The following is a 57,671-nucleotide window of genomic DNA, read 5'->3' on the forward strand; positions in this document are numbered from 1 at the left end:
TGGCTGATTTCCATCAATGAAAGACCTGAACCATTAAAATCCAAAATCTGCTTTGCTGTGTTCTCAATCACTTCGCGTGGAAGCATTGATGGACCTGCGTTAAAATTGTACTTCTTCATCTTTGTATAATTATTTAAGTTTTATACGATATAATCCTGTTAGCAGGAAAAATTAGTGCACAATACACCCATATAGGATACATAGTAAACCTTTGGATTGTATTTACGACTGCGAAATTACACTTTTTATTTGAAACTACCAAACTTTTCTGCACATTTTTAGCGTTTTGCGCAGATTTCTTTCATTTTGTTAGTCATTTTAGTATAATAACTGCATATTTATGTCTATTTTTACATTTATTATACATTAGCAAGCAACAGAGAAAAGATAGCAGCAGTTTGTCAACTACCTTACCTCTTCCACTATCGTTTTGACACCTTTTATCTTTTCGCCCTTTACATTATTCAGTACGCTGCGCAACTTCGTTCGGGAAATGGCAGCATAAGCATAACGGTCATTAACATCAATCTTACCGATTTCAGCCGACTGCAGCCCACCCTTCTTGCAAAGGAAGCCTAAGATGTCACCCTTGCTGATTTTATCCTTTTTGCCTTTACCTATATATATAGTAGCCATCTTAGGTTTGGCTGGCGCAGGAAGCTGATCAGCAGCAGGCATCTCGTAATCCACAATTTCAGCATCCACATATTCCGGAATATGCTCTTCAGGACCTAACAGGAAGAAAGCCCTGCCCTGGGCTTCCCATCTTGCCGTACGTCCTACACGATGGATATAACCATCTTCGCTCTCCGGCATGTGATAATGGATGATATTATCTATATCTGGAATATCAAGTCCGCGCGAAGCCAGATCCGTACTCACCAGGATATTGGCACTACCGTTGCTGAAACGATAGAGAGAAGCCTCGCGTTCCTTCTGTTCCAATCCACCATGGAAGAAAGAGGTTGAAAATCCCTGCTCCACCAGATATTTATTGGTGCGCTCTACACTGTCGCGATAATTGAGGAATACAATGGTACTCTGATCGCCTAAACTGCGTAGCAAAAGTGACAGACTCTCCAGTTTATCCTTTACCGGACTATCCACCTTATATATATGTACACGGTCAGGAACCTGATCTTCATCCACACGGTAATCTATCTTTTCTACCCTACCCATGTGTACGAAATGAGGAATCTCCTCCGCCTCGGTAGCAGAAAGCAGGAAATGTCGACGCAAGCCAGGCAAAGACTTGATCAGTCGGCTCATTTCGTCCTGGAAACCCATCTCCAGACACTTGTCAAACTCATCAATAATCAGGTATTTGATGTGATATGGAGAAAGATTTCCCTTATCCAGATGATCATTGAGACGGCCTGGAGTTCCAAATACAATCTGAGGACGAACCTGTTTCATCACGCGATGCTCATCCATCGTAGCACGACCACCATAGCAAGCCATCGCACGCAAACCGCTGCCCATATTCTTCAATACGTTAGCCGACTGCAAAGCGAGTTCCCGACCAGGAGTTACCACCACCGCCTGTGCCTCGTCATCAGTAGCATCTATAAGTTGGGTAAGAGGCAGAAGATAAGCCAGTGTCTTGCCACTACCTGTTGGCGAAAGTATCACCACATCCTTGTTCCCGTGCAAGATTGCCTGCATGGAATTCTGCTGCATATCATTGAGCTCAATGCCCAGTTTATCTAAAATTCTGTCTATCATAAATTTCTAATAATCAATTTCTAAAGAGAAGTATTCTTTTATTAAAGAGAAGTTTTCATAAATTCCTCATCATGAGGCCTTATTTCTTTTTCTGATTGAGTAGTTTGTCAATCTCATCAAACTCCTTACCCATGTTCAGGTTCAGATAGATGGTATATAGCGGCAAAGCCCACTGGTCCTGCATATCAGGCGCCATCGTTCTGTACTTCTGCAGATAAGGCATTGCACTCTTGTAAAGTCCGTCTATCACCTGATGCGTTTTGCGGGATTGCAGTGAATTCTTATCCATTTCAACCGCCTGATTGAAATAAGCCAAACCTATATTATAATAAGCACCAGCCAAAGAATCGTTCACGGCAAGTGCCTTTTTGCTCACTTCGATGCATTGCTTGAAATCACCCATATTCAGGAGAATGGTTCCCTTGGTAAAGAGATAGATATCATTGTCGGGAGCTATCGCCAGCGCCTTATCTGCTACGGCGAGTGCAGAATCGAGTTGGTTTTCCTGCGAATAATACTCTACCAGACGCGGGAAGAAGAACGGGAATTTCGGATCCCGTTCAAAACCTTCCTTCAAGGTCGAGAGATAGCGCGCAGTATCCTTCTCCAGTTTGTAAGTCTCAGCCAGATACTGTAACATATAGTTATAATGAGCCGTATCTTTCAGCGCCTCATAAGAATGATGAAGCGTAGCTTTGGTATCTTTCATCTTATATCCGGCATATACAGCCCAATAAGCTGCCGAAGAAAGATATTTGTCTTTCTGGGCATACTTATAAGATTGGAACATCGGGGCTGTACTGCACTCTATGTACTGGTCAAAGAACTGATAAGCCTCCTTGTATTTCTGCTTCCTGATAAACCAGGTTCCTCCGTTATAGAGGTTCGGACGTATCCTGTTCAAATATTCAGAATGAGACTTGCGAAAATCAAACTCACATTTTCCTTTCTTGTTAGGAATCATCTCAACGGAATCAAGTCCTTGGGCTATAACGAAGAGCTGTCGGGTTGCATTGAAGAGTTGGGCTGTATCATACGCCTGTTTGAGGTAGAGTTTCTCATTACCCTGTTCATACTGCTTCTTCACAGCATCAAAGAGAATATTCCAAATTTTCTTGTTATTCCGGTTGGCAGAATCCGTCAGGAGTTTGCGCATACTGGATTCGGCCTTCGCCAAATCCTTGCCAGCCTTTACCAGATCTTTGGCAGCAGAAATCTCCTTCTTCTGTGCCTGCAGCCCTAATGGCGCCAACAGGAGAAAAACTATCTGTAAGACCCATAAGTTTCTGAATATCTGTATTTTCATATTAATCTCCTAAATTAAAACTTTCATTTGTTTCCATACTCATAATAATACCAGTAGGTATTTCCATAAGTATCCCGAAGAGCATTCTGCTTTTCTGTCTCATTAGCATATTTGTGATCCATCTGCTGGAAATCCTCAAAGTCTGTATCCATCACATTATCGTGATAAACGATACTTGGATTACTGCGGCGATGCGTATAAAGAACCAACGCTTCCTTATAATGAACAGGCAGTTTGCCCGAAGTTACTTTGTAATGTTTCTGCACCTCTGCTACGAACTTGTCTAGTTGCTTGTCCAGCAAGAGTGCACAAAGCTGATAGTCAACAGGCAGACGATACTTGAGATGATGTTTAACCATCCATGCCGAAGGTTTCTGCATCCATTTTGGCGCCTTCCACATCATAGCCTTCACGGTTACGCTATCCGGCATCATCGCCTTACTTCCACCTACCAGCGGATAAGTAAAGAGACGGCTGCCCAGCTCGCCTGTTTCGTTGAGACAGGCTATACGGAGCATCGTCAGCGAAGAATCTGTTTTCAGAGATTTTTCACCTACTTCCAAAGCTTTTTCATACTGTTTTTCTTTCATCAGATGTTCCATGCGCATACGTTCATGAAACAGCCGATCATTGCTAGCAACAAAGTTGACAAGCAATATTATCACCAGCATCTGGAGCAGATTCACCCACATATAGCGGGAGAACCAGCCGTTACTGTGAGGCTCTGTTTCTATCGGCTCCAACTGGCGGGCTATCCATATTAATCCGCCCCATAGAATCAGACAGAGTGGCAGGATAATCCACCACGCCCCCAGCGAATGATAACGGTCGATATCAACGGGGATATCGGTAATCATCGTCAGGATGAGGAACGAAGGGAAATAAGTAAGCCCGTGGAAACGGCGTTTCACACGGGTTACCGCGTACACTCCCACTTGCAGCAGATAGAGTACGAGCGTGATAAACAGTGGAGCCAGCGTGTAACTGTAGTTGGTCAAACCGCCTGAGAAAACATGCTGAGCCACTGCCAGTACGTCTGCCTGGTAAAATGCCAGGTAGACGTAGGTAAATGTGATAAAGATGATAGCACAGGCGATTTGCATCTTCGCAGTACTACTCCTTTTATTTTTCATAAATCAATCTATTAATTTTTCTTCAGCACCAAAGCTGTACGAGCTGGCAGATAAAGTTTCAGCCACTCCTTACGGTCTTTCACATAAAGTGGATCGTAATTAGTCAGATGCGTCATCGTGTCATCATTCAAGCCATTACCGCCGAAATCCTTGCTGTCAGAATCAAGCACTACGCTGTAGGAACCGGTTGGAACCAGGAAGCCATAGTCGGTGAAAGAGCGGGTTGGCGAGAAGTTAAACACGAAGAGCAGATCGCCACGCATAAAGGCGAGAACCTGATCGCCATCATTATGCCAGATTTCTACAACTGGTGTCTTGTTAAAATTCTTTTCGCTTGTAATCGTCTTGAGCATTTCTCGGTCGAAATCTCCAAGATAGTGGTAGCAGAGTTCATGATTATCTACCAGATTCCACTGTCTGCGGGCATATTTATGGCTCCAGCCATTACCCTCGCGAGGGAAATCAATCCACTCTGGGTGACCGAACTCATTACCCATGAAGTTGAGATAACCGCCATTGATTGTAGAGGCGGTAACCAGACGGATCATCTTATGCAGAGCAATACCACGATGAGCCATTTCGTTTTCATCGCCCTTCTTGAAATGCCAGTACATATCGGCATCAATCAGACGGAAGATGATGGTTTTATCGCCCACCAATGCCTGGTCATGACTCTCACAGTAAGAGATGGTCTTCTCATCCGAACGGCGGTTCTTTACCTCCCAGAAGATGCTGGATGGTTTCCAGTCTTCATCCTTCAGTTCCTTGATGGTCTTGATCCAATAATCTGGAATATTCATCGCCATGCGATAATCGAAACCATAACCACCATCCTCAAACTTGGCTGCCAGTCCCGGCATTCCGCTCACCTCTTCGGCAATCGTAATGGCATGCTTGTTAACCTCATGAATCAGACTGTTGGCAAGGGTAAGATAGCAGATGGCATTATCATCCTCGTGACCATTGAAATAATCGCCGTAGTTGCAGAATGCCTCACCCAAGCCATGACTGTAATAGAGCATGGATGTTACACCATCAAAACGGAATCCGTCGAAATGGAACTCATTGAGCCAATACTTGCAGTTGCTCAACAGGAAGTGGATGACTTCATCCTTTCCATAGTCGAAGCAGAGACTGTCCCAAGCCGGATGCTCATGACGGTCGCCAGGATAGAAATACTGGTTAGGATCGCCAGCGAGATTACCCAGTCCTTCCACCTCATTCTTTACGGCATGAGAGTGAACGATGTCCATGATGACGGCAATACCATTCTGGTGAGCTGTATCAATGAGATCTTTCAACTCTTCAGGAGTTCCGAAGCGGCTACTTGCAGCAAAGAAACTGCTTACATGATAGCCGAAGGAGCCATAATACGGATGCTCCTGGATAGCCATAATCTGAATGCAGTTGTAACCATCCTTGATGATACGTGGCAACACATTCTCCTTAAATTCTGTATAAGTACCAACCTTCTCTGCATCCTGTGCCATACCGATATGGCATTCATAGATGAGCAGAGGCGCCACATTTGATCTGAAGGTTTTCTTCTTCCATTTATATGGTTCCGGATTCCAAACCTGAGCAGAGAAAATCTTGGTCTGGTCGTCCTGTACTACGCGCTGTGCCCATGCAGGAATACGCTCGCCTTCACCACCTTCCCAATGAACTTTCATCTTGAAGAGATCGCCATGTTTCATCGCTTTCTCCGGAAGTTTGAGTTCCCAGTTGCCGGTATTCTTTATTCTTTTGGCACGATACTTTTCGGTTTCCTGCCAGTTGTTGAAGTCACCTATCAGATAGATGTCTGTAGCATTAGGTGCCCACTCACGGAACACCCATCCACGGGTAGTCTTATGCAGTCCGAAATACTCGTATCCATTGGCAAAATCGCTCAATGTCTGTTTGCCGTTATTAGTCAGCTGACCGAGTTTCCAGAGTGCATGGTCGTGTCGGCCCTTGATGGCATCCTCATAGTCTGCCAGATATGGGTCGTTCTTCACGAGTCCGATATGCTTTACCACAGCCTTCGCTGCCTTTTTTGCAACTGGTTTCTTTGCAGTTGACTTTTTAGTTGCAGCCTTCTGGGCTGTAGTTTTCTTTTCTGTTGCCATATATCATGATTTTAGATGGTTACTCTATTATTCTTTAATTTTATCTTGAAGATTTCTTATTTAATTCTTAATCTTGAAGATAGCCTTGTGGATATCACCACTACCGATGCATGGCTGATGACCATCTTGTGGCCAGAAGATAGCAAACTGACCTGGCTTGCAGGTAACGAGCGTCTGCGCTTTCACACCAGGATACTTGGTTACATCCTTAGCCTCGTTATATTCCACTTCAGGAAGATCAGCAAGAGGAGTATAGCCATAAGTCTCCTCGTTGTCAAGAGGAATCTGAATATCAATCATCTTACGATGTGTTTCAAGAACAGCATCTTCCTCGCTTTTTCCGTGAGCTGTCGTTATGTTAACAAAGAGGTTACTCTCCTTGATAAAATGCTTACCGTCCTCCAATTTAGAGAGGTCATTTTCCTTGATAAACTTCACGACATCAGCGAAGAGCGGATTGAGAGAAACGTATTTCTCCAGATTGTCTAAAGTATCTACTACCATAATTCTAGTTTAAGCTTTGAGATTTGAACATTTACTTTTAACTTTGAGATTTGAAAACAGAACATTGAACATTCAATATTCAAGATTATAATATGTTCTTTTTCTCATTATTTAAAATATAAAGGTTCTCTATCTCATTATTTATAATTTCTTTGTATTTTTCTAATTTTCTGAAGAGATTAGTCTTCAAATCGTTTGCCGTTTTCGTAGGCTCCCTTGGCTGTAACCTGTCCGTTGCGGTCTTTTTCTACAAATCTTCCGTCACGCACATCGTTACGGTAGGTTCCTTCGAAACGCTTACCGTTTTTATCTTCTTCTATGCAAGGTCCCTGGCGCTTACCTTTGTGATAGGCACCCTTGAATCTTCTGCCATCAGCATAATGAATCACGACATTACCATCAACCAGACCGTTCTTGAACTCACCTTCAAACACGTCGCCGTTCTTCTTGGTCAGTTTGCCCCTGCCGTTCTGCAGATCATCCTTCCAGTCGCCTACATAGATATCGCCATTCTTCCAGATGAAGGTACCCTGACCGGTACGCAGGCCATCCTTAAACTGTCCGTTATACTTGGCGCCCTTTGCAGAGCGGAAGATGCCTATACCCGTGCGTTCACCCTGCACATAATCGCCTTCATAAATGTCGCCATTATGAAATTTATAGATACCCTTTCCGTCCTGGATATCATCCTTCCAGTCGCCGATATACACATCGCCATCAGCATATTTGAAAGTACCTTTTCCTGAGCGCTGGTTGTCTAGCCACTGACCGTCATAAGTAGTTCCGTCTCCCCAGTTGAAGAAGCCGTTTCCATTCTTCATATCGTTCATCCACTGGCCTTTATACTGTGCGCCATTGGCATAAGTATAAACGCCGCGTCCCTGACGCTTGTCCTTATACCAGTCGCCGTCATATTTATCACCATTATAATAGAACATGACGCCATGACCATGCTGGTAATCGCGGAACCAGAGGCCTACATATTTGTTGTTGTTCTGGAAATAGTAGGTACCTTTACCATGCTGCTGGTCCTGCATCCACTGTCCCTCATACTTTTCGCCATCACTGAAGGTATAAACGCCATAACCTTCGCGCTTACCTTTCATATAAGAGCCTTCGTAGGTATCCCCATTCTTATAGATGGTAGTACCTTTTCCCTGCGGCTTTCCGCTCACCATTTCGCCTTTAAACTGACCTCCGTCACGGGTGATGCAAGAGCCAAGCGAAATCTTCTGGGCTGTGGCATCAACCGATGCCATAGCCAAAGCCAAGGCAAGGAAAAAACACTTGCTCCGACAGGACAATTTGGTATGTTGTTTCTTATTGTATTTCATATTCTACAGTTATAGTCTGACTTATCAATCTCCAAAATTACGGTTTTTTCCTCAAATAGCCAAATAGATTAAACAAATTTAAGGTAAAATCATGAAAATAGATTTTTATCTGAAAAAATCTGCAGCTTGATACAATAAACAAACACAATTTTCGTTTTTACGAAAATCGAGAATAAAATCACTAAAACAGTAAAATTATGATTTTAAATTGCGCCATCATAGATGAAGATCCGGAAGCTTTGCAACTCCTGGAACAGTATATAGAGAAAACTCCGACCCTGCATTTGATCGGAGCCTACAAAAGTGCGATAGATGCTGTAGACGGCATCCATCACAACCATCTCGACATACTTTTTCTCGCCATCCACATGCAGCAGATCAGCGGTCTGGAATTTGCAAAGGTTGTACCCAAGAACGTGAAGATTGTCTTCACCACCGCATTCAAGGAGTATGCCATCGAAGCCTACAAAGTGAATGCATTCGACTATCTGCTCAAGCCCATCACCTACGATGACTTTATGGGATCATGCCAGAAAGTCTTCGAAAGCTACATGCAGGACGATAACTACAACCCTATCAAGCGCGACGGTTTTCTGGTGGTAAAACGAGATTACAAATGCGTAAGAATCCCGATAGATGATATTCTGTTTGTTGACTGCGACAAAGACTACATCCGGTTCCATCTTGAGGGCAGGCCTAACATCAGAACCCTGGGCAACCTCAAACAGTTGGAAGAAAGGCTGCCAAGAGAGAAATTCAAGCGTGTACACCGTTCGTTCCTTGCCAACATGACAAAGTTTGATACGGTAGACCAGCAGCACATTACCTATGGCGACCAGAGCATTCCGATATCAGAAACCTACTTTGAATTTATCAAGAACTATCTGGAAGACCATTCTCTATGATGGTCTTCCAAATCATTTTATCCTACCTTTCTTATAATATCTGCAAGGGTGATGATACCAGGATAGAAGCTCCATGTGCCAACAGGAAATCGTGATCTCTGAATCCCCAAAGAACAGAGATACAAGGCATTCCACTGTTCTTTGCCGTCATCACATCCACGTCGCTGTCGCCGATATATACCGCCCTTTCTCTATCCGCATGCAGCTGTCGCAAGGCTTCGTTTACGGTATCTGGAGCCGGTTTTTTCTTGATATTCTCCCGCTCTCCTATAGCTACATCTACCAGGTCGCCGAAGAAATGGCGGCAGATTTCCTGGGTAGCAGCATAAAACTTGTTGCTTACCACCGCAATGTTCTTTCCCCTATTCTTCAGTTCCTCCAGCATCTCCATCACGTCCGGATAAGGTTTCGTATTATCCATATTGTGCACCATATAATGCTGGCGGAAATCCTGCAGGGTTTTCTCAAACTTCTCATTCTCCAATCCTCCCGGCACGGCACGTTCCATCAGTTTCTTCACCCCGTTTCCTACAAACATGCGTACCTCCTCCAGCGTACGTTCAGGCATCCCGTTCAGCTTCAGCGCATAATTGCAGCTTGCAGCCAGGTCGTGGAGAGAAGAAATCAGGGTTCCGTCAAGATCGAAGATATAGGTATCGAAATTGAACTGGGCATGAACCGGCACCCTCTTGATGCGGAACTCACCGCCGTGTAGCACATAAACATCCTGATGGTATACACGGATTTCACCCTGAGGAGTTCCCTGTCCACCTGCCTGTTCATTACCCGAAATGCCAAAGATTCTGTTATCCCCAAATTCCCATCTCTTCAGTTTCTGGGTCTGTGCATCAATCACCACATATTTATATTCTATCGGCTCATCGATAGCCTGCACATTCACAGATATTTCCCAGTCCTTGCCATGATTGTTCTGCATCTTCAGGAAATGAGCCGGATTCCATTTGCCCAGCGTAGGATGATTTCCCAACAGAGCTACAGCCTCACCCTCATAGAGTTTCGGGGCATGAATCTTGAAGATGATAGTACGGTCGAAGAGAGGCAGACGCGCTGGCTTGACATCAGCAAACTTTACCTGCTGCAATACGAAGGCATTTTTTTCCACGTAAGGATTATCCTCCTCCAGCCAATAGTCCTGAAAATAGAAATTCTTACTCTCATCAAAAACATATTGGCGGGCAGAAGCGAGCGATTCCCTACGCAGCACCTTTCCCTCAGCATCTTTCACGCAGTAGCAGTAAGCCACAGCTACGAAAGGGTGATGGCGGTTCTGCCTTGACGCCATTTCCACCTCCCAGTGATACCCGTCCCGGGTGGTCATCGGCAAGTCCATCGTATCTTGATAGCCGTCAGCGGCGGCAAAAGTTAATTCTACATGCAGGGCATGACCCCACTTGGCAGCATACGCTATCGAAAACTTCATTTTCATAATCCTTTTATAATAATGTGCCCGAAAGCACCGATACACATGTTGATTCTCAATGTCAAGTGCAAAGGTAACAAAAAAGCAGACACAACGGATAAAGAAAGATGACAATTAACCTATTTTAAATTCCTATACTTTGCTATTTCCCATTTTTACTGTACTTTTGCACCCGAAAAATAACAAACAAGAAGAATATGAAAAAGAAAAAATCATTTTCTAAGCTCTATCTGTATGGTGCTATAGGCTGCATCGCAGTCATCGCCATCGTGGGCTACATCTACTGTTTCTCTTCCTTCTCGAAGAGCAGCAACACCGAGTATGTTTACATCGACAGCGATGATAACATCGACTCTGTATACAACAAGCTCCGCCCATTTGCCAAGAGCATTCCGTTCCAGGCATTCAAGACCCTGACTCTCCATTCCGGCTATGCCGATCATATCCGCACCGGCAGATACGCCATTGCTCCGGGCGATGGTGCCCTCAAGACATGGCGCCACATGAAGAACGGTTTGCAGGAACCGGTTAGCCTTACCATCCCTTCGGTACGCACGCTCGACAAACTCTCTGATGAGATTGGCAAGAAGATGATGTTTGGCAGCAACGACCTCTACCATGCCCTGCGCGACGAGAGCGTCTGTCAGAAATATGGTTACGATACTGCCACCATCGCCTGCATGTTCGTACCTAACACCTACGATCTCTACTGGAACATCTCGGTAGATAAATTTCTGGAGCGCATGAAGAAAGAAAGCGACAAGTTCTGGAACTTTGAGCGCACCGAAAAGGCAAAGGCTATGAAGCTGACACCGGTTGAGATCATCACCCTTGCCAGCATCGTGGACGAAGAAACAGCCAACAACGGTGAGAAACCGATGATAGCCGGCATGTATTACAACCGTCTGATGCTTCGCAATGCCGAATATCCAGAGGGAATGCCATTGCAGGCCGATCCTACCATTAAATATGCCTGGCAGCGATTCGACCTCAAGCGCATCTACAACAACCTCCTGTCTATCAAGAGCCCGTATAATACCTACAAGAACCCAGGTTTGCCACCGGGGCCTATCCGTATTCCGAGCGTAGCAGGTATCGATGCCGTCCTCAACCATGTGCATCACGATTACCTCTACATGTGTGCCAAGGAGGATTTCAGCGGCACTCATAATTTTGCCCGCACTTACGATGAGCATCTGCAGAATGCAGCCAAATATTCTAAGGCACTCAACGAAAGAGGTATCAAGTAAGATAAGGAAACAAGAAAGGTAAAAATGAGTCAGAAAACTTGCAAAGCGTTAGTGATTTTACAAGTTTTCTGACTTTTTATTTGGTAGTCTAACAAAATAGTTGTAAATTTGCAGCCGAAAACTTACCAATTTAAAATAAGGAATAAATACATGAACAGAACGATTATTACAGTAGTGGGCAAGGATACCGTTGGTATCATCGCCAAGGTATGTACCTATTTGGCAGAGAACAGTATCAACATCTTGGATATCTCTCAAACCATCGTACAGGAGTATTTCAACATGATGATGATCGTAGACATGGGCAAGATGCAGAAAACTTTCGAGGAAGTAGCCGATGAACTCACCAATGTTGGTAAGGCTATGGGCGTGCAGATCAAATGCCAGCGCGAGGAAATTTTCAATATGATGCACAGAATTTAAAAAGCAAACAATATGATCAATATATCTGAGGTTATCGAAACCAATAAGATGATAGAGCAGGAGAATTTCGATGTGCGTACCATCACCATGGGTATCAACCTTTTGGATTGCGCATCTACCGATCTCGATGAGCTCTGTCAGAACATTCATAATAAGATTACACGTCTGGCAAAGAACCTGGTGAAGACCGGCGAAGAAATCTCCAAGGAGTTTGGTGTGCCTATCGTCAACAAGCGTATCTCCATCACTCCTATCTCGCTGGTAGGCGGTTCTGCCTGCAAGACTACCGACGATTACGTGAAGATTGCCAAGACCCTCGACCAGTGTGCCAAGGAACTCGGCATCAACTTCCTGGGCGGCTATTCTGCCATCGTAAGCAAGGGTATGAGCAAGAGCGATGAGCTCCTTATCCGTTCTATCCCTCAGGCGATGGCACAGACCGATTTTGTCTGCAGTTCTGTCAATGTGGGTTCTACCAAGACCGGTATCAACATGGATGCCGTTCGACTGATGGGCGAAATCGTAAAGGATACAGCCGAGGCAACCAAGGACAGAGGTTCTCTGGGTTGCGCCAAGCTCGTTGTTCTCTGCAATGCGCCAGACGACAATCCGTTCATGGCTGGTGCCTTCCATGGTGTTTCAGAGGCCGATGCGGTAGTGAGTGTCGGTGTCAGCGGTCCCGGCGTTGTAAAGTATGCATTGGAGAAGGTAAAGGGCGAAAGCTTCGAGGTTCTTTGCGAAACCATCAAGCGCACCGCCTTCAAGATTACCCGTGTAGGTCAGTTGGTAGCCAAGGAGGCTTCACGCCGTCTGAACGTACCTTTCGGCATCATCGACCTTTCATTGGCTCCTACCCCAGCTATCGGTGATAGTGTAGCCGATATTCTCGAGCTCATCGGTCTTGAGCATGCCGGTGCTCCTGGTACCACAGCAGCTCTTGCACTCCTGAACGACCAGGTTAAGAAGGGCGGTATCATGGCTTCTTCTTATGTAGGTGGTTTGAGCGGTGCCTTCATCCCTGTCAGCGAAGACCAGGGCATGATCAACGCTGTAGAGGCTGGTGCGCTGACCATCGAGAAGCTTGAGGCGATGACTTGTGTCTGCTCAGTAGGTTTGGATATGATTGCCATCCCTGGCGATACTCCAGCCACCACCATTTCCGGTGTCATTGCCGACGAGGCTGCCATCGGTATGGTTAACCAAAAGACTACTGCCGTACGTATCATCCCAGTTGTGGGCATGAAGGTAGGCGACAATGTAGATTTTGGCGGTTTGCTCGGTCATGCTCCAATCATGCCTGTAAACCCATTCAGTTGCGAGGCATTCGTAAACCGTGCCGGTCGTATTCCGGCTCCAATCCACAGTTTCAAGAATTAAACTTTTTTGATTCAAAATACAAATTCCCCATTCTGCTTTCTCAAGCGGGCTGGGGGATTTTTTCATTGTATAATCACTTATCTATCTTCTAAAGCGGTTCATCATGGCAAAACATAGGTGGATAGATACTAAGAAAAATCAACTACAGATATTTAAATCCAATCCTTAAATAAGACGGAAGCTCCCCCAAAAGTCAAAAGAATCGGGAAAAAGAAAAATAAAGGGTGAGACTTCTCCCACCCTTTATCTGATATTATAAAAAAAGTTTGTCTAAAGTAAATTACAAACGTTTAAAGTTTTTTCAGCTCTTCTTTCCATGCAGAATAAGCCTCGAGATAAGCAGAACGGTTAGCCTCATCAGGATCTATGACTGCAAGTTTCTTCAATGAAGCAAAAGCCTCATTATGATCCTTATAGATACCGGCGCCAATACCAGCACCCTTAGCAGCACCTGCACTACCATCTGTCTCATAAAGTTCGATAGTAGCACCACTCACACCCGCCAAGGTATCTCGGAACAACGGACTGAGGAACATATTAGCCTTACCTGCATGAATATTCTTTATATCCATACCCATCTGCTGCATGATTTCCATTCCATAGCAGAAACTGAAGACGATACCCTCTTGTGCTGCACGAACAATATGAGCACGATTATGCTTATTAAAGCTGATGCCACGAATAGAACAACCAACTTCTTTATTCTCTAATACACGCTCAGCTCCATTACCAAATGGGATAATCTTAACACCATCACTACCTATTGGCACAGAAGCTGCAAGATCATTCATATCCGCATAGCTTACATCTGGAGTGATATTTCGATGAACCCACGCATTCAAGATACCAGTTCCATTGATACACAACAATACACCAAGACGGTCAAGGTCTGTAGTATAATTAGCATGAGCAAAAGTATTGACACGGCTCTTTGGATCATAGTTAACATCACCCAATACACCATATACAACTCCTGATGTACCTGCAGTACTTGCAATTTCACCCGGATTGAACACATTCAGACTCACAGCATTATTTGGCTGGTCACCCGCACGATAAGATATTGGTGTACCTTCTTTCAGGCCAAGTTCTTCAGCTGCCGCTTTACTTACTACACTCTGTACAGAGAATGTAGGAACAATATCAGCCAGAATGCTTTCATCGAAGCCAAAGTAATCAAGCAGGAATTTAGCAGGCTTTTTCTGGTTGAAGTCCCACATCATACCTTCAGAAAGACCACTGATAGTAGTCTTAACTTCACCTGAAAGTTTCATTGCCAGATAATCACCAGGAAGCATAATCTTATCAATCTTATCAAACAGTTCCGGTTCATTATCCTTTACCCAAGCAAGTTTAGAAGCAGTAAAGTTTCCAGGAGAATTGAGCAGATTACGCAAGCAGAAGTCCTCACCTAAATCATGAAAAGCCTTCTCGCCATAAGGTACGGCACGAGAGTCGCACCAGATGATACTAGGACGCAAAACTTGCTGATTCTTATCAACACAAACCAAGCCATGCATCTGGTACGAGATACCAATAGCAAGGATATCTTCACCCTTGGCACCAGATTCTGCCATGATTTTCCTGAGCGACAGCTTAGCATTATCCCACCACATCTGAGGATCCTGCTCTGCCCAACCGGTCTTTACAGCCATAATGGGTGCTTCATGATCCGGATAGAATGCAGAAGCTACGATTTCTCCATTGTCAACATCAGTAAGCGAAGCCTTTACAGAACTTGAGCCTACGTCAAAACCTAATAAATATCTACTAGCCATAGTTTATTCGTTTATATGTTTATTGTTTAACTTTTATCAGTTTTTATAAAGTCTACATATATTATACGAACATACTACAACATTCCCCTCATAAAAAAAATAATTTAGAACATATTCTCATCAAAAAGACTTTGAGGAGCACTATCGTCAGCCTTACTCTCCTCTTCATTACTATTTTCTAATACAGAAGAAGAAAAATTAAGCATCAGTTGCTGTACGGCCTTTGAATCAAAATTAACATGATATACACCATACCCCTTACCTTTTTCTATAAGCGATTGTGGGTCTTTAGCGCATCTGGTGAGATATTGTGTAACATAGCTATGAACATCCTTGTAATTCAGAGGTGTAAAAATCGAATTACAGGAATTATATACATGACGAGCTATTTTTTCTACTTTCAACCCTTTTGCACCCGCAGCCAAAAGAACATTGAATATCTCCTGATCAAGTTTCATATAATAATCATAACATTCGTCCTCTTTCAAGAGAGAAGACACAAAAAGAAAAAACCGCGGTTACTCACTTACAAGCAACCGCGGCTCTTTGAAAAATAAACCTTATTTAAGCGAGAGCAACCTTGTTGTCCTCATCCTTAATCTTACCCTCTTTGAAGAGCCAACCGATACCAAGGATTACATCCTCTGTACTGATCTTAGCAGCCTTAGCAATTTCTGCTACTGTGAGAGCCTTTTCTGAAGCTGCCAATGCCTGATATACATCACCAGCTCTAAAACCTGCGTTCTCTGCGTTCAAGTAAAGAACGTCCTTCTTTGCTGCAGGAGCCTTCTTTGCTACTGGAGCCTTCTTTGCTGCTGGCTTCTTTGCAGCAGTCTTAGTTGTCGCTTTCTTTTCTACCATGTTTTAAGAATTTTATGATTCTATTGAGCCTCATTTCGTCAGCTCAACCTTAATATCTGCTGCAAATTTATAACTTTTATTTCGAAATAGTGTTAGAAAAACAGAAAAAACTACTACTTATAAACAAAAGTGCTGCATTTCTTGATTTACGTCAAGAAGCGCAGCACTTTATTTACTAAAAATCAATTACTTATTATAAATCATTGAATTTTTCTCAAGGCATTTTACGCATACTCTTTTATGGAGTGAATACCTTCGTTTCTCTATTTTTATTCAGCCTTCAAATCAAGTTTGATTTCCAATTCATCCAACTGCTTAGGGTCAAGTTCAGAAGGAGCATCGAGCATAACATCTCGACCTGAGTTGTTCTTTGGGAAGGCAATACAATCGCGAATACTGTCGAGACCAGCCATAATGCTGACGAAACGGTCCAAACCGAAAGCAAGACCTGCGTGAGGTGGTGCACCATACTTGAAAGCATTCATCAAGAAACCGAACTGGGCCTCAGCACGTTCTGGAGTAAAGCCGAGAACCTCGAACATCTTCTCCTGCAACTGAGTATCATGGATACGGAGAGAACCTCCACCTACTTCGATACCATTGCAAACAAAGTCGTATGCCTTGGCACGAACCTGTTCAGGATGCTCATCAAGCAATGGTATATCATCAGGATTTGGCATAGTGAATGGATGGTGCGTAGCCATCAGGCGCTGTTCCTCATCGCTCCACTCAAAGAGAGGGAAGTCAATAATCCAAAGACACTTGAATACATTCTTATCACGAAGCCCCAAACGGTCACCCATTTCCAAACGCAAAGAGCAAAGCTGAATGCGTGTCTTGTTAGCATTATCACCGCTCAAAATCAAAACGAGGTCACCATCCTTGGCTCCCATTACGGTCTTGATTTCAGCAAGTTCCTCTGGAGAGTAGAACTTATCTATGCTACTCTTCACGGTACCATCTGCATTGTACTTAATATAAACCAAGCCCTTGGCTCCAACCTGAGGACGCTTAACAAAATCGGTCAATTCGTTCAACTGCTTACGGCTATAATCAGCACAACCTGGAACACAGATACCGCCAATATACTTAGCCTCATCGAATACAGAGAAATTACCCTTACCTGTGAAAGCATCTTTCAACTCAACAAATTCCATACCGAAGCGCAAGTCTGGCTTATCGCTACCGAAACGGCGCATAGCATCGTGCCAGGTCATCTGCTCCAACTTAGGAAGTTCTACACCACGAATCTCCTTAAACAAATGGCGAGCCATTTCCTCGAAAAGGTTGATGACATCATCCTGATCAACAAAACTCATTTCACAGTCAACCTGTGTAAACTCTGGCTGACGGTCAGCACGAAGATCCTCATCACGGAAGCACTTGGCAATCTGGAAATAGCGGTCGAAGCCAGCAACCATCAAAAGCTGCTTTAAAGTCTGAGGACTCTGTGGAAGAGCGTAGAACTGACCTGGATTCATACGGGAAGGAACAACAAAGTCGCGGGCTCCCTCTGGTGTACTACCAATAAGAACAGGAGTTTCAACCTCCATGAAGTTCTGTGCATCGAGGAAGTTACGAATCAAGATGCACATACGATGACGCAACTCCAGATTTTTGCGCACTGCAGGACGACGCAAATCAAGATAACGATACTTCATACGGATATCATCACCACCATCAGTATTATCTTCGATAGTGAAAGGAGGGGTCTGACTCTGAGAGAGGACATTGAGTTCCTTCACCAGGATTTCGATGTCACCAGTATCCATTTTAGGATTCTTGCTCTGTCGTTCACTTACTACACCCTTTATTTGAATGCAGAATTCACGACCTAGCTTGTTAGCTGCATCACACAAGTCCTTGTTATCAGCCTCGTTGAAGACCAACTGTGTGATACCATAACGGTCGCGCAAATCGACGAATGTCATACCACCCATCTTTCTTGAGCGCTGTACCCAACCGGCAAGTGTCACTTCCTTGCCGGCATCAGAGAGACGTAACTCTCCACACGTATTACTTCTGTACATACCTTATTATATTATATTATTATTTTCCAAAGTGCAAAAGTACAACAAATAACGGAAAGGACAAAATAAAATCGCGAAAATATTATTAAAAATATCTTCGCGACCCTATTAATGTGACCAAAAGTCACATAAATACATATTAAATAGTTTTATCTCTACTTTTTTAGAGATTTATTTCTTCATCCGTCTGAATGCCTGCCGATGGAACCGTTCCTCTGCCTTGATGACACTGAACACCTTATTAGGTGGCAAGATGGTCATAAATCTAGAATGATACTCTTGCTGCAACTGTTTCAGCTGAATATCCAACTCATCCTGTCTTCTGATTGCTTCGGCACATGCCTCATTATCATTCGGATTCACATGACGGAATCGGCGCATTTCATCGAATATCATACGCATTTTCTTACCCATCTGTCTATATACCGGGAAGAATTTAGCAGCTTCTCTCGGCGTAAGACAGGCATTAGTCGTAATAAACTGTTCTAGTTCAGCCTGAAACCTTTTAGGATCAAATCCATCATGATGTTTTCTACCCTGAGGCTGTGAAGCAAGTGAAACCAGGCTAATCATCAGCATAGCTAAAAGCGCAAGAAACCTATGTTGCATTATCTTTCTCATACCTTATCTTTTTTTAAATCTTTATCTGTAGACAAAAAGAAATACCAACCATTAATTTTCTGCAATCAGCGATGCATAGATAGTTTCATTATCCATCATCGTATAATCGGCCATCTCATTAAAAGTAGCATCCTCATTATTATTCACAGCAGCTTTCTGAACCATATGGTCCACATGTGCCATAGCAGGCTTACTGCTTCCCGTATATTTCAGCGCCAATACCGAACCACCTCCCATCACAGCCAAAACAGCAACAGCCGCCGCAATCTTTCGAATCGGCATACGCTGCCATAAGCTAGGCTGCATGTGAATGATGCGGGGTTCCTGCTCCGGCAAATTTGCCATCACCCTATCCGTCAGCTGGTCGAAATAACCAGCCGGCACCTGGAAATGGTTTTTCTTACCAAAACGGCTATTCAATATATTGTCTTCTTTTAACATATTCCTCATTCCTTTCTTTTATACTTTATTAAATAGACGAAAACTAACCGAAAAGGTTTAATCCTTACGATTGAAAAAATCGGTTATTTTTTTCACAGCAAGATGATAGGATGCCTTCAAAGCTCCTTCACTTGTTGACAGCACCTTACTCATCTCTGAATATTTCATATTATCATAATATTTTAGAGTGAAAACTGTGCGCTGAACATCGGGCAGTTGGGCTACAGCCTCTTGCAGTTCTGCCTGAATCTGGTCACCATCAAAATATTCATCGGCAAGAAGACGTGAAGCCAAGCCCGGCTCGTCTTCGGTACTGACATTAACCATTTGTTTCTTGCGTCTCAAGAAATCAAGGGCTTCGTTAATTGCTATACGGTAAAGCCATGTTGAGAGCGAAGACTTTCCCTGAAAAGAATCCAGATTGGTCCAAGCCTTAACAAAGGCATTCTGCAACACATCATCAGCATCATCATGATCTAAAACAATATGGCGAACCTTCCAATACAACGGCTCGCTATACTGACTTACCAGTACAGCAAAGCCTTCGCGTTGGGTCTTAGGATTCCTAATCATCGCCAAGAGTTCTTTATCGTTTATCATTGCTTTTACAAATGTGTTGTTTATAGATATTTTCTCAACATATCGAATATTACCGCATCAAATCCATACACATCAGAATATTCAGCTATTCTGCCTCCTGCTAACGGATAGAGTGTATAATAGGTTATGAAGAGAGGAACTTGAGGATTAACCTTTACGTTATTCACAACAAGTTTTTTATTGGCTAGCGAATCTGCTGTCATCGAATAGTATATCTTTTCCTTCAGTTTCTCGTTTTTGTCAGCCAATAGAAAGACAGCGAAATCGTATGGTTTTTCTATTCTGATACATCCATGCGATACTCCTCTATCCTCTTGTCCAAACACGCCTTTACTGTTAGTATCATGCAGGAAAACCGAGAAATTATTATCAAAACGGAAGATGATTCTTCCCAGAGCATTCCCCTTTCCGCCCCGCTGAGCGATGCCATAAGCACCAGAAATAAGCATAGATCGAGTTACTCTGTTTAAGTCAACCTCCTTACCTGTTGCCACTTCCCTTACATAGTAGTTACGCGCGCGAAAGTAGCCATGATTCCCCACCCGGTGTATCATATCATGGAGAACGATACTACGGGGAACAAACCATTGAGGATTCAACTCCATACGTTTGATATGACTGTTCAATATCGGGGTTTTGGTTTTACTGGCTCCACATCCTATGCGCATCGAGAGCGTATCCTGATGATCAATAGCCATCAGATGGAACGATGGTATATTGACAACCACATATTTTTCGTGTTGCCAGGGATTATCATACTGTCTCCAGCGGCAACGTTCCATGTTGCAGAGAATTTTGATTCTCATCGCCTTGCCCAGTCCTCCAGCCTTCAATTTCTCCAGCAGTTGATAATAGAAAGGATTCTTAGGCTGTACTTCTTTCAGGAAGGAAGCCACCGAGTCGCATCTAACCATTTGCATAGCCTTCTGATAGAACGCATCATCTGCATGAGCCATTTTTACATCAAACAGACCTCTGAACCTAACGGGTCTCTTGCTACTATCATAAGGATTGGGAGCAAGAGTATCTAAACGATTGAAAACAAAACTAGGATTCATAAATCCAAAATTCTGCCCCATCGTATATCTGAAGTAAGCTTTGGTCAAGCGATACTCCAGTCGGGCTATCACTTGATTTATCTGATTATCAGCTGAATCTAGATTTAAATCTCGTAACCTGTCAATATCTCGGGCAATAGCATCCACATAGAACCGACGTTTATCAAATCCCATATCCGCTACGGAACGCAGGCAAGTCACCAGGGAGTCAGCCTGACTATTTACCCCATGACGTGTAATCCAAAGCAGATTACCTTCATTCTGATAATAGCGACGGGTATGCAAATCAGCAGCATGTCGGTCTTTATCATTTCGCATGATGCTGTCTATCAGATTCCTTACCGCCCTCGAATTGATAGCATAGGCAGAAGAACGTAAGTCCTGATAATCATCTAACGATAATTGGAAATTGCTGTTTGGCACCCTGTCGTGGCAAGAACAGAACATCAAACAGCAAGAAATGATAAGTAACGAAAAATGAAAGACTTTCACTTTCTGATTAAAGTTAAACGGCATTCTAAGGCCTCTATGGTACTATTAATGCTTTACGCAAATTTTGCGCGTAAAGGTATTCCCCACCTTTACAATATAGATACCATCAGCCAATGGCAAGTTTACGCGCTTGTCATTACCTTCTATGCGGAAGGTCTTGATAGTAACACCTGCCACATTATATATTCTCACCACTTGCCCGCTAGCGCCTGTGATATGCATCACGCCCCCAGCATAGTTCAAGTTGATATCTGCCACATCAAGGTCTGCCCATTCTATGTTTCCCTCGTTGGCCATAGCATCCGAAGGAACAGAAAGTGCTAACATTGCAATTGTCAATATTGAAAGTAAAGTCCGTTTCATATATTTTCAAGTTTCGTTAAACCAATAGTTCTTTCTGCAAAGATATATAAAAAAAAGGAAACTTACCGTCTTCCCGACGATAAGTTTCCCAAAAATTAGCTTTTTTAACCTTTCAGAGGAAAAAAGAAGCCAATTCACATTATTTTCTAAAACAACCAACACTTTACATGATGCCATCAGCGCGAAGTTTCTGCTGCCATTTCCAAGCAGAAGCCAACACATCTTCAAGCTTAGCCTCAGCCTTCCAGCCGAGTACCTTGTTCGCCTTGGTGCAATCACCCCAAATTTTCTCAATATCGCCCTCTCTTCGTGGACCATACTTCCAATTCAGTTTCACACCTGTAGCTTTTTCAAAAGTCTCAACAATTTCGAGAGTTGAGTTTCCATTACCTGTACCGATATTGAAATATTCGATAGGCTCAGTCTCCTTATCAAGAACACGTGCCATAGCAGCTACATGTGCCTTAGCCAAGTCTACAACATAAATATAGTCGCGGATACAGGTTCCATCAGGAGTATCATAATCATTACCAAAGATAGTGAGTTCCTTGCGGATACCCATAGCTGTCTGAGTAACGTATGGAATCAGATTGTTTGGCACACCATTTGGCAACTCACCAATCTCAGCAGAAGGATGTGCACCTATAGGATTGAAATATCTCAATACAATGCTCTTGATGGCTGCACCACTATGGATATAATCAGCTATGATCTGCTCATTAATCTCCTTAGTATTGCCATAAGGTGAAGTAGCCTTCTGATGTGGAGCCTCTTCTGTTACAGGCAAATTCTCAGGCTTTGGCTGACCATAAACGGTACAAGAAGAAGAGAAGATGATACCCTTTACCTGATACTTTGGCATAAGTTCCAGGAGATTAATGAGCGATACGATATTGTTGCGATAATACAACAATGGTTTCTGTACGCTCTCGCCTACTGCCTTACTTGCAGCAAAGTGAATGATACCCTTAATATCAGGATATTTCTGGAATACAGCCTCGGTAGCAGCCTTGTCGCGCAAGTCAACCTGTTCAAAAGCAGGGCGGATACCAGTAATCTTTTCGATACCATCGAGTACTTCAATCTTTGAGTTTGAGAGGTCATCTACGATAACAACATTGTAGCCTGCCTGCTGCAACTCTACTGTAGTATGGCTACCTATGAAGCCTGTACCACCTGTAACAAGAATAGTTTGTTTCATAATCAAATATAGTTAGTTTGAAGAATTATTATATTTCTTCTGCAAAAGTACTGCAAAAATCTGAAAAAGCAGAAAGATTTTTCAAAAAAATACTTTTTTCCTTTGTTTTATCTATTATTTATACTATCTTTGCAAAAGATAAATAGTAAAAAGGCTCTAAGAAAATGGAAAAAAACATGAAACATTATAATATAGAACAAGACATGAGATATTTGCAGTTGCTCTCTCAGTCGTTCCCTACTATAGCAGAGGCGAGCACCGAGATTATCAACCTGCAAGCCATCCTCAACCTGCCAAAGGGTACCGAGCATTTCCTTGCCGACATCCATGGTGAGTATGAGGCCTTCCTGCATGTACTGAAAAATGCATCAGGAAATATCAAGCGTAAGGTGAACGAACTCTTTGGCAATACCCTTCGCGAACAGGAGAAGCGAGAACTCTGCTCTCTTATTTACTATCCTGAGCAGAAACTGGAACTCGTCAAGCAGAACGAACCCGACATCAACGACTGGTATCACATCACCCTGCACCAGTTGGTGGCTGTATGCCGTGATGTTTCCAGCAAATATACCCGAAGCAAGGTGCGCAAATCGCTGCCATGCGATTTCTCGTATATTATCCAGGAGCTTTTGCACGAGCATACTGAAGATCATGACAAGACAGCCTATGTCAATGTTATTGTTGATACGATTATCAGCACAGGCAGAGCCGATGATTTCATCATCGCTATAGCCAACGTCATCCAGCGCCTGGCTATCGACCAGCTCCATATTCTGGGCGATATCTACGATAGAGGTCCAGGAGCCCACATCATCTTGGACAAGATGCGCCGCTACCACAGTTGGGACATCCAGTGGGGTAATCACGATGTACTATGGATGGGAGCAGCTGCCGGCAATGATGCCTGCATCTGTAATGTGATCCGTCTCTCCCTGCGATACGCCAACCTCTCGACATTGGAAGAAGGCTATGGCATCAACCTCGTACCACTCGCTACTTTTGCGATGGAAACCTACAAGGAGGATGATTGCAAAGAATTTCTGCCTAAGCTCAGCGGAGGTGCAGCAGCAATGGATGAAAAGACCCAGCGGCTCACCTCTCAGATGCACAAGGCTATAGCTGTCATCCAGTTTAAATTAGAGAGCCAGCTTTTCAAGAAGCATCCGGAATGGAAGATGAAAGACCGTTGTCTTTTTGACCATATCGATTACAGGAAAGGCAAGGTAGAGATTGACGGAAAAGAGTATGACATGACCTCATGCCACTTCCCTACCATCGATCCGGACAATCCAGACAAGCTATCTGAAGAAGAGGAAATTCTGATTCAGAAACTGCATCATTCGTTTATGGTCTGCGAGAAGCTGCACAAGCATATCAACGTTATGCTGCAGCATGGTTGCATGTACGCTATCTTCAACAACAACCTGCTTTTCCATGCTTCCTGTCCGCTCAACGAAGATGGTTCATTAAAAGAGGTAGAAATATATCCTGGCAAGAAATTCAGCGGCAGAGCCCTGATGCATCATACGGGCATGCAGATACGCACAGCTTTCCAATCAGATTCTGATCCGAATGAAAAGGAATATGCCATCGATTATTTCATCTACCTATGGTGCGGTCCTGACAGTCCGCTCTTCGACAAGAGTAAGATGGCCACCTTCGAGCGCTATTTCATTACCGATAAGGAGACTCATAAAGAAGAGAAGGGATACTACTTCCTGTTGCGCGATAACGAACAGGTTATCGACCATATTATGGATGAGTTTGGGGTAACCGGTCCTAACCGCCATATCATCAATGGGCACGTGCCCGTTCGCACAACCAAGGGCGAGAACCCTATCAAGGCAAACGGTAAGCTGATGGTTATCGATGGAGGTTTCTCTAAAGCCTACCACAACGAGACTGGCATTGCCGGCTACACCTTAGTATATCACTCCCGCGGATTTCAGCTGGTCCAGCACGAGCCATTTACGAGTATGGAAGATGCCATCAAGCGAGGTACCGACATCAAGAGTACCACACAGATTGTAGAAATGTCGAACCGCCGAATGCTGGTAGCCGACACTGATATAGGTTGCGAACTCCGTAAGCAGATAGAAGACCTGAAAGAGCTTCTCTATGCTTACCGACATGGTTTCATCAAGGAATCAGAAAGGAAGAAGTAAGAAACCGAGCATACTACAAAAAAGCCCCCGGTGCTACATGCATCGAGGGCTTTTTTTTTCAGAATTTTCTGAACCGCAATCTCAGGGTTTTACTCTTCAGTTGCATCTTACCTCCGGTCATTACCTCCTTGGCAAAATGCTCATTCAGATGATTGATGCCACAGCTACGCAAAGAATCATTCATTTCTGTTAAAAGTACATCGCCTCCATAATCTTCATGCCATTTATTACGATAAACAGATGTAATCAGCAAACTGTCGGAGGTTTGCTCAAAACGGAGATAAAATCCTCTACCAGCCTCGAAGCGATCATAATCAGCAACCTGAATCAACTTATACTGGCAGCCCCAGAACACGCGCTTATCTGCAAAGTTACAAGTACCCCCTGTAGCTAAAGTATCTACCTGCTCCAGATGCCAGAAACCATCCAAATCACCATTCTGGCTTGTTTCTACCTCACATGAGCTTAGAGTGAGCATCATAACAGCAAGGGAAAGCACCCCTATTATCTTTTTCATATTTTCTATCTTATCGATTATTATTTCTTTTCGTCAGCAAACCTCTTTTGCTGATGGTTATCTGCATACCGGCATTATGCCCCAGCATCTTTTCGCTACCGAAATCCATCGCATAGCCTGCCTTCAACTGCCACTGATGCGGGAAATCGTAATGACCCTCTACCAGAAAACTTACATTATGATGCTTTTTTGTAAACGGGTTGCTATATGTACCCCAACCTTTCTGATAGGTGCCTAATATACGATAGCCCAACCGCTGTGTAGGCTGACCATCAAAACCCAGATGATAAGCTATGAAACGGTTGTTTCTGATATCAATATATCCGTCGTTATTATAAATAGGCGAACGGTAGAGTGGATTTCCTATCACCTGGCCCCAATGCTGCCATCCAGGATAGATGCTGTGGTTATAATAATCATCAGTACCCGCTATATGGTCTGCGATACCCGATGTACGGTCATGATTGTACGGACCACTCTGATATTTGGTATAGAGATACTCCAGCACCACATTTTTCAGCCAGCGCGAATACTTCAGATTCAGTTCGAAGCCCAGCATGATATCCTTCAGCGAATACATGAAGAAACGGCGTTTTACTTTCTTATTCCAGTCTGCGCCCTCACCATATCCATTATAGTCGAGGAGAAACATCTGGCTGTGATCTTCGAAATAATGATCGGCATAGATGGCAGCTTTCCAACTGTCAGTGTCATAATTGATACGCATCAGCCAACTGCCCAACTGGTTGCCGGCAACATTGGCATAAGCCCCTTCACCTGCATCAGAGCCCGTTGCCGACAGCGCATGCCAGAAGCCTTTCAGATTTTTCTCGGTAGGAATCTGTTCCATACTGTCACCTGTTGGACGATATGCATTGCCACCAAACTGAGCAACCATTTCCAAGCCCATTTCTATGCTGAGCGGACAGAAAGCATTCTCGTTTCCGATACGCAAGAAACCAGCCTTGCTGTGATAGAGCATGTGGTCACAATATTTAGTCTGCCGTTTCGTAAAATCATGCTGCCAGCCATCATCCGTAGTCATACCATAAGCCAGATGACCTTTCAGTTGCAGCCAGCCTCTACCAAACGGAAGCGTCCAATATTCAGGAAGCGCCAGACGAACCTGAGGTATCGGACGGGCATTGATACCCAGACACTGGCTACCACTGGAGAGCGACTGGTTTTTCAGCTCCATCGGATATTCCTTGGCACCTGCAGTCAGCACACCATAAAGCCAGCGGGCCTCCACATAAGCCTGCTGCACCACTACATGGCTGGTATAGTTTACCGGTACTGCCACATCTACTCCATATCCTACAGCCCAGCGGCGAGCAGAATCAGCAGAAAGCGGACGAACCAGACTACCTCTGAGATAGCCGTTATTCTTCTCTAAAGAACTTAATCCATGTTTGTTTGCGTTAAGCCACAATGGGGTTTTACCTTTCGAAAACGACCCTTGCATCTCAACACCATATTGTATATCTTCCCGAAGATCTATCTTCTCCGTGCCATCCCCCTCTTGCCACATATACTGTGCCATAGATGGGGCTGCCAGACTGCAAAGGGCAAAACATACACCTACCTTTATCTTATTCATAATTAAATCTATACTTTCAAGATAAAAACGTAATTATCTCTATTATATTGTATATATTCAGAAAAATAAAAAAAAGAGCAACACTTGCCTCTCATTTTTTGAGAACAAGCATTGCTCTTTTGATTGAATTATCGTTTTATCCGAAGTTATCATACATGATGCTCTCAGGATCAACTCCGAGAGAATCCAAATAATCTGTTACGGTCTTGATCAGCATTGGAGGTCCGCAGAGATAGTACTCGCAATCCTCTGGTGCCTCATGATCCTTCAAGTAGGTATCACGGATGCAGTTAACAGCAAATCCCTCGTAGTACTTCACGCCCTGAGCATCTGCCACTGGGTCCTTGCGGTCCAATGAAAGATGGAAGTGGAAGTTAGGGAATTCCTTCTCAAGCTCCCAGAAGTCCTCAAGGAAGAATGCCTCACCCAATGCACGCGCTCCGTAGAAGAAGTGCAGCTCACGGTCGGTGGTGTGCAGAGTCTTGGTCATGTGCATGATCTGCGCACGCAATGGAGCCATACCGGCACCACCACCAATCCAGATCATCTCCTTGCCAGAAGTGAAGTTAGGATGGAAGTCGCCATAAGGACCACTCATCATTACCTTGTCGCCTGGCTTCAATGAGAAGATGTAAGAAGAAGCGATACCTGTTGGCACGTTCTGGAATCCTACCTGTGGACGTGGCAAGAATGGAGTTGTGGCGATACGTACAGTCAGGGTGATGATGTCACCCTCGTCAGGATAGTTCGCCATAGAGTAAGCACGAACGGTAGGCTCTGGATTGTGAGCCTTGAGAGAGAAGATGTTGAACTTCTTCCATGCTCCGATGTACTCCTCGCCAATGAGATCCTTGTCGAAGTCCTTGTCGTAATCGATGCAGTCGTATGCAGGAATCTTGATCTGGGCGTAAGAACCTGGAACGAAGTCCATGTGCTCGCCTGGAGGCAATGCCACCTTGAACTCCTTGATGAAGCTGGAAACGTTCTTGTTGGAGATAACCTCGCACTCCCACTCTTTCACGCCCATCACGCTCTCAGGCACCTTGATCTTCAGGTCGCCCTTCACCTTGCACTGGCATCCCAGACGCCAGTGGTCCTTAATCTGCTTGCGGGTGAAGTGAGGCTTCTCAGAATCGAGAATCTCGCCGCCGCCTTCGAGCACCTGAACCTTACACTGGCCGCAGCTTGCCTTACCGCCGCAGGCAGAAGGCAGGAAGATGCCGTTCTCATTCAGCGTAGTCATCAAACTGCTGCCCTGAGGCACGTTGATGGTCTTGTCGCCATTGATTTCGATATTTACATTTCCGCTAGGGCTCAGATACTTCTTAGCCACGAGCAGGATGATAACCAGCAGGAGAATCACCACGAGGAAAACTCCGATACTAGCCAATATAAATGATGTATTACCCATATCTATAGTCCTCCTATTTTAGATTTTCAAGCCTGAGAAGCAAAGCATAGCCATTGCCATGAGGCCTACTGTGATAAATGTGATGCCGAGTCCCTGCAATGGCTTTGGCACGTCGCAATACTGCATCTTCTCGCGGATGGCTCCCATCAGCACGATGGCAAGAGTCCAACCCAGACCGGAACCTACGGCATAAACGATGCTATCCCATACTGAGGTGATAGCCTGAGTATTGGCAGGATCCATCAGGATGCGCTGCTGCATGAAGAGCGATGCACCCATGATGGCACAGTTTACGGCAATCAATGGCAGGAAGATACCCAGCGCTGCATAGAGCGATGGTGAGAACTTCTCTACAATCATCTCGACCAGCTGCACGATACCGGCGATGACGGCGATGAAGAGGATGAAACTCAGGTAAGTGAGGTCAACACCCAGAATGCCGTCGGCGCTGAGCACCTTGGTCTGCAACAGGTAATCTACAGGCACGGTGATGAGCAACACGAAGGTTACTGCCAAGCCCAAGCCCAAAGAGGTCTTCACGTTCTTGGATACTGCCAAGTATGAACACATACCCAGGAAGTAGGCGAAGATCATGTTATCGACGAAAATCGAACGGAAAAACAAACTTATTGCGTGCTCCATCTTACTTCTCCTCCTTATAAATATAGGCACGATGTACCCAGATTACACATCCAACGAGAATCAATGCCATGGCTGGCATGGTCATCATACCGTTGTTAACATATCCAAAGTCGTAAGCTCCCTCCGGAATCAGCTGGAAACCGAGCAATGAGCCGCGGCCCAGGAACTCACGAACAGCACCCATAATCACGAGGATGAGGGCGTAACCCAAACCATTACCTACACCATCGAGGAATGAAGGCCAAGGCTTGTTCATCATGGCGAATGCCTCCAAACGACCCATCAGGATACAGTTGGTGATGATCAGACCCACATACACAGAGAGCTGCACGCTCACGTCGTAGGCGAAAGCCTTCAGTACCTGGCTCACGATGGTAACCAGGGCAGCAACTACCACCAGCTGGACGATGATACGGATGCGCTGAGGGATGGTGTTGCGGATGATGGAAATAATCACGTTAGAGAATGCCGTGATGATAGTAACGGCAAGTCCCATCACAATGGCTGGCTTCAGCTGGGAAGTAACAGCCAGGGCACTACAGATACCAAGCACCTGGACGAGGATAGGGTTGTCGCCGTTCAGTGGCTTGATGAATGCCTCCTTATTTTGTTTACTAAATAATGCCATAATTTCGCTTAATTATTTAATGAATTTAGCAAGACCTTCCTTGAGCATGGCATCCACACCGTTGGATGTCAATGTAGCACCGGTAACGGCATCCACATTGTTAGGGTCGCCGGCAGGAGCGTCTTTCTCAACGCCCAGAGCGATGCCCTCTACTCCATCCTTGTGAATCTTCTTGCCCTGGAATTTCTGCTGCCACTTCAGGTTGTCCTTGATTTCAGCACCCAGTCCGGCAGTCTCGCCTTCGTGGTTGAAATATACGCCATAGATGGTGTTGTTGTCGGCATCCACGGCGATGAAGCCTGAAATACCGCCCCAGAGACCCATACCCTTTACAGAGTAAACGGTCTTCTTCTGACCATCAATCTCGCACTCGTAATACTTCATGCCGTCCTTCTCCTTCTCGTCCTTCACCACCTCTTTATATTTGGCTGCCGCAGTAGCGTTGTCAAGGTCGCGCAGGTTCAGCGAGTTCAGAATCTGCTTCTGAGTATCAAGAGCCACGTTGGCATCCTGTTTTGTCTTCAGCGAAGAAGACACGAACGCGAGCAGGAATGCCACGATTACCACGATGATAACCGAATAGATAATAGTATAGCTATTTGAATTTGTCTTCATATCTACATTCCTCCTACATTATTTAATAGCACGTTTAGAACGGCGAGAGATGTTGCTCTGAACTACACAGTAGTCGATAAGTGGAGCAAACATGTTGCCGAAGAAGATAGCGAGCATCATACCCTCTGGATAACCTGGGTTCATCACACGTACGATAACGGCGATGGCACCGATGAAGAATCCGTAGAAGTACTTACCCTTCTCAGTACGGGCAGAGGTTACAGGGTCGGTAGCCATGAATACGGCACCGAAGCAGAAACCACCGAGAACGATGTGCTCATACCAGGCGATAGGTGTCATGCCGAGAGCCTGGAAGATAAGCGCCATCACGATGCCGCCTGCGAATACTGAGCCCATGGTCTTCCATGATGCGATGCCTGTCCAGAGAAGGATGATGGCACCGATGGCGATGGCGATGACTGAAGTCTCACCGATACAGCCAGGAATGAAACCGATGATAGAATCGCAGAGACTAGCTGAAGGTATGCTGCCCTGAGCCAGCTGACCGAGAGGAGTAGCAGCTGTGAAGCCATCAGGCAGGGTGTTACCCAGGCCGAAGATAGCATCCTTAGCCACCCAGACCTTATCACCACTCATAGCCAATGGATATGAGAAGAAGAGGAACATACGGGCACCCACAGCCACATTGAAGATGTTCATACCGGTACCACCGAAGATCTCCTTGCAGAAGATAACTGCGAAGGCGCACGCCAGGGCGAGCATCCACAACGGTGTAGAGATAGGAATGATCAATGGGATGATGATACCGCTGACGAGGTAACCCTCCTGGATTTCCTCGTGCTTCCACTGAGCCCAGGCAAACTCGATGCCGAGACCAACGATGTAGCTAACCAACAACTTAGGAAGGACAGCCAGGAATCCGAAGCCGAAGACCTCGATGAAGCTGGCAGCATCCAGTGTACCTGCAGCCTTGAAATTCTGGTATCCCACATTATACATACCGAAGAGCAAAGCAGGAATCAGGGCGATTACCACAAAGCTCATGATGCGCTTCGAGTCGATGGAATCGTGGATGCTGGCTCCGCTCTTCGCTGTCGTATTTGGCACGTACAGGAAGCTCTCAAAACCGTCAAACACGCTCTCGAAGGCATGCAGCTTACCTCCCTTCTGGAAGTTAGGCTTTATCTTATTGAGATAATTTCTTAATGCACTCATTATTTAAATAATTAATAGTACTAAAACTAAGCGTTCTCCTTGCGCAGGGTATTCAAGCCCTCGCGTACAATCTTCTGCAATTCGAGCTTAGATGAATCCACGAACTCAGCCACAGCAAAATCTTCAGGACTTACCTCGTAGATACCGAGCTGCTCCTGCTTGTCGATATCGCCGGTGATGATTGCCTTGATGAGATACTCACCATAGATGTCCATCGGGAGCACCTTGTCATACTCGCCGCTCATGATCATGTGGCGCTCGCCACCCTTCACGCGGGCATCGAGATTATACTCCTTCTTCTTGCCGAAGAGCCAGGAAAGATATGAACGCGATGTAGAGAACTGATCGGTACGTGGAAGAATCCAACCCAGCATCTCGTCGTTGTCATCACCCTCTGGGATGGCTGTAATCTCTGATGTATGACCACCTACGAAATCGGCTGTAGTCGTCTTTACACCGGTAAGAGGATTACCATTGATAAGTCGCACATGGTCAGTAGCTTTCAGCTGATTGGCTACAAAACTGCTTAAAGGTGTACCTACCAAAACTTCAGCATAGCCAGGAGTCTTGATTTCACTACCAGCCACAGCTACAATCTTGTGCAAATCAACCTTACCTGTCAGGAAGAGTCTTCCGAAGAAGATAACCGATGCTGGATCTACTGTCCAAACCACCTCGCCCTTGTTTACAGGGTCGATGTTGTTCACCTGTACACCTACATTACCTGCCGGACAAGGACCGTCGAATACATTGAGTTCTACGTTCTTAGCCTCGCCAAGCGCATTGCTGTGCTGGTCAACGCCAACACCAAGATAAGTTTTCGCAATCTTGCTCAAGGCTGTCAAACCCGTCTGGAAAGCCTCTTCGTTGCCTTCGAGTTCTACCTCAAAGTCGGCTGCGAGCGGCATGTCGCGGAGGGCAGAAACGAAAATTGCCTTAGGCTTGGTGTCGGGAGTTGTGGACACAGCATAAGGCAACTGGTTGATGTATCCGAAGAGACCAGCCTCAAGCAGCGCCTGCTTGACAGCCTCACCGTCTAACGCATCAACGTTTTTCTTACCAAAATCCGTAGAGGTCTGTACTGCGTCGGCCTTCACCTTCACGCAGAGCACCTTTCGGCGCTCACCTCTCTCAATGGCGGTTACTTCTCCGCTCACTGGCGAGGCAAACTTCACCTCCGGGCAAGCCTTGTTCACAAACAAGGCATCTCCGGCATTGACATGATCGCCCTCGCGTACCACTACCTTAGGAGTCACACCCACGAAAGCCGCAGGAACCAGCGCATACTCGCCAGCCTGAGCCACCTGGAGCGTTACATCCTTGGAAGCCTTACCCGTAAGGTTAATGTCCAAGCCTTTACGTAACTTAATTACATTTGCCATAACTACATTAAAAAATATTATATATAAACTTACTAATCACTTCAAGATATATGCGTCAGCGCCCTCATCAAGACGCTATACTGGCCATCTGCCATAAAACATATATTTTATCTACTTCTATGCTGAAACTTCTAAACGTGCTGCAAAAATAGTGAAAAAAAGTGATATAAAAAAGAAAAATTGTGTGAATTATTCGATTTTATGCCGATTTTTCAGTAATTTTGTCGCAAAATTCAAATTAGTAACATTTTTGTAAACTAGAGAAAGCAACTCTGAAACATTTAAAACATATCATCAATAGCATTATATGGACGCTGGCTGCCGTCTATTTCTTGCTTGTCGTACTGTTGCACGTGCCACCAGTACAGGCCTTCATCGGCTCTGAAGTAGCCGGTGCACTGGCTCAGAAATTCGGCACTCAGGTAAGTATCGGAAAGGTGAACCTGGGCTTCTTCAACCGCATTATCATAGACGACGTGATGATGCTCGACCAGAAGGGCGACAGCATGATCTGTGCTTCGCGCGTATCGGCAAAGCTCGATTTCCTGCCTTTGAAGGATGGCAAGATTTCGGTTTCATCTGCTCAGCTCTTCGGTCTCAACGCCAACATCTACAAGCAGGATGCCAAGAGCCCAATGAACATCCAGTTCGTGCTCGATTCGCTGGCTTCGAAAGATACCACCCGCCATACTCCGCTCGACCTGCACATCGGAAGCCTGATTATCCGCCATGGTGCCGTTGCCTACAACCAGCGCGATATTGCGCCTAAGCCGGGCGTCTTTTCGCCGCAGCATCTAGGCATCACCGACCTCTCTGCCCACATTATTCTGGGCCATCTCACCGACAAAGATATCCATTTGGCTGTCAAGAAGATAGCGCTGAAAGATAAATCAGGACTTCAACTCAGAAATCTGAGATTCAAACTCGATGCCGACCAGCAGCAAGCCCTGCTCAGAGACTTCAGCATCGAGCTCCCTCATTCGCAATTGCAGTTTGATGACCTGCGCGCTACCTACCGCATCGAGAACAAGCATATCGTAAAGCCTACACTCCAGTTTCAGGGCGGCATCAAGCCGTCCGTCATCACGCTTGCCGATATTGCCTGCTTCGTGCCTGAACTCCGCAAGTTCAAGGATGCCCTGCAGCTTCATCTCCAGTTTTCGGGCACCAGTACATCTGCCCGCATCCATAACCTCGAATTCAAGACTCAGAGCGGCAGTCTGCTGCTCAGGGCTAACGGCCGTGTGAGCGATTGGGACCGCCTTCTGCGCTGGAAGGCAAACATCTCAGCCCTCAAGATATCAGGCGATGGCATCGGAGAGGTTTCCAGAAATCTAGGCAAACGCATCAGCATTCCGAAAGAAGTGCTGCGCCTGGGCGACATATATTATATAGGTGAAGTATATGGTGCAGGCAAGAACGTAGGCACCCGCGGCCAGCTGAAGACCGGCGTGGGCGAAGTAGCCATCAAGGCAGAAAAGGCTGGCTCCGAGCTCAAGGCTAGCATCAATACCCAGGGCATCAACCTGGGCCGAATCCTCGACAACGGGCAGTTCGGCATCCTGGCAGCATCGCTTTCGGCTCACGGCAACAAGCAGCATTTCTATGCCAAGGGCAGCATTCCGCGCTTCGATTTCAACAAGTACAGCTACCGCAACATTCAGATAGACGGCAGCTATAACCGGGGATTGCTCGAAGGACTCGCATCCATCGCCGACCCTAACGCCAACATCCAGGTAGAAGGCTCCTACTCCATCCCCCGCAAGCAGTATGCCGCAACAGCCCATGTTCAGCATCTGCTGCCAACCATCCTGGGACTGAAGGTAGCCGACAAGACCTACAGTCTCAATGACATCACCGTAAGCGCCAAGAACCAGGGCAAGGACAGCTATTTCGACCTCGAAGCCCCGTTCGCCAGCATCCATGTTGACGGAGAGTACGATTACGCTACCCTCACCAAGAGCTTCACCAACCTGGTAGCCAGCAAACTGCCTACCCTTCCGGGCATCGGCAAGGTAGACAGGAGTGCGAAGAACCATTTCACCTTCCAGGCAGAAATCACCTCTACCGAGATTCTGCAGCGCATGCTGGGCATTCCGCTGAAGATAGAGCAGCCCGTCTTTGCCGATGGATTCATGAACGATGCCGAGAAAACCGTCAACATCTATGCCAACGTGCCTGACTTCAGCTATGGCGCAAAAGACTATCATGGCGTCAAAGTGCGACTGCATACCATCAACGATTCGCTCAAGGTAGATGCACAGATCAGGCAGGGCAAATGGGGAGATAACGGACCGGGCATCCACGTAAAGGCAGCCGCTGCCGACAACCAGCTCTTCGCCAAGCTCTTCTACGACAACCATTCGGCTAAGCTCCCTATTCAGGGCATCATCGATACGAGGGCGCAGTTCTTCAAGAACGAGAATCATGTTTCTACCGCCCACGTAACCATACACCCGTCTGAAATCAGAATCGACGGCACGCCGTGGGAGGTTCATCCTGCCGACATCATCTACAGCAAGAACCGCCTGCTGGTAGACCATTTCGCCGTGAGCCACGACCAGCAGCACGTCATCGTTTCCGGTCTTGCTACACCCGAGAAGACCGATTCTATCGTAGCTGATTTGAAGGATGTAGATGTAGCATACGTGCTGAACCTCGTCAATTTCCATTCGGTAGATTTCACCGGCAAGGCTTCGGGCAAGGCTATCATCAAGAGCCTCTTCAACGACCCTGATGCCTACGCCCAGCTAGACGTGAAGGAGTTTACCTTCGAAAACGGACCGCTCGGTGTGCTCCATGCTGGTGTCAACTTCAACAAGGAGCTCGAACAGATTGATATTCATGCAGTTGCCGATGATGGTCCGGAGCATCAGACGCTCATCAACGGATACGTCTCGCCTAAGCGCAACTATATCGACCTGGGTATCGATGCCCAGGGCACCAGCATGAAATTCCTCGAGAATTTCTGCGGCAGTTTCATGAACCAGGTAGAAGCCTGGGGCAATGGCCATCTCAATGTGGTGGGCGATTTGAAAAACATCAATCTCGTGGGCGACCTTACCGCTCACGGCAAGGTGCACCTCAAGCAGCTCAACACCGATTACACCTTCGATGCGCTCCATGCACACGCTATCCCAGATGATATCCTCATAGAGAATGATACCATCTTCGACCGCAACCGCAACATAGCCATCCTGAGCGGAGGCATCCACCACAAGCACCTCACCAGGCTGAGCTACGACCTCGATATCAAGGCGCACAACTTCCTGGGCTTCGATACCCGCGAGTTTGGCGACAACACCTTCTATGGCACCATCTATGCCACGGGCGAGGTAGGCATCCACGGCAAGAGCGGCGAAACCGTCATCGATATCAACGCCGAGCCCGAACCGGGCAGCATCTTTGTATATAATGTGGCAAGTCCGGACGCCATCAGCGACAAGAGCTTTATCCACTGGCACGAGATTGTGCCGGATATCATGGACAGTCTGAACGGGGCTCCAACCACGAAACAGAGAGAGGATGACATCGATTTCGAATCGGATATGCGCATCAACTTCCTCGTAAACACCAACCAGAACCTCACGCTCAAGCTGATCATGGACGAGCAGTCGGGCGATTACATCACCCTGAACGGAGATGGCGTAATTCGCGCCAACTACTTCAACAAGGGCTCGTTCGACATGTTTGGCAACTATGTGGTAGACCACGGCACCTACAAGCTCACCATCCAGAATCTCATCAAGAAGGAGTTCGAGTTTATGCCGGGCGGAACCATCGCCTTCGGTGGCAATCCATACAACGCCCCACTCAATCTGCGGGCTAAATATACCGTAAACGGAGTGCCGCTGAGCGACCTGCGCATAGGCCGTTCGTTCTCGGGCAACAACATCCGCGTAGACTGCCTGATGGACATCACCGGCACGCCTCAATCGCCTAAGGTAGATTTCTCGATGGACCTGCCTACGGTTAACAGCGATGCGAAGCAGATGATCTACTCTATCATCAATTCGCAGGAAGAGATGAACCAGCAGGTGCTCTATCTCTTGGGCATCGGCCGGTTCTACGCCCAGACCAACAACAACCAGGTGAGCGAGGATGGCGAACAGCAGAGTCAGACTTCGCTGGCGATGCAGAGTCTGCTGAGCGGTACCATCTCGCAGCAGCTGAACACCGTACTTTCCAACGTGGTAAAGAGCAACAACTGGAATTTCGGTGCCAACATATCTACGGGCGATGAAGGTTTCAACAATGCCGAATATGAGGGCATTCTGAGTGGCAAGCTGCTCAACAACCGGTTACTCTTCAATGGCCAGTTCGGTTATCGCGACAATCCGAATGCCACGCAGAGTTTCATCGGTGATTTTGACCTCCGCTACCTCATCTTCCCTAACGGCAATCTCGCCATACGCATGTACAATCAGACCAACGACCGCTATTTTACGCGCAACAGTCTGAACACGCAGGGTCTCGGCCTCATCATGAAGAAAGACTTCAACGGCCTCCGCGATTTCTTCGGCATCAAAAAGAAGAAGAAGAAAAAGAAATAAAAGCCAAAAAGAGGGTGTGTCATAACCAGATGACTCACCCTCTTTTTTATTTTCAGATAACCGTCGCCTAATATGAGTCCAGTTAAGATTGTGTACAAACTCGTACACTTTTCCAAAATCAGGAAACAGAATATAGTAATTCCGATAATGTTAGAGATTGTTGAATGTTGAGTGGTCTATATGCCACGATGAAAAGGTGGCGTATAGACCCTTGATTATATGGTGATATTCGTAATCTACATCTCCGCTTTCTGTTTTTTATGAGTTGTTCTGATTCTTGATGATATCTAAAGGCAGCTGGGTAGCCTTGGCAACCTGTTCGGCTGAAAGTCCCATTGCCAGCATATTCTTAGCTATTAAGCAAATTCCCCCATCCTGCTTTTGATGGCAGGATGTGGGAATTCTTATCTGTTACCTCTAAGATAATATCTTATTTCAATTTTTCTATCTGTTCCTGGGTAAGACCGGAATACTTCATAATCTGATTGATGTCAACGCCATCAGCAAGCATGTTCCTGGCAATATCAAGGCTTCGCTGGTTCATACCTTCAGCTCTACCCTTTTCCAAGCCTTCCTTCATTCCCTTTTCCATACCTTCAGCTATACCTTCACGCTTAGCAGTGTCTACGGAATTCTTGATGTCGCGATATGCCATCTTGCTGGTCTCGTACTCCCTCATTTCCTGAGGAGTAAACTTGGCTATCTCGGCTTCCTCGAAGAGGCGGTCGAAGACTTTGTCGCACAGCTCCTTCGGACGCTGGGTAAGCTTATAGAGGTTCTTCAGAGCATAGAGCCACTTCTCGTAGAGCGTATCCAGTTCTTCCAGGGGTTTGTTGAACTTGGAAATCTCTACATAGATATATTCGAGCTTGTCGTAAAATACTTTGTGGGTAGCTGTGTCGCACAACTGCACATGATGGCGGATTTTCTCCTTGTCGAAGGCGTCCTCGTTCATGCTGAAGTTGAGCAGGGCTACGGTATAGACATGATTGAGTCTGAAATCCCAGTCATTCCCCTTAGGTGCCTGCTCACGGATAGGAAAGGTTGAGTAGAAAAGGGCGCGATCCTTGAAATACGTCTGGTAGGCATTCTGCATTTCTACGATGAACTTCTCGCCGTTTTCGCCCTCGCAATATACATCAAAGATGGCTCTTCGGTCGGTATATACATCTCCCACGTGCTCCGGGTTCAGATACGACACGTCCTTCACAACCTGTCTGCCATTAAACAAGCTGTTGAGGAAGCAAATGAGCAAATCCTTGTTCATTGCTGTTCCAAAAATTCGCTTGAAACCGAAGTCGGTCAGCAAGCTGATGTATCTTTCTTCTACCTGCTTCATAATCTTCTGTTTTAAAAATCCATGCCGCAAAGGGCGACTCTAGTTAAAAGAATGATAAAACCTTTTCTAATTTAATAATTGCTTGGCAGAAACTTCTACTACCCCGCCATTTCCGTCACTAATGACAACAGGACGATTGTATAAAGCCTTTTCTACCAACATATCATGCTGAGCTTCAACTAAGCCTGATTCAACTTTGTTGATAAAGCCCTCAATCTCACTTTCACTCATAATCCTTAATTATTTTAAATTTAACAATATCCTTAATCTTTGTTGGAATAAGAGCTGGTTGCTAAAGTAGTTTTAAATTCTTTGGATGCAAATATACTGCAAAATCTTGATAACGCCAAATATTTGAATGAAATTAACATCATTATTGGCCAAATAACTGAACTTCGCATATCAGGTAGTTAAAGGAGTTAAGGAAGTTAAGGAGTTAAGACGTATGTCTTGCAGCTTAAAAAACTACGCCAAAAAGACTGTTGTCTTAACTCCTAGCGAACGTAGGGAGCGATAACTCATTTAACTTCTTTAACTCATTTAACGATTTAACTCCTTTACCTCCTGAACCTGCGAAACCTGAATCTAATATGCGAAACTTCAAGTTTTCTGCGTTAATATTTGTTTAAAAATCAGTCCTTTTTCGGTATCGTTAACTTCTTTTATCTGATAATTGTTTAACACAACATAAAACGGGATTCCCTACCCTACACACTTTTTCAAAGATTTCAGCGGTAAGAAATGAGGAAAAAAGGGACCCTAAAAAAAAAGCACCCATTTCGAAACCAAAAATAAACGCTTAAAATATGTAAAAACGGACTGAATTCTTAAAATATGTTTATAAAAAGCGAAAAACACCCTTCACCACCCTTCACCCGTAACTATCTGACACCCAAAATGTTAAATAAAAAGGTGAAGGGTGAAGGTTTGAAAACTCTTTTTTATATATACGCGCGGCAAGGGAAAAAATCCGTTTTTTCATTTTTCTGACTTTCTGGATTTTCCAAAAATCCTAAAAAAAGAATATAATATAAGATTTAAAATATACCCTTCACCCTTCACCTCATCACTTTTCCGCTGTTTCGCTTCTTCACTACTTCTTCTTCAAAATACCCCCACAAAAATGGGCGCAAAAATGCTGCGTTAAAAACTTTAACCTAGGTTATTCTTTGTGAAAAGTGAGGGCTATAGCCCTCACTGCCAATGTGCAGCTTTTTGTGTAACTTCGCAGCATGGAAAATAATAACGTAACAAAACAAGAAGTGCTGAAATTTTCAGCAGAAATGGAAGAAGAAGCCAGCGTAAAAATGGCTATCGCCAACGTATGTGGTGTAAATGCCACAGACATCAGAATAGTAATGGGTGGACGTGACACAATAAAGGAAAAGATAAAAAATAAGATGATCACTCCAGAAATCCTCTACGCAATGGATAAAGCCATCATATCCATTCTCATAAACAAGGATCTGGAGGATGCCTGGAATGGTACGATCTGGGAATATGAAGGAAACATCCAAGGAAAAACCAGATTCTGGTATTACTGCGATGAAGTGAGCAAATGGATGCTGCACAAAGGTTCGGCACACTGGGGCGACCTCAGCAATAGTTTGAGTCACTGGAAAAATATCCTATCCTACAATTCTGTTGCGATGAAAAAATCGGAATTAAACCAAATATTCAAACTCATAAAACCCAAAAAGAAATGAAAGAGATTAAACCCACAAACGAGACCGGAAATAACCCGGAAACAGAACAGGAGAAAGAGGTCTTGCCCTCTTTTTTCCAGACTCTGAAGACCTCTACCAGCAAGCCTCTCCCCAACAGAAAGGTGCTGGAGTACACAATCATGCATTCGGCACCGGTGAAAACCAATACCGAAGGCTACAGGTCGATGATAAAGGTGGACAAGAGAACGGCAGAGGACATCAAGCACCGGCTGCCCTGCATCACTCCCAGCGTGCAGCTCAAAGGTAATGCCAAGAAGCTGACTGACTTCCAGAAGGAAACCTATTGGCTGATGCTCGATTATGACGACGTGCCCCCAAAAAACATCGCGGCACTCAGGCAGACCGCCCGGAAAATCCCCTTCACCATGGTCTTCTACATCACCGTCTCGGGCAAGGGATTCCGCATCCTGCTCAGATATATGCGCCCTGAAGGATGCAATCTCACTGCCACCGAACTCCACCTGCTCGCCATCCGGAAAGCCATGAGCATATACGACAAACTGCTGGGTATCAGCTGCGACAAACAATGCCAGGACATGGTGAGAAGCTGCGGACTGGCTTACGACCCCGAGGCTTACTTCAACTGGAATGCCGAGGTCTTCGCCATCACCCGGGAGGAGGTAGAGGAATTCGAAAAAGCCACAAAGCAACAGGAGGAACAGAACAGAAAAAGACAGACGGAGGCTGAAAAACCCAGAAAGAAAAGCCCTCGCAAACAGGAAGACGAGACACCACCCAAAACGCTCACTACCGAAGAGATTCTGCAGTATGTAGACAAACTGGCGGAGAGCTGGGAGGAGCGGTTTGAGGAGCATCATCACAACAGCTACGTAGTGAGATACGCCACATTCTGCCTCTGTTTCGGAGCCGAAAAGGAGGAGGCTGTGAAACACATGGCAGATAAGTTTGGCAGCGAATATGCCGATACCGAGCGGGTGGCACTAGAGATTTACAAGCATACCGAGCGGCTGGGAACCTGGAAAATAAGACAGCAGGGAGATGATGAGCAGAAACGCTATACCAGCATGAGAGCACTGCTGGGATGGCTGGGAGCCCGATATGAAATGCACCACAACACGCTGAGCAACCAGTATGAAGTGCGCGCCATCAACACCGGAGAGAAACTCTATCTCGACTGGACCGAAGTGGATACCCGGGTGAGCAATTCCCTGTTCGTGAAGATGGAACTGGATAACATCTGCACCACCCAGAAAAAGCTGGATACGGTGATAAGAAGTAACTTCAGCCCCGAATTCAACCCCATGGAGGAATATCTGAAGAGTCTGCCGAAATGGGACCGAAAGACTGACTATATCGCTGAATTGGCCCATCGGGTAACCGTGATGCAGACAGGCGGTTACCGCCATACGGAGGAGGATTTTGCCTATGCCTTCAGGAAATGGCTGGTCAACATGGTGGTTTGCTGGGTGCGGCCCGATGTCACCAACCAGTCTATCATGGTTTTCGTAGGCAAGGGAGGCATCTTCAAGACTACGTTTTTCGACCATCTTCTGCCGCCCCATCTGCGCAAGTATTTCGCCAACGATTCTACGGGCGACTATAAGAACAAGGATTTCCTGCAGATGTGTGCCAGCAAGGCGATAGTGTGTCTCGATGAGTTCAGCTGTCTGCGCGGCAAGAACCTGGATTCCTTCAAGAGCAACATCACGAAGCGCAACATCAGCATGCGAATCCCTTATGCCGAGTGGGACTGCATCTTGCAGAACAATGCGGGGTTCTGTGCCACGAGCAATGAGATTCATATCATCGATGATGACGAGAACCGCCGTTTCCTCATCTGGCGCATCGAGAAGATCAAGAGTCCCATCGACTTCCCCTTCAATTACGAGGGCATCTACTCCCAGGCTGTGGCACTGGCTCAGGAGGTGATAGAGAAGCGCCGGAAGGGTGAGCCCTGCGACTGGGTTTACTGGTTTACGAAGGAGGAGAACGAGGAGATTCAGCGCCACAATCTTTATTTCCGTGTAAACAACTACATAGCCGAGCGCATCAACAAGTTCTACCGTGTTCCTGATGCCGATACGCCGTCCGAGTTCTGCAAGTTTGTTACGGCGAGTGATGTGATGGAGCGCATCTGCACGAACCCCGCCTTCCGCCAGTCGATGTCGAACAAGGATATTTCGATGTTCATGGAGGCGCTGGGGTTCAAGAAGATTCACCGCAAGACGGGCAACGGCTGGAAGGTGATAGAAATGCGTCCTGACGAGATAGAGAACAACCAGAAGATGGATGGCAGCGAGAATATTCCGCCCGAAGATCTCCCATTTTAGGAAATTCTGCTTCGGAGATATTTTTTTATCTTTCGGAGATATTTCCGTATCTTTCGGAGGGATTTTCTTATGATTCGGAGAGATTTTATTCTACCAGGCAGAAGAAAGAAGCAACTGACAAAAACAGACTAAAAAGAACAAATTATGATAGAAGACAGAAGTTACGGGAAGGCAGAGCTCGCCATGCTCTACTTTCCCACCGCTACCCCCAGGGTAGCGCTCAACCGGCTGGTGAGATGGATCAACCGGTGTCCCGAGCTCAAGCAGAGCCTCTGTTCGGGCTACGCCGGCAAGTTTTCCCACTTCTACACCCGGCAACAAGTGGCAGAAATCATCGAATTTCTGGATGAACCATAAAAAATCACCCTGGAAGGGAATGCATACAACACACTATGCGTATCCCTTTCAGGGTGAGTTAATAAAACTACAATCACAGCAATAAAACTATTAATTTTACGTTCTTTTCAAAGAAAGGGGTTGTGCAATAGTGGCTTAAAGGCTAAAAGCACTACCTTTGTAAATAATATCAAAACAGAGTATAATGGAAGAAAACAATATAACAGTAGATAAAGCTGTCCAAACCATAAAAGGGGCAATTTTGCGAGCTCAAGCACAGGCGAGCCAGTCAAGTAATGCCATACAGTTGTCTTTATATTATGGTATAGGGCGTTATGTGTCTATCAATTTACAGCAAGCACATTGGGGCGCAAAAGCTCTTGATACTATTAGTGAGAGATTGCAGCCAAGTCACGAGAACCTATTTGTCCAACCATTACAGTATCTGACAGTTGGACAAAAAACAAGCCTAATTGAGATGTAATTAGCGGAATTGATAATTTTAATATAGACTTTATCGAATCCCAATTCATACAAATTAATGGGTGGCATTATACCATCGTGTATATATTTTTGGATTTGAAAGTCTATTACTACTAGGATCAGAAGTAGTAATACCAGAATAATGATTAATGGGCAATATTCCTTTAAAAGCAGAATAGTATTGTGGAGTATGACATTTGAATAATATTGTTTTCCTCAATTGATTTGAAAATTCATCAAGAAGCACACTATCATTACAAATCTTATTAATATAGTCTTCAAAATCAAAGAAAATAGTCGGAGTATATCCATCCATTACCTGGATACTATTTGCTGATATATTATTATTTTGATTTTCGATATTAATTTTTTTCACAATATTTGCCAATTGTTCTAATTCTTGACAATTCGTAACGGCTGCTGTACCATATGGATATGTATATTGACTATAAAACTCATAAAATGCTTGAATAACTCCCTCATAATCAACATTTCCTATAAGATATTTCCCACATTCATGATATGGGAATCCATATGCCATTACTTCAGTGGGACTAGCTATTAAATATTTCGTGACATCTTTTAAATCATATGCAACCTCGATTGAAGACATATAGCAATCATCAAATAGTATATATTCCATAGTAATTCCGGACTCTAAAATTGCTTGAGCCAAGACAGACGTTTCTATTTGATATTCCTGTGTTAATCCACCGAAATATCTTGTCATTGGGCCATTACTTACATTATAATGAAATATCTCTTGAGTTTCATTGGATTTTGTATGAATTACTGGCAACCATCCCATTCCATGGCAGCCGATAATTAATCCATATTTCTTTCCAGGCGCATATTCTTTTATGGCCTTCAATATATTAGAAATACCCTCTTGCGAAGTAAATCTTTGATTGTCATAAGTTCTAATATTCTCAACGATACAACTTCCATTATCATACTTTAATTCCATGAGATCCGCAGTATTTGGCGTTGTAGCTAAACAGACCATGACTCGTGCATTTTGTGAGCCTCTTTCTTCTATACTTTTAGAAAAATCTTTTATGTTTTGTTGAAAATAAGGTAACAAATTTGAACTCCAAGGGAAAAACATTATGACTGTTTGTTCATTTTCTTCCTTTGGAGCAACAATTTCTTCTTCACTCGAACATGAAATCACGATAGTCAGTGAGGCCAACGTGATAAATATGAATATTATATGTAATAATTTATTTTTACTTATGTTCATTGCTTAACACATTTTTTATTCCAAATTTAGTGATTTTTTTGCCAACAATAGCTATTTTGTGCTATTTTTTACGATATTTTTCATCTTATTCGTCTATATTAACTTAAACTGACTCGTATCGTTTTAAACGAATCATTTTGAATTGCCTAACAACAAAGCCTCAAATTGCCTCAATCCAAGGAATATTCGTCTCGTAACCCATATCAAAATCAATTTCTATTTTCATTGAAGTATTAATAGTTTTTGAGTATCTATTTGTTCTCCTGTCGTTATAATTTATGTTGTATATCCAACTTACAAAATGCCCCATTGAGTCCACAAATCTTACGGGAAGCAGGCGGATTCTGTCAGTGCAAAGGTAATGTTTTTATTTCAATCCGGTATCACGGCAGAGGTGATTTTTGGTTGTTTATGCAAGAATAATTCGGAATATGTAAAATAAACGGTAAAATATCTGTTGTATTGGCGATTGGACTTACCGTGCAACGAGTTAAGCGATTACTAAAAGTACAATCACAGCAATAAAACTATTAATTTTACGTTCTTTTCAAAGAAAGGATTGTGCAATAGTGGCTTAAAGGCTAAAAGCACTATCTTTGCATACAATAATAAGTAACAACACGTTTAAGGTCACAATTTGTGATCTCAAAAATAAAGATAGAAATATGGCAGATAATATAGAACATCAAGATAAAGGAGAACTGGTCACAAATTGTGACCGGTTACAAAATGATGAAGTCGTAGTTACCACTCCTGTAGAAAGTCGAATAATGTCTATTCGTGAAAAGCAGATTATGATAGACAGAGACTTGGCTGAACTTTACGGAGTGGAAACTAAAAGATTAAACGAGGCTGTAAAACGTAATATAGAACGTTTCCCTGAGCGTTTCCGTTTTCAACTGACTAAGGAGGAAATGGCTGAACTGGTCGCAAATTGCGACCGGTTCAATAGTTTGAAGCACTCAACAGTTCGTTCATATGCTTTCACGGAGCAGGGAGTGGCTATGCTCTCCACTGTTCTTAGAAGTGAAACCGCAATTCGTGTAAGCATACGAATTATGGATGCATTTGTTGCAATGAGACGTTTCATGGTGACAAATGCAGAAGTTTTCCAACGTCTTTCAACAATGGAGTACCATCAACTGGAAATGCAGCAACATCAGCAAGAAACAGACAAACGCATAGACGAGGTATTTCGCAGATTGGATGAGGGCAATGCAAAGCCGAAACAAGGTGTGTTCTACAATGGTCAAATTTATGATGCCTATACTTTCGTGTCCGACTTGATTAAGAGTGCAAAGAAGCGTATTGTCCTTATCGACAACTATGTTGACGAGACTGTACTGACATTGCTCGATAAAAGAGACAATAACGTGTCTGCAATCATCTACACTCAGCAGATAAGCCGTCAGTTCCAACTCGACATAGACCGTCATAATGCTCAATATGCACCGATTGATGTTGAAACATTCCGTTTATCACATGACCGCTTCCTTTGTATAGACGATGATGTGTATCATATAGGAGCATCCATTAAGGACTTAGGCAAAAAGTGGTTTGGTTTCTCCAAGATGGAGATACTTACACCAGACGAATTGGTGGAAAGGATCAATAGAGAGTAATCAATACGCAATATTTCAAGAATATAAACATTAAAAATTTTAAATTATGAAAAAAATCAAAACAAGAATCGGAATTCTCTTCATTTTGTTAACAGTATTTACAATGTTTGCAAGCTGTTTAAATGATGACGATGAACCCAAAGACAAGCAGAAGACTGTAACATTATATGTTTCTGCCACAACAGGAGAACGTACCGGTATGACGGGTACACCACACGAATGTATGTTGATAAAAGAAAAGGGAGAAAAGACTTGGGAGCCATGCGAGTTCAACGGAATTAAAGGCTTTACATACGAGAAAGGATACGAGTACGAACTTTTGGCTACGAAGACCATATATGCCAATCCACCAGCAGATGGATCAAGCTATGACTATACTCTTATAAAAGTGGTGTCAAAAATGGCAAAGGGAAATGAGTAGTAGAGAGTTTTAATTGTATCAAATCAAACAATGAAAAATAAAACATCTATAATGATTGTAGTTTGGGGAATAGCGGTATTATGTACACTATTCTTGAGTTCATGCAAGCGACCAGAGGTCTTAGACAATAGTACTCTTGTAAATAGCGCAAGAAACGTGGCTTTGACCTTTGGTCCTGCGTATGTTCCATTTTTTAAAGAGGCTAACGTATCGAATGTTCAAGTTTTCCAAAAGGAGGATTATGGGGACAGCTTTTCTGAAATCCAAAAACAATTTGGAAGAAAGTACTATACTATTACCTTTACATATGATAGTACTGACGTTAAATTTGATTTTGGATTTGCAGCAAGAGTCAGAATATGGAAAGATACAGGGGAACCATTAGATGTTATATTTGGTAATGGTTGGGGAAGAAATTTTCTATTTAAAACCTTTGTAGAGCAAACCAATCACTCACCAAATGACTATGAGAAAGTGGCTTCTGACTCTATTGTTAAAGTACCATTGCAAACTGTACATGAACCAGAGAACATTTGGAATTCCAATGCTGACAACAAACAAGACAGCCTATCAACGAGAGACTTTCTAACAAACACAGAGAAAGAGAAAATAAAAGAATTGGCTTCACAAGTACCAGATAGCATAAGAAATCGTTTTGCAGTTTTAGTGGATAAATGGAATTTTGCAATAGATCATAATCCTAAGACACTATACAGTGCAAGCACATATTCATATGCAAAATTGCCTGAGTTCATTCCTCTCAAATCAATGGGAAAACAAATAGTTCCACTAATTATGGAACGAATGATAAACTCTTCCGATTTTTATTTTCTTGTTCTTTATGAAGCTGTTCTGGAAGGAAATGAAACGAAAGACGATTCTAAGTTTAGCGAAAGCGAACAAATCAGAGCTATAAGATGTGTTAAAAAATGGCTGGAAAAACAATAATGGGCAAGTTCTTCTATTATAATTGAATCTACATCATTTCTCCTGTGCCGCAGAATATATAAGATGTAACAAATGCAATAACCAAACTTGCCTGTCGGTGATTTGTTCCTCCGTAGTCGGGTAATTAAGATGGAAAGAACATATAAAAAAGCATAAAATGTTTCTGATTTTTCTCATAAACAAATTAGATTTCATATATTTGCGCAAAATTAGAAACAATGACAGAGCTATTGAGTATATTATATAAGCTGCGGATATTCACTTCGGATGAACTTTCTGAGGCTCTGAAAGGCAAGGTGAAATCGGTGGAAGCGTTGCTTGCTCGGTACAAGCAACAAGGGTGGATTGTGGCTATACGGCGCAATACCTATTGCATGAAGGATATTGCATCAGGTTTACCTGTTTGCAACAAGTAGCAGAAATCATCGAATTTCTGGATGAACCATAAAAAAATCACCCTGGAAGGGAATGCATACAACACGCTATGCATATCCCTTCCAGGGTGAGGTTATTATAGGAATTCCTTGATTTAAAATGCTACACGATTTCTTGTAAACTTATCAAGAAAAGCTCGAACCATGCCTTTATTATCGCTCTTATCTAAATCTTCTTCATAAGCAGATTGCAAAGAAAGCCAAAAAGAAGCAGGAATGCCCAAAAAACGTTCTAAAGAAGAAGCTATCTCAGGACTTAAACATAACGTTCCATTCAAAAGTTTATCTAATTCAAACTCTTCAAGCCCTATTTTATGAGCAAAGTCAGAAATTGGAAGACTGCGAGCTTCCAATTCCTCCTTCAAAATACAACCAGGACTAACCGGCTGGAAAGGACGCGGATTAATATTATTTCTTGTTTCCATAATGCGAATCGTCTAATTACGGCAAAAATACGCTAAATACCTGATACAACAAAAACTATTTTCGATTTTAACATAAAAAATACCACTTTTTTCAACTTTTTTTCCCGAATCCTTGCAAATCGCACAAATCGCATAGTTGGGGGTTCGGGAATGTTGTATCTTTGTATCGTCAATCAGAGAGGTTGATGCAGCAACGATCTCGGCGGAGACACTGACTGCTTTTACTAAAACTAAATTTTTAAAAGTATGATTCTCATCAAGTTAGCGAAGAACAAGAACAAGACAATCAAGGAAGCGTATGGCAAGTATTATGCGCGACCAGTAGTAACAGAAACCATCGGTATCGATGAACTCGCCGAACACATGGCGAGCCACAACACCCCGTTCTCGAAGGGTGCCATCAAGGGCCTTCTCACCGATATGGTGAGCTGTGTGAAGGAGCTCGTGCTCCAGAACAAGGCAGTGAAGATAGACAACCTTGCCATCTTCTCCATCGGCATCATCAACAAGATGGGAGCCGCCAGCATCAAGGAGTGGAGCCTCGCCAAGTTTGTAGAAGGCTACCGCCTCAGAGCACGTGCTACCGGCAAGCTCAGCAACACCCAGCTCTCTCTCGATGCCAACGCCAAGAACGCCATGGATCTCCTCAACTCTAGCGAGAGCGCTGCAGGCGATACCACCACTGGCGATACCACACAGGGCAGCGGAACCACTGGGGGCGGCGGTACATCACAAGGCGGCAGTACCGACGGAACAGGCGACAACGGAGACGGCCTGGAGTAGTGAACCGTCTCTCAAATATGCGAAACGACAGAAGAAGGAAGGAGTGAACTGACCGGCGACAGGGATATTCCGAAGGCACAAAGCGGCTGGTTTTCATCCTGACGATTACGGATAAACAGCAAATCATAATGACCCAAGAACCTGCCTTTTACGGGTATCCGGGCAGGCAGTTACTCCCCCGCCCTTCTTTTTCCAGAAACGCTTACTGAAACTAAATTTCAACCACTAAAACAAGCATGTGACTATCATTATCCACTTAGTATTAATCATTAAAAAACAAAGCAAAATGAAAAAAGTAAATTGGAAAACCATCATCAACTTCCTCATCACGGTATTAACAGCTGTAGCCAGCTCATTCTGTGTACAGAACTGCTAAAAGAAGGGAGGTTGCCATGACACAGAAACATCGTAGCATTTCACTCATCGTGATTCACTGTTCTGCCACGAGAGTGACACAGGATTTCACATTCGAGCAGTTGGAGGCCTGCCATCTTGCCCGCGGTTTCAAGAGTATCGGCTATCATTATTACATCACGAAGGATGGTGTGGTATATCCGGGGCGTCCGGAGTCGGAAGTCGGAGCCCATGCCCGTCATTACAATGCCCACAGCATCGGCATCTGTTATGAGGGAGGTCTCGACAAGAACGGCAAGCCTGCCGATACGCGCACTCCAGCCCAGAATCAGGCTCTGTATTCGCTTCTGGAGAGCCTCTGCCTCTCCTATCCTGATGCAGAGATACTGGGCCACCGCGATTTGCCGAACGTTCACAAAGACTGTCCGTCGTTTGATGTCAAGCGATGGCTGAAGTTGGTAGATTTCCACATCTAGCCGATTTTCGGAAAGGATTTCATTGTATTTATTTTTTTAAGTTGATTCAAGCCCCACAGGTAGTATTCCTGCGGGGCTTTTTCTGTTTCATCGGCGTTATATGAACTATTTATCAGAAAAATCATATACGAAAATGGGAATAATAGCATCAATTTGTAAGAATGTGAAAAAAAAAGTGCAGAATTAACATTTAAAAGAGGTTATTTTTCAAAAAATATGTTATCTTTGCAAAAGATTTGGCAAGAACTTGAAGAAACATGCACAATAAAAAGCAAGAGCTTGCAGAAAAACTAGAAAAAAAGAATACGAGAAACAAAAAATAAACTTTATGCAAAAGAATCAGTTTACCCCTAGCGCTTGCCGCTGGATTTTGCTAGGTTGTTGCCTCACCCCCCCATCCCTTGCCTCGATACAGGCACAGAATGTGAATGGGAACGCAGCAGCCCAAACAGAAATTGCTGTTAAGCAAGGAGTGATAGAGGGAAAAGTTTTCGATAGCAGTGACCATGAACCCATGATTGGTGTAACCGTAGCTATCGAAGGTACAACCAACGCCGTAACGACAGACATCGATGGACACTTCGAACTGCCCGTTAGGAAGGAGTGCAACATCGTACTCTCCTTCATCGGCTACAAAAAGACAATAATCCGATTTACAGGCAGCAACCATGCCGACTTTGCCCGCATCATGATGAAATCTGAAGCCCAGAGTATCAAGGATGTGGTGGTTACAGGTGTATACCGACGCAAGAAGGAAAGCTTTACCGGTTCTTCGGCTACCTTCAAGGGCGATGAACTCAAGAGCGTGGGTGCACAGAACGTACTCCAGAGTCTGAAAACCCTGGACCCATCTTTCAAGATTATGGACAACGCACTCTCAGGATCTAACCCTAACAAGATGCCTGACGTGGAAATCCGAGGTAAGTCGAGCGTTGCCGGACTGAAGGAGGAATATGGTTCCGACCCTAACCAGCCACTCTTTATCCTGGATGGTTTCGAAACAACCCTGGAAACCGTGATGAACCTCAACATGAACCGCGTAGCATCGGTTACGCTGCTCAAGGATGCGGCATCTACAGCCATCTACGGTTCAAAAGCTGCCAATGGTGTGGTTGTCATCGAGACCAAGACTCCGGTAAAGGGTAAGCTGCAGATTTCATATAAGGGCGACTACAGTCTGGATTTCGCTGACCTTTCAGACTACAATCTGATGAACTCCCGCGAAAAGCTGGAGTTCGAAAAACTGGCAGGCGTATACAAGGACAAGACCAACGATCCGTTCAACCAGATCAAGTTGGATAATCTCTACAATTCCCGTCTGCGCGATATCGAGCAGGGCGTAGATACCTACTGGCTCAGTGTGCCTCTGCGCACCGGATTCACCCATAAGCACAACGTATATGCCGAAGGTGGAGAAGGCAACGTGAGATACGGACTGGGGCTGAACTTCGGACAGGTGAACGGCGTAATGAAGGGCTCAGACCGCCAGACTCTGGGCGGAAACCTCGACCTGATTTACCGCACCGGCAAATTCCAGTTCAGTAACAAACTCTCCATCGACTATCTGGAGACCAACAACCCGACCGTTAGTTTCTCGGAATATGCCTATGCCAACCCATATTACAGAAAGTATGGTATCGACGGCAAGATCAGCAAATATCTTTACTATCCGGAAGAGGGGCTGAATGACAACCCTGTATCAAACCCACTCTGGAATGCGCATCTCAACAACTACGACAAGGGACAGCGTTTCGGCTTTACCAACAACTTCATCGCCGAATGGTTTGCTACAGCTGATCTCCGTGTGCGTGGCAAATTCGGTATCACCAAGTATGATGATACCCAGGACAAGCGCCTTTCGCCAGAGCATACCGACTTTGATGACCAGGAAGCAACCCAGAAGGGACTATTCCAACACAGCCTGCAGAAATATCTCTACTACGAAGGCGACCTTTCTGCCACCTACGGAAAGCTGATAGCAGAGAAGCATCAGATAAACGCCGTATTGGGTTTCAACTTCAGCAAGACCACCAGCAAGACCAATGGCTATTCAGCCACCGGTTTTACCGACGACCAGTTTGATGCCCCTTCCTTTGCCAACAACTACCCTACAGGCGGCAAACCAAGCTACAGCGAAAGCATCAAGCATGCCTCCAGTTTCTATCTGAACGGTGGCTATGCCTACGACAACCGCTATCTGCTGGACTTCAACCTGCGCAACGATGGTGCCTCAATGTTTGGCACCGACAACCGGTTCCGTACCACCTGGTCAGTAGGTCTGGGTTGGAATATCCACAACGAAGAGTGGATGCAGGAGAACGGCATTTTCCAGATGCTCAAACTGCGTGTCTCTGTGGGTAATCCGGGCAACCAGAACTTCTCTGCCTACCAGGCCTATACCACCTATATGTTCAACAGTCTGATGACCAACGTATTCGGTACCGGTGTCATCATCAACAGCTTGGGCAACAACGATCTGGCATGGCAGGAGACCATCAACTACAACGTGGGAGCCGATATCACCACGCTGGGCAACCGTCTGAATCTGACGCTTGATTACTACATCAAGAACACCGACCCATTGCTCGCCATCATCACCACCCCAGGTTCTATGGGTGTAACGAGCGAGGCTCTGAATGCCGGTAAGCAGAAGACCAACGGATGGGAAGCCACCATCAAGTTCTCTCCTATTTATATGCCTCATGAGCGCATCAACTGGAATATCTCGCTGAGTGCCACCCACTCCAAGTCGAAATATGCCAACATCGGCAATGCCTTCAGCGCACTGAACGAGAGCGGAAAGACAGGACTTCACAACACCACCCGCTATTACGACGGCGGAAGTCCTACAGCCATCTGGGCAGTACGTTCAGCAGGCATCGATCCAGCTACCGGCAAGGAGCTGTTCATCAAGCGCGACGGCACCTATTCGTTTACCTATGATGCCAGCGACGAGGTAGTATGCGGCGATACCGAACCGGATGTAGAGGGACTGCTGGGAACCACCTTCTATTACAAGGGATTCTCATTCAGCTGTTTCTTCCGCTACCAGTATGGCGGCCAGCTCTTCAACAGTTCGCTCTTCGACAAGGTAGAGAACATCGGAACAGCCGACATCTACAACAACCAGGACCGCCGAGCCCTCTACGACCGCTGGAGCATCAACAACCGCAATGCCCAGTTCAAGGGCATCTCGATGGTACAGAAAACCGACAAGTCATCCCGCTTCGTAATGGATGAGAATACACTTACATGCGAGTCAATCAATCTGGGTTACGAATTCCCGCTCAACATCGCCAAGAAGTTTGGCATGCAAGCTCTTTCCGTTCAGGCCAACATGAACGACATCTTCCGTTGGTCAACTGTAAAGGCTGAGCGAGGCATCGACTATCCGTTTGCCCGTACCGTGTCATTCTCAATAGGTGCAACATTCTAAACAGAACGCAATGAAAAAGATATTATATACAATGATTTTAGCCTGCAGCACGATGATGGTATCGTGCGACAGCTGGTTGGAAGTGAAACCATACGACAAGATATCGGAGGGCGAGCTTCAGAAATCAGAAGAAGGCTACCAGAAAATGCTCAACGGTATCTACATCGACCTCAACAGCGATGCACTCTACGGCCAGTCGCTGTCGGTAGAGATGATTGAGGTGATGGGTGGTGCATACGCCATCGGTACCGACAACAGCGTATGGGGCAACTACAAAGACCTCTCCAACTACCAGTATGGCACAGAATACTGGCGCAACCGCCTGGACCAAACCTGGAACAAGGCTTATGCGCTGATTCTGAACTGCAACAAGATTCTGGAGAGTATCGACCAGAACCAAGGTCTCTTTACAGGCGGCAACTATTATGCCGTAAAGGGAGAAGCACTGGCGCTGAGAGCGATGCTGCACTTCGACATGCTGCGCCTCTTCGGTCCGGTTTATGCCAAGGACAGCGATAAGAAGGCGATACCTTATTATAATAAGCAGACCAACAGTCCGGAGCCTATCCTCACAGCCAAGGAGGTGGCAGAGAAGGTGGTTGCCGACCTGGAGGAAGCCCGCATCCTGCTTGCCAACGACCCGGTGAAGACAGAAGGAACCCTGATGAGCGGTTCGCAAGACGGTACGAGCAACTTCATGCGCTACCGTGCTCTCCGACTTAACTACTATGCCGTAGAGGCCCTTCTGGCTCGTGTGAATCTCTATATGGGCAATAAGACCGAAGCGTTCAAGTATGCCACCGATGTCATCAAGACTGCCGACCAGGGCATCTTCCCATTCGTAGACAAGAGTCTGGTTATAGGTTCGCCAGCCGACCCTGACCGCATCTTCTCTTCAGAGGTACTGTTTGCACTGACCAACACCAGCCGCAGCAAGATTCACAAGAATTTCTACGATCCGTCACGATTGCCAAACTATGTGTTCCGCATGGACGATAACCTGATGAGCAACATCGTGTATGGCGGTGCAGCAACAACCGGCGGCTATCAGGACGACTACCGTTACCGTGCCAACTGGATAGCAACAGGCAGCAACCGTTATTTCTACAAGTATAGCGATATGGTGGCTAACGGAAGCATCCAGAACACGATGATTCCGATGATACGTCTGGGTGAGATGTTCCTCATAGCAGCCGAGAGCCAGAGCGACGATCTGGCAAAGGGAGTACAGTATGTCAACGCCCTGCGCAGAAACCGTGGTGTAGCAAACCTTCAGACCCTGACTCCTGATTTACTGAAGTATGAGTACATCCGCGAGTTGTATGGCGAAGGCCAGCTGTTCTATCTCTACAAGCGATTGAACTGCGACATCATCACCTCTTCTAACGCGAACAAGAATCCAAAGGCAAGCGACCTCATCTTCGTGGTTCCACTGCCTGACTCTGAGACAGAGAACTAGTTAAGAGTTTATAGTTAAGACTAATTATATACGATTTTTATATGAAATATCAGATAAAGACTCTATTGATTGGAGCGATGGCAGCCCTATCTCTAGGCTCATGTAGCGAACAGGAACCGGATGTTTTTCAGAACATTAACGGCGTTTACCTGAACAATCGCTCCAACACCAATATCCTGCAGGCAAACACCAATGTGACCTTTGTCTATCAGAAAGGCGATGAGATGCAGGTGCCTGTCAAGATACAGCTGGTAGGCCGTCCTACAGACCACCCTCGCGAGATAGCCCTCACGGTTAGCTCGGAGGATGCACAGGAAGGCACAGACTACATCCTGCCGGAAAAGGCTGAGATGCCAGCGGGCGAAACCGTACTGGAATATATGATTACGCTGAAACGTACTGCCATCCTGAAAACTCAGGAGAAGCATATACAGGTAAGTCTGCAGCCTAACGAGAACTTCACACTTCCCGTTACCGAAGAGACAACAGCCAACGGCGATGTGGTTTCTACCCTTTCTTATCAGATTATCTTCTCTGACAAGTTTACCACGGCACCAAAGGCATGGAAGACCGATCTGCTCGGCGATTTCACCCAGCAGAAGTTCGAACTGGCTTGCAAGGTACTCGACCTGGACCCAGCCGATTTCAACGACGATTCTAAGATGACGCTTGCCATGCAGAGCTATGTAAGTTCTGAGATGCGGAGCTATGTGAGAGAGCAGCAGAAACTTCGCAACAACGGCGAGGCATACGATGCCGATGCATTCGATGCAAAGGGCAATGCGCTGGCTTTTTATGGAGAATAAAAAAAAACTGGAAGATTATGAGAAATTATAAAATAATGGCAGCGGCTCTGATGATGGCTACGATGATGGCAGGATGCTCGCAAGATGAGGGCAACTACGATTATCACAGTCTGAACGAGCCTACTATCACCGGCGTACCTGAGACCATCTCGGTACTCACCCATGCCAACATCGACCTCGACCCGAATTTGGGCGACAACATCACCGACCTCGATGCCTACAACTACGAGTGGAAGGTCGTCAATAAGTCGGGCGACAACAAGGTGACCGTGCTTGGCAACGAAAAACATCTCGTGCAGGAAATGACGCTTCCTGCAGGAGAATATATCCTCTACTTCACCGCAACAGAGAAGAAGACCGGACTCTTCTGGCAGCAGAGCTATACACTCACAGTGAGCGATACCTCTTCAGAAGGCTGGATGGTGCTCTGTGATGTGAACGGCAAGACCCGTCTCGACATGATATCGAAGGTTACAGGTAAAACCTATCTCGACATCCTCAAGACCAGCGGAATGCCTGAGTTGAATCATCCATACAGCATCCAGTATGCGCCAAACAGCGGACATTCCGACTCTCCTTTCTATCTCTTTACTGCCGACGGAGCCACCCGTCTGTCAAAGAACAGTTTTGTATGGCAGAAGGATTACGACTTCAGGTACGAGGTAGCCAAGCAGACCAATCTGAAGCCACAGAGCATGGTATGCGACCAGAGCGGCATGATGAGAATGATTGTGAGCGACGGCTATGCATATTCGGCATCCAACATGGGTATCCAGGGACTCTTCGCTGCCGTCAACAAGCAGCCTGTTCTTGCACCAGCTGTAGGAGCCAACATCGGAGCATCCTCTTACGCATCCATCTATCTGCTTTATGATAATGTGAACAAGTGCTTCATGTCCTGCTGTCCATTCCTGCCGGGTCTTTCACTCTCTGATGTTTCCTATCACAGCATGAAGGATATGGAAGAGATTGCTACCGGATACAAGGGATCGGATATGATAACCGGCAAAGCCTTCAGCGAATATCCTACCGGCAAGGATTTCGTGTATATGGAGAATACGAAATATGACCCGGGAAATGCCAAGATGGGCATCACCTATACCATCCTGCGCAGCGGAAAGAAGTTTGAACTGTATGGCATTCAGCTGGGTGATATGCTCTGCTATGCCGACTGCACCTTTGCACTGGGTAAGGCTTACTACGGCGACTTGAGCGACTGCAAAGACATCGCCAATGCCTCTTGCTTCGCCTTCAGTTCACAGAAGAACTACATGTATTATGCAGTAGGCAGTACCGTTTATCGCGTGAACCTCTCGGAGAAACCATTGAAGGCAGAGCGCCAGTTCAGTTTCAACGGCGAAACCATCACGATGATGAAGTTTAATTTCTATCAGAATTCAGCTTCAGCCCATGATTACGATCTCATCGTAGGTTCAGAGAACAGC

General features: G+C 45.1%; 51 protein-coding genes and 1 pseudogene (2 of these 52 running past the window's edge). 21 read left to right on the forward strand and 31 right to left on the reverse strand.

The window, feature by feature from the left end:
* The 7 genes from serC to ONT18_RS05510 form a co-directional block, all read right to left on the reverse strand.
* On the reverse strand, nt 1-119 hold the 5' end (the start) of the coding sequence (gene serC / locus ONT18_RS05480) for a 3-phosphoserine/phosphohydroxythreonine transaminase (RefSeq protein WP_264904439.1). Its footprint begins 952 nt before the window's first position; the window shows 119 of its 1,071 coding nt (coding positions 1-119); the start codon lies at nt 117-119; its stop codon lies off the left edge, out of view.
* A 286-nt stretch (nt 120-405) separates the two neighbouring features.
* On the reverse strand, nt 406-1,725 hold the full coding sequence (locus tag ONT18_RS05485; RefSeq protein WP_264904440.1) for a DEAD/DEAH box helicase: 1,320 nt from the start codon (nt 1,723-1,725) through the stop codon (nt 406-408).
* Between the two features lie 79 nt (nt 1,726-1,804).
* Entirely contained in the window at nt 1,805-3,031 is a 1,227-nt protein-coding gene (locus tag ONT18_RS05490) for a tetratricopeptide repeat protein (protein ID WP_264904441.1), read from the reverse strand.
* Nucleotides 3,032-3,054: 23 nt separating this feature from the next.
* Nucleotides 3,055-4,164, reverse strand: a complete 1,110-nt coding sequence (locus ONT18_RS05495; RefSeq protein WP_264904442.1) for a DUF6057 family protein — start codon at nt 4,162-4,164, stop codon at nt 3,055-3,057.
* Nucleotides 4,165-4,175: 11 nt separating this feature from the next.
* Entirely contained in the window at nt 4,176-6,275 is a 2,100-nt protein-coding gene (locus ONT18_RS05500) for an alpha amylase C-terminal domain-containing protein (protein ID WP_264904443.1), read from the reverse strand.
* Between the two features lie 60 nt (nt 6,276-6,335).
* On the reverse strand, nt 6,336-6,779 hold the full coding sequence (locus tag ONT18_RS05505) for a YhcH/YjgK/YiaL family protein (RefSeq protein ID WP_153118798.1): 444 nt from the start codon (nt 6,777-6,779) through the stop codon (nt 6,336-6,338).
* Between the two features lie 179 nt (nt 6,780-6,958).
* Nucleotides 6,959-8,038 (reverse strand): phosphatidylinositol-4-phosphate 5-kinase, encoded by a 1,080-nt coding sequence (locus ONT18_RS05510; RefSeq protein WP_264906802.1) that lies wholly within the window; start codon nt 8,036-8,038, stop codon nt 6,959-6,961.
* 272 nt (nt 8,039-8,310) lie between these two features.
* Here ONT18_RS05510 and ONT18_RS05515 point away from each other — a divergent pair, with 272 nt between their 5' ends.
* Nucleotides 8,311-9,018 carry a LytR/AlgR family response regulator transcription factor gene (locus tag ONT18_RS05515; RefSeq protein ID WP_118064459.1) on the forward strand — a complete coding sequence of 236 codons (708 nt, stop codon included), beginning with the start codon at nt 8,311-8,313 and terminating at the stop codon, nt 9,016-9,018.
* Between the two features lie 31 nt (nt 9,019-9,049).
* On the opposite strand, the gene ONT18_RS05520 is transcribed toward ONT18_RS05515, so the two are convergent.
* Nucleotides 9,050-9,703: an HAD family hydrolase gene (locus ONT18_RS05520; protein WP_264906804.1), complete on the reverse strand. Its 654-nt coding sequence runs from the start codon at nt 9,701-9,703 to the stop codon at nt 9,050-9,052.
* A 108-nt stretch (nt 9,704-9,811) separates the two neighbouring features.
* Nucleotides 9,812-10,465 (reverse strand): annotated as a pseudogene (locus ONT18_RS05525) (carbohydrate-binding module family 20 domain-containing protein); the annotation flags it as partial.
* A gap of 191 nt (nt 10,466-10,656) precedes the next feature.
* On the opposite strand from ONT18_RS05525, the gene mltG reads away from it, so the two are divergent.
* From mltG to ONT18_RS05540, 3 genes are all read left to right on the forward strand, one after another.
* Complete coding sequence (gene mltG, locus ONT18_RS05530; protein WP_022121832.1) at nt 10,657-11,709, forward strand: endolytic transglycosylase MltG; 1,053 nt, start codon at nt 10,657-10,659, stop codon at nt 11,707-11,709.
* Between the two features lie 150 nt (nt 11,710-11,859).
* Complete coding sequence (locus tag ONT18_RS05535; RefSeq protein ID WP_006849014.1) at nt 11,860-12,132, forward strand: ACT domain-containing protein; 273 nt, start codon at nt 11,860-11,862, stop codon at nt 12,130-12,132.
* A gap of 12 nt (nt 12,133-12,144) precedes the next feature.
* Nucleotides 12,145-13,509, forward strand: a complete 1,365-nt coding sequence (locus ONT18_RS05540) for a PFL family protein (RefSeq protein WP_118253350.1) — start codon at nt 12,145-12,147, stop codon at nt 13,507-13,509.
* 290 nt (nt 13,510-13,799) lie between these two features.
* Here ONT18_RS05540 and ONT18_RS05545 read toward each other — a convergent pair whose 3' ends face one another.
* The 10 genes from ONT18_RS05545 to galE all read right to left on the reverse strand — a co-directional run bounded on the left by ONT18_RS05545 (nt 13,800) and on the right by galE (nt 22,954).
* Nucleotides 13,800-15,287 carry a xylulokinase gene (locus ONT18_RS05545; RefSeq protein WP_264904444.1) on the reverse strand — a complete coding sequence of 496 codons (1,488 nt, stop codon included), beginning with the start codon at nt 15,285-15,287 and terminating at the stop codon, nt 13,800-13,802.
* 104 nt (nt 15,288-15,391) lie between these two features.
* Nucleotides 15,392-15,745 (reverse strand): hypothetical protein, encoded by a 354-nt coding sequence (locus ONT18_RS05550; RefSeq protein WP_117586753.1) that lies wholly within the window; start codon nt 15,743-15,745, stop codon nt 15,392-15,394.
* Between the two features lie 106 nt (nt 15,746-15,851).
* Complete coding sequence (locus tag ONT18_RS05555) at nt 15,852-16,148, reverse strand: winged helix-turn-helix domain-containing protein (RefSeq protein WP_022121836.1); 297 nt, start codon at nt 16,146-16,148, stop codon at nt 15,852-15,854.
* A 269-nt stretch (nt 16,149-16,417) separates the two neighbouring features.
* Nucleotides 16,418-18,178, reverse strand: coding sequence for an aspartate--tRNA ligase (gene aspS / locus ONT18_RS05560; RefSeq protein ID WP_118080020.1), 1,761 nt, complete (start codon nt 18,176-18,178; stop codon nt 16,418-16,420).
* 171 nt (nt 18,179-18,349) lie between these two features.
* Complete coding sequence (locus tag ONT18_RS05565; protein ID WP_117586734.1) at nt 18,350-18,799, reverse strand: hypothetical protein; 450 nt, start codon at nt 18,797-18,799, stop codon at nt 18,350-18,352.
* Nucleotides 18,800-18,850: 51 nt separating this feature from the next.
* Nucleotides 18,851-19,240 carry a hypothetical protein gene (locus tag ONT18_RS05570; RefSeq protein WP_040553691.1) on the reverse strand — a complete coding sequence of 130 codons (390 nt, stop codon included), beginning with the start codon at nt 19,238-19,240 and terminating at the stop codon, nt 18,851-18,853.
* A 57-nt stretch (nt 19,241-19,297) separates the two neighbouring features.
* Nucleotides 19,298-19,840 (reverse strand): RNA polymerase sigma factor, encoded by a 543-nt coding sequence (locus ONT18_RS05575; RefSeq protein ID WP_264904445.1) that lies wholly within the window; start codon nt 19,838-19,840, stop codon nt 19,298-19,300.
* A gap of 20 nt (nt 19,841-19,860) precedes the next feature.
* Nucleotides 19,861-21,321, reverse strand: coding sequence for a L,D-transpeptidase family protein (locus tag ONT18_RS05580; RefSeq protein WP_367398917.1), 1,461 nt, complete (start codon nt 21,319-21,321; stop codon nt 19,861-19,863).
* Between the two features lie 114 nt (nt 21,322-21,435).
* Nucleotides 21,436-21,753: a T9SS type A sorting domain-containing protein gene (locus tag ONT18_RS05585; RefSeq protein WP_006849004.1), complete on the reverse strand. Its 318-nt coding sequence runs from the start codon at nt 21,751-21,753 to the stop codon at nt 21,436-21,438.
* 163 nt (nt 21,754-21,916) lie between these two features.
* Nucleotides 21,917-22,954 (reverse strand): UDP-glucose 4-epimerase GalE, encoded by a 1,038-nt coding sequence (gene galE / locus ONT18_RS05590; protein WP_006849003.1) that lies wholly within the window; start codon nt 22,952-22,954, stop codon nt 21,917-21,919.
* Between the two features lie 176 nt (nt 22,955-23,130).
* Between galE and ONT18_RS05595 the strand changes: the two genes are divergently transcribed.
* Nucleotides 23,131-25,119, forward strand: coding sequence for a fructose-1,6-bisphosphatase (locus tag ONT18_RS05595; RefSeq protein WP_118152616.1), 1,989 nt, complete (start codon nt 23,131-23,133; stop codon nt 25,117-25,119).
* 58 nt (nt 25,120-25,177) lie between these two features.
* Here ONT18_RS05595 and ONT18_RS05600 read toward each other — a convergent pair whose 3' ends face one another.
* The 8 genes from ONT18_RS05600 to ONT18_RS05635 form a co-directional block, all read right to left on the reverse strand.
* Nucleotides 25,178-25,636, reverse strand: a complete 459-nt coding sequence (locus ONT18_RS05600; RefSeq protein WP_117693612.1) for a lipocalin-like domain-containing protein — start codon at nt 25,634-25,636, stop codon at nt 25,178-25,180.
* A 10-nt stretch (nt 25,637-25,646) separates the two neighbouring features.
* The gene (locus tag ONT18_RS05605) at nt 25,647-27,236 is read right to left on the reverse strand and encodes a capsule assembly Wzi family protein (protein WP_264904446.1); all 1,590 of its coding nucleotides are present in this window, start codon (nt 27,234-27,236) and stop codon (nt 25,647-25,649) included.
* A 136-nt stretch (nt 27,237-27,372) separates the two neighbouring features.
* Nucleotides 27,373-28,647 carry an NADH:ubiquinone reductase (Na(+)-transporting) subunit F gene (gene nqrF, locus ONT18_RS05610; RefSeq protein ID WP_089542481.1) on the reverse strand — a complete coding sequence of 425 codons (1,275 nt, stop codon included), beginning with the start codon at nt 28,645-28,647 and terminating at the stop codon, nt 27,373-27,375.
* Between the two features lie 18 nt (nt 28,648-28,665).
* Complete coding sequence (nqrE, locus tag ONT18_RS05615; RefSeq protein WP_117664010.1) at nt 28,666-29,289, reverse strand: NADH:ubiquinone reductase (Na(+)-transporting) subunit E; 624 nt, start codon at nt 29,287-29,289, stop codon at nt 28,666-28,668.
* Between the two features lies 1 nt (nt 29,290).
* Complete coding sequence (locus ONT18_RS05620) at nt 29,291-29,917, reverse strand: NADH:ubiquinone reductase (Na(+)-transporting) subunit D (RefSeq protein WP_217326190.1); 627 nt, start codon at nt 29,915-29,917, stop codon at nt 29,291-29,293.
* A 12-nt stretch (nt 29,918-29,929) separates the two neighbouring features.
* Complete coding sequence (locus ONT18_RS05625) at nt 29,930-30,532, reverse strand: FMN-binding protein (RefSeq protein ID WP_117586728.1); 603 nt, start codon at nt 30,530-30,532, stop codon at nt 29,930-29,932.
* Nucleotides 30,533-30,550: 18 nt separating this feature from the next.
* Nucleotides 30,551-31,708, reverse strand: a complete 1,158-nt coding sequence (locus ONT18_RS05630) for an NADH:ubiquinone reductase (Na(+)-transporting) subunit B (protein WP_264904447.1) — start codon at nt 31,706-31,708, stop codon at nt 30,551-30,553.
* A gap of 26 nt (nt 31,709-31,734) precedes the next feature.
* Nucleotides 31,735-33,090 carry a Na(+)-translocating NADH-quinone reductase subunit A gene (locus ONT18_RS05635; protein ID WP_264904448.1) on the reverse strand — a complete coding sequence of 452 codons (1,356 nt, stop codon included), beginning with the start codon at nt 33,088-33,090 and terminating at the stop codon, nt 31,735-31,737.
* 353 nt (nt 33,091-33,443) lie between these two features.
* On the opposite strand from ONT18_RS05635, the gene ONT18_RS05640 reads away from it, so the two are divergent.
* Nucleotides 33,444-37,643, forward strand: coding sequence for a translocation/assembly module TamB domain-containing protein (locus ONT18_RS05640; RefSeq protein WP_264904449.1), 4,200 nt, complete (start codon nt 33,444-33,446; stop codon nt 37,641-37,643).
* A gap of 430 nt (nt 37,644-38,073) precedes the next feature.
* On the opposite strand, the gene ONT18_RS05645 is transcribed toward ONT18_RS05640, so the two are convergent.
* The gene (locus ONT18_RS05645) at nt 38,074-38,982 is read right to left on the reverse strand and encodes an Rpn family recombination-promoting nuclease/putative transposase (RefSeq protein ID WP_264904450.1); all 909 of its coding nucleotides are present in this window, start codon (nt 38,980-38,982) and stop codon (nt 38,074-38,076) included.
* A 66-nt stretch (nt 38,983-39,048) separates the two neighbouring features.
* Nucleotides 39,049-39,213, reverse strand: coding sequence for a hypothetical protein (locus ONT18_RS05650; protein ID WP_006846734.1), 165 nt, complete (start codon nt 39,211-39,213; stop codon nt 39,049-39,051).
* A gap of 1,001 nt (nt 39,214-40,214) precedes the next feature.
* On the opposite strand from ONT18_RS05650, the gene ONT18_RS05655 reads away from it, so the two are divergent.
* The 4 genes from ONT18_RS05655 (at nt 40,215) to ONT18_RS05670 (ending at nt 43,820) form a co-directional block, all read left to right on the forward strand.
* Nucleotides 40,215-40,688 (forward strand): hypothetical protein, encoded by a 474-nt coding sequence (locus ONT18_RS05655; RefSeq protein WP_264904451.1) that lies wholly within the window; start codon nt 40,215-40,217, stop codon nt 40,686-40,688.
* Nucleotides 40,685-43,000 (forward strand): BT4734/BF3469 family protein, encoded by a 2,316-nt coding sequence (locus ONT18_RS05660; RefSeq protein WP_264904453.1) that lies wholly within the window; start codon nt 40,685-40,687, stop codon nt 42,998-43,000. Before ONT18_RS05655 ends, ONT18_RS05660 begins: the two co-directional genes overlap by 4 nt.
* A 144-nt stretch (nt 43,001-43,144) precedes the next feature.
* Complete coding sequence (locus ONT18_RS05665; protein WP_006846744.1) at nt 43,145-43,357, forward strand: DUF4248 domain-containing protein; 213 nt, start codon at nt 43,145-43,147, stop codon at nt 43,355-43,357.
* Nucleotides 43,358-43,541: 184 nt separating this feature from the next.
* Complete coding sequence (locus ONT18_RS05670) at nt 43,542-43,820, forward strand: DUF1016 N-terminal domain-containing protein (RefSeq protein WP_264904454.1); 279 nt, start codon at nt 43,542-43,544, stop codon at nt 43,818-43,820.
* 54 nt (nt 43,821-43,874) lie between these two features.
* On the opposite strand, the gene ONT18_RS05675 is transcribed toward ONT18_RS05670, so the two are convergent.
* A complete protein-coding gene (locus ONT18_RS05675) occupies nt 43,875-45,062 on the reverse strand; it encodes a clostripain-related cysteine peptidase (protein WP_264904455.1) in 1,188 nt (395 codons plus the stop codon).
* A 665-nt stretch (nt 45,063-45,727) separates the two neighbouring features.
* Here ONT18_RS05675 and ONT18_RS05680 point away from each other — a divergent pair.
* The 4 genes from ONT18_RS05680 (at nt 45,728) to ONT18_RS05695 (ending at nt 48,469) form a co-directional block, all read left to right on the forward strand.
* The gene (locus tag ONT18_RS05680) at nt 45,728-46,684 is read left to right on the forward strand and encodes an ORF6N domain-containing protein (RefSeq protein ID WP_264904456.1); all 957 of its coding nucleotides are present in this window, start codon (nt 45,728-45,730) and stop codon (nt 46,682-46,684) included.
* A 103-nt stretch (nt 46,685-46,787) separates the two neighbouring features.
* Nucleotides 46,788-47,105 (forward strand): DUF4377 domain-containing protein, encoded by a 318-nt coding sequence (locus ONT18_RS05685; protein ID WP_264904457.1) that lies wholly within the window; start codon nt 46,788-46,790, stop codon nt 47,103-47,105.
* Between the two features lie 30 nt (nt 47,106-47,135).
* A complete protein-coding gene (locus ONT18_RS05690) occupies nt 47,136-48,053 on the forward strand; it encodes a hypothetical protein (RefSeq protein WP_264904459.1) in 918 nt (305 codons plus the stop codon).
* Between the two features lie 218 nt (nt 48,054-48,271).
* Nucleotides 48,272-48,469, forward strand: coding sequence for a hypothetical protein (locus tag ONT18_RS05695; protein ID WP_264904460.1), 198 nt, complete (start codon nt 48,272-48,274; stop codon nt 48,467-48,469).
* Nucleotides 48,470-48,582: 113 nt separating this feature from the next.
* Here ONT18_RS05695 and ONT18_RS05700 read toward each other — a convergent pair whose 3' ends face one another.
* Complete coding sequence (locus ONT18_RS05700) at nt 48,583-48,912, reverse strand: helix-turn-helix transcriptional regulator (protein WP_264904462.1); 330 nt, start codon at nt 48,910-48,912, stop codon at nt 48,583-48,585.
* A gap of 246 nt (nt 48,913-49,158) precedes the next feature.
* On the opposite strand from ONT18_RS05700, the gene ONT18_RS05705 reads away from it, so the two are divergent.
* The 7 genes from ONT18_RS05705 to ONT18_RS05735 form a co-directional block, all read left to right on the forward strand.
* Nucleotides 49,159-49,695: a DNA-binding protein gene (locus ONT18_RS05705; protein ID WP_264903981.1), complete on the forward strand. Its 537-nt coding sequence runs from the start codon at nt 49,159-49,161 to the stop codon at nt 49,693-49,695.
* 286 nt (nt 49,696-49,981) lie between these two features.
* Nucleotides 49,982-50,071: a smalltalk protein gene (locus ONT18_RS05710; protein ID WP_022120265.1), complete on the forward strand. Its 90-nt coding sequence runs from the start codon at nt 49,982-49,984 to the stop codon at nt 50,069-50,071.
* Nucleotides 50,072-50,087: 16 nt separating this feature from the next.
* Nucleotides 50,088-50,525, forward strand: coding sequence for an N-acetylmuramoyl-L-alanine amidase (locus ONT18_RS05715; RefSeq protein ID WP_006846748.1), 438 nt, complete (start codon nt 50,088-50,090; stop codon nt 50,523-50,525).
* 328 nt (nt 50,526-50,853) lie between these two features.
* Nucleotides 50,854-53,961, forward strand: a complete 3,108-nt coding sequence (locus tag ONT18_RS05720; protein ID WP_264904465.1) for a SusC/RagA family TonB-linked outer membrane protein — start codon at nt 50,854-50,856, stop codon at nt 53,959-53,961.
* Nucleotides 53,962-53,971: 10 nt separating this feature from the next.
* Nucleotides 53,972-55,420, forward strand: coding sequence for a RagB/SusD family nutrient uptake outer membrane protein (locus ONT18_RS05725; protein ID WP_118151570.1), 1,449 nt, complete (start codon nt 53,972-53,974; stop codon nt 55,418-55,420).
* 41 nt (nt 55,421-55,461) lie between these two features.
* Nucleotides 55,462-56,226 (forward strand): DUF4843 domain-containing protein, encoded by a 765-nt coding sequence (locus tag ONT18_RS05730; protein WP_264900015.1) that lies wholly within the window; start codon nt 55,462-55,464, stop codon nt 56,224-56,226.
* A gap of 17 nt (nt 56,227-56,243) precedes the next feature.
* A protein-coding gene (locus ONT18_RS05735) for a PKD-like family lipoprotein (protein ID WP_264904467.1) crosses the window boundary here: on the forward strand, nt 56,244-57,671 show its 5' portion. Its footprint extends 129 nt past the window's final position; only the first 1,428 of its 1,557 coding nucleotides appear in the window; its start codon is at nt 56,244-56,246; its stop codon lies off the right edge, out of view.

Source organism: Segatella copri, assembly GCF_026015295.1.
GTDB classification, from domain to species: Bacteria; Bacteroidota; Bacteroidia; order Bacteroidales; family Bacteroidaceae; genus Prevotella; species Prevotella copri_C.

Excerpts from the sequence above, each read along its gene's own strand:
- ONT18_RS05710 (WP_022120265.1), top strand. The coding sequence starts at position 49,982 with ATGAAAAAAGTAAATTGGAAAACCATCATCAACTTCCTCATCACGGTA.
- ONT18_RS05585 (WP_006849004.1), bottom strand. The coding sequence starts at position 21,753 with ATGAAACGGACTTTACTTTCAATATTGACAATTGCAATGTTAGCACTT.
- ONT18_RS05705 (WP_264903981.1), top strand. The coding sequence starts at position 49,159 with ATGATTCTCATCAAGTTAGCGAAGAACAAGAACAAGACAATCAAGGAA.
- nqrF (WP_089542481.1), bottom strand. The coding sequence starts at position 28,647 with ATGGGTAATACATCATTTATATTGGCTAGTATCGGAGTTTTCCTCGTG.
- ONT18_RS05535 (WP_006849014.1), top strand. The coding sequence starts at position 11,860 with ATGAACAGAACGATTATTACAGTAGTGGGCAAGGATACCGTTGGTATC.
- ONT18_RS05625 (WP_117586728.1), bottom strand. The coding sequence starts at position 30,532 with ATGAAGACAAATTCAAATAGCTATACTATTATCTATTCGGTTATCATC.
- ONT18_RS05695 (WP_264904460.1), top strand. The coding sequence starts at position 48,272 with ATGACAGAGCTATTGAGTATATTATATAAGCTGCGGATATTCACTTCG.
- ONT18_RS05685 (WP_264904457.1), top strand. The coding sequence starts at position 46,788 with ATGTTTGCAAGCTGTTTAAATGATGACGATGAACCCAAAGACAAGCAG.
- ONT18_RS05725 (WP_118151570.1), top strand. The coding sequence starts at position 53,972 with ATGAAAAAGATATTATATACAATGATTTTAGCCTGCAGCACGATGATG.
- ONT18_RS05490 (WP_264904441.1), bottom strand. The coding sequence starts at position 3,031 with ATGAAAATACAGATATTCAGAAACTTATGGGTCTTACAGATAGTTTTT.
- ONT18_RS05620 (WP_217326190.1), bottom strand. The coding sequence starts at position 29,917 with ATGGCATTATTTAGTAAACAAAATAAGGAGGCATTCATCAAGCCACTG.
- ONT18_RS05700 (WP_264904462.1), bottom strand. The coding sequence starts at position 48,912 with ATGGAAACAAGAAATAATATTAATCCGCGTCCTTTCCAGCCGGTTAGT.
- ONT18_RS05665 (WP_006846744.1), top strand. The coding sequence starts at position 43,145 with ATGATAGAAGACAGAAGTTACGGGAAGGCAGAGCTCGCCATGCTCTAC.
- ONT18_RS05605 (WP_264904446.1), bottom strand. The coding sequence starts at position 27,236 with ATGAATAAGATAAAGGTAGGTGTATGTTTTGCCCTTTGCAGTCTGGCA.
- ONT18_RS05545 (WP_264904444.1), bottom strand. The coding sequence starts at position 15,287 with ATGGCTAGTAGATATTTATTAGGTTTTGACGTAGGCTCAAGTTCTGTA.
- aspS (WP_118080020.1), bottom strand. The coding sequence starts at position 18,178 with ATGTACAGAAGTAATACGTGTGGAGAGTTACGTCTCTCTGATGCCGGC.
- ONT18_RS05670 (WP_264904454.1), top strand. The coding sequence starts at position 43,542 with ATGGAAGAAAACAATATAACAGTAGATAAAGCTGTCCAAACCATAAAA.
- ONT18_RS05655 (WP_264904451.1), top strand. The coding sequence starts at position 40,215 with ATGGAAAATAATAACGTAACAAAACAAGAAGTGCTGAAATTTTCAGCA.
- ONT18_RS05565 (WP_117586734.1), bottom strand. The coding sequence starts at position 18,799 with ATGAGAAAGATAATGCAACATAGGTTTCTTGCGCTTTTAGCTATGCTG.
- ONT18_RS05730 (WP_264900015.1), top strand. The coding sequence starts at position 55,462 with ATGAAATATCAGATAAAGACTCTATTGATTGGAGCGATGGCAGCCCTA.
- ONT18_RS05500 (WP_264904443.1), bottom strand. The coding sequence starts at position 6,275 with ATGGCAACAGAAAAGAAAACTACAGCCCAGAAGGCTGCAACTAAAAAG.
- ONT18_RS05540 (WP_118253350.1), top strand. The coding sequence starts at position 12,145 with ATGATCAATATATCTGAGGTTATCGAAACCAATAAGATGATAGAGCAG.
- nqrE (WP_117664010.1), bottom strand. The coding sequence starts at position 29,289 with ATGGAGCACGCAATAAGTTTGTTTTTCCGTTCGATTTTCGTCGATAAC.
- ONT18_RS05720 (WP_264904465.1), top strand. The coding sequence starts at position 50,854 with ATGCAAAAGAATCAGTTTACCCCTAGCGCTTGCCGCTGGATTTTGCTA.
- ONT18_RS05510 (WP_264906802.1), bottom strand. The coding sequence starts at position 8,038 with ATGGCATCGGTTGATGCCACAGCCCAGAAGATTTCGCTTGGCTCTTGC.
- ONT18_RS05495 (WP_264904442.1), bottom strand. The coding sequence starts at position 4,164 with ATGAAAAATAAAAGGAGTAGTACTGCGAAGATGCAAATCGCCTGTGCT.
- galE (WP_006849003.1), bottom strand. The coding sequence starts at position 22,954 with ATGAAACAAACTATTCTTGTTACAGGTGGTACAGGCTTCATAGGTAGC.
- ONT18_RS05555 (WP_022121836.1), bottom strand. The coding sequence starts at position 16,148 with ATGGTAGAAAAGAAAGCGACAACTAAGACTGCTGCAAAGAAGCCAGCA.
- ONT18_RS05690 (WP_264904459.1), top strand. The coding sequence starts at position 47,136 with ATGAAAAATAAAACATCTATAATGATTGTAGTTTGGGGAATAGCGGTA.
- ONT18_RS05575 (WP_264904445.1), bottom strand. The coding sequence starts at position 19,840 with ATGATAAACGATAAAGAACTCTTGGCGATGATTAGGAATCCTAAGACC.
- ONT18_RS05515 (WP_118064459.1), top strand. The coding sequence starts at position 8,311 with ATGATTTTAAATTGCGCCATCATAGATGAAGATCCGGAAGCTTTGCAA.
- ONT18_RS05570 (WP_040553691.1), bottom strand. The coding sequence starts at position 19,240 with ATGTTAAAAGAAGACAATATATTGAATAGCCGTTTTGGTAAGAAAAAC.
- ONT18_RS05485 (WP_264904440.1), bottom strand. The coding sequence starts at position 1,725 with ATGATAGACAGAATTTTAGATAAACTGGGCATTGAGCTCAATGATATG.
- ONT18_RS05715 (WP_006846748.1), top strand. The coding sequence starts at position 50,088 with ATGACACAGAAACATCGTAGCATTTCACTCATCGTGATTCACTGTTCT.
- ONT18_RS05595 (WP_118152616.1), top strand. The coding sequence starts at position 23,131 with ATGAAACATTATAATATAGAACAAGACATGAGATATTTGCAGTTGCTC.
- ONT18_RS05505 (WP_153118798.1), bottom strand. The coding sequence starts at position 6,779 with ATGGTAGTAGATACTTTAGACAATCTGGAGAAATACGTTTCTCTCAAT.
- mltG (WP_022121832.1), top strand. The coding sequence starts at position 10,657 with ATGAAAAAGAAAAAATCATTTTCTAAGCTCTATCTGTATGGTGCTATA.
- ONT18_RS05600 (WP_117693612.1), bottom strand. The coding sequence starts at position 25,636 with ATGAAAAAGATAATAGGGGTGCTTTCCCTTGCTGTTATGATGCTCACT.
- ONT18_RS05680 (WP_264904456.1), top strand. The coding sequence starts at position 45,728 with ATGGCAGATAATATAGAACATCAAGATAAAGGAGAACTGGTCACAAAT.
- ONT18_RS05675 (WP_264904455.1), bottom strand. The coding sequence starts at position 45,062 with ATGAACATAAGTAAAAATAAATTATTACATATAATATTCATATTTATC.
- ONT18_RS05660 (WP_264904453.1), top strand. The coding sequence starts at position 40,685 with ATGAAAGAGATTAAACCCACAAACGAGACCGGAAATAACCCGGAAACA.
- ONT18_RS05650 (WP_006846734.1), bottom strand. The coding sequence starts at position 39,213 with ATGAGTGAAAGTGAGATTGAGGGCTTTATCAACAAAGTTGAATCAGGC.
- ONT18_RS05550 (WP_117586753.1), bottom strand. The coding sequence starts at position 15,745 with ATGAAACTTGATCAGGAGATATTCAATGTTCTTTTGGCTGCGGGTGCA.
- ONT18_RS05635 (WP_264904448.1), bottom strand. The coding sequence starts at position 33,090 with ATGGCAAATGTAATTAAGTTACGTAAAGGCTTGGACATTAACCTTACG.
- ONT18_RS05645 (WP_264904450.1), bottom strand. The coding sequence starts at position 38,982 with ATGAAGCAGGTAGAAGAAAGATACATCAGCTTGCTGACCGACTTCGGT.
- ONT18_RS05630 (WP_264904447.1), bottom strand. The coding sequence starts at position 31,708 with ATGAGTGCATTAAGAAATTATCTCAATAAGATAAAGCCTAACTTCCAG.